Genomic DNA, 57,671 nt, shown 5'->3' on the forward strand with positions numbered 1-57,671 from the left:
CTCGGCAACACGATCGGCTAGCTCGGAAGTAACAATTGCACCAGCTGTAACAGCGCGGCACTCCCACTCGTCTGTTGTTTGCGTGTAGAAAGAACCGGAACGCGAGGCCGTGCTCCGTGTTGGCCTCGACGCGCAGAGAGAGAGTGAACGTCATGCGAGTAGGCCTGTTCAGGGCAGAACGTCAGCGTTCGTCGACCGGAAACGTTCGAAGGCGCGCGCTCGCCTCGCTTGCCGCTGTGCTCGTGGTGCCGGTGGCGGTCGGGTTCACCCAGACCGCCACCGTCTCGGCTGCGCCCGTCGCCGCGCAGGCCCCGGTGGCCACCCAGGCCCCGGGCGGCGCGACGATCCATCACGTCGACTGGCTCACCGACCGTCGCGTGGCGATCTGGATCAACTCTCCGTCGATGGGTGTGCCGATCCAGGTGCAGATGCTGCTGGCGCGGGACTGGAACTCGAAGCCGACGGAGAAGTTCCCGTCCGTCTACATGCTCGACGGCCTCCGCGCGCAGGACAACGAAAACGGCTGGACGCTCGAGACCGACGCCGAATCGTTCTTCGCCGACAAGAACATCAACGTCGTCCTCCCGGTCGGCGGCCAGTCCAGCTTCTACTCCGACTGGGTGGCCCAGGACAACGGTCAGAACTACCAGTGGGAGACGTTCCTCACGAAGGAACTGCCCCCGATCCTCGAAAGCGACTGGCGCACCACGAAGACTCGCGGCGTCGTCGGACTGTCGATGGGTGGCACGTCCGCAATGTTCCTCGCCGCCCGCAACCAGGGCTTCTTCAAGTTCGCCGCGTCGCTGTCGGGCATGCTCACCACCACGGCGCTCGGCATGCCGCAGGCCGTCGCATACGCGATGAGCGACGCGGGCGGATTCGACGCGGACGCGATGTGGGGTCCGCCGACCAGCTCCGCGTGGGAGGAACACGACCCGTACCTGCTGGCCGACAAACTCAAGGGCGTCAGCCTGTACATCTCCAGCGGCAGCGGAACCACGGGTCCGTACGACCAGCCGTCCGGAATCCCCGGCGTCAGCACCAATTACGCGGGCATGGGGCTCGAGATCCTCAGCCGGCTCACGTCCCAGACGTTCGCGACCAAGCTCAACAAGCTGGGCATCCCCGCCCAGGTCAACTACCGGCCGTCCGGCACGCACTCGTGGCCGTACTGGCAATTCGAACTCCACCAGCTGTGGCCGCAGCTCGCCGGCGCCGTCGACGTCGAACCCGAGAAGCCGGTGTGCACCACCGGTGGGTCCATCGCCGGTGTCGCAGGCGCGAACCCGTGGATCGGCGACTGCCTGACCCCCGAGTACAGCCTCGCGGGCGGAACGGTCCAGGACTTCCGCAACGGCCGGATCTTCGTCAAGTCCGACACGGGCGCGCAGCCGGTGGCCGGCGCCATCGGTGGCGTCTACCAGGCGACCGGCGGTCCGGGCGGGCCGCTCGGCTACCCGACGACGCCCGAACTGGCCACCCCCGACGGACGTGGTCGCTTCAACCACTTCGAGCGCGGGTCCGTCTACTGGTCGCCGCAGACCGGGGCGCACGCCGTCCGCGGCGCGATCCGGGACGAGTGGGCACGGCAGGGCTGGGAGGCCGGACCGCTCGGGTACCCGGTGGCCGAGGAAGTTCCCACGCCCGGCAAGGACGGCGCAGTGCAGGGCTTCGAGATCGGCGCCATGTACTTCAGTCCCGCGAACGGCACCCACCGCGTGCAGGGCATGATCATGGGCAAGTACGCCGAACTCGGTTACGAGGGCGGCTGGCTCGGCTTCCCGAAGACCAGCGAGATCCCCGTCAAGGACGGCGGCCGGTTCAACCAGTTCGAGGGCGGCAACATCTACTGGAGTCCGCTGTCGGGCGCCTGGGCCGTCGAGAACGGACCGATCTTCGACGCCTGGAAGAGCGCAGGCTACGAGGGCGGCCGGCTCGGGTTCCCGATCAGCGACAAGTTCGCCATTCCCGGTGGCGTCCAGCAGAACTTCCAGACCGGTTACGTCACAGTGATCGACAACAAGGCCGAGATTCACTGATGGCCGGACCGTACTAGAAATCTCACGCGAGCGGGCGGGGCCGGGTCCGGCGGACCAGGTTTCCGCCCGATCTGCGTCTGTACCCTGTCGAGAGACAACGACTTGGAAAGCAAGGACGGAAATAGATGCCGCAGCACTCACGTATCAGCACCACCTTCCGACGGTCGATCGCGGTAGGCGCGCTCGCCGTCGCAGCGAGCGGATTGTTGGTCGGGTGCGGTAGCGACGACTCCACGGCGACGTCCAACCCGTCCACCAGCGCGACCACGACGTCCGCGGCCGCGTCCAGTTCCGCAGAGAGTTCGGCGTCCGCCGCACCCAGCGCGAGCGCTTCCGCGTCGGCCTCCGCACCGGTGACGAGCCCCGGCGAGGCGGCCACCGCGCCGCCGGCGCAGCCCGAGGAAGTTCCGGGCGACTTCCCCGGCCCCAGCGAGGTCCCGGTCAGCGCCGACGGCCAGAAGTTCCTCGACGCGCTGAAGGCCAAGGGCCTCGAGCCCGCCGCCGACGGCACCATGGCCGTGAGCACCGCGGACTTCATCTGCCAGGCCAAGGCCGAGGGCAAGAGCGACCCCGAGACGATGGTGTTCGTCACAGCGATGGTCGGCACCGAGGCGTCCGCTGCGGGGAAGGAACTGACCCAGGAGCAGGCGACGGCCAACGCCATGACCTACATGGACGTCGCCCACGCGACCTACTGCAAGTAGACGCCGATGTCGGTGACCGGGCGCGGAACGCGGAAGAAGAAGAGCAGCCTCCTGCGCACACTGCTGGTGCTGATCGTGGTCCTGCTGGTGATTCTCGTCGCAGTGATCGCGCTCTGGTATCTGCTCGCCGGGCGGCTTCCCAAACCGATCCCGACGCCGCCCGGTCCCGAGCGTCCCAATGCTCAGCCGGCGAGCTGTCCCGACGTCCAGGTGGTCGTCGTCCCGGGCACGTGGGAGTCCAGCGCCACCGACGACCCGTACAACCCGACGGCCAACCCGGCGTCGCTGATGCTCAACGTGTCGCGGCCGCTGCAGGAGCAGTTCGAGTCCTCGCGCGCCGACGTGTACACGGTTCCGTACGTCGCGCAGTTCTCCAACCCGGTCGCGTTCCCGCCGGACGGGCAGCAGTCGTACAACAACAGCCGCGGCGCCGGCACCGCCGCCACCAACGACATCCTGATCCGCCGGCACGCCGAGTGCCCGCTGACCAGCTTCCTGCTCACCGGCTTCTCCCAGGGCGCGGTCATCGCCGGCGACGTCGCTTCGAGCATCGGCGCAGGTGACGGCCCTGTTCCGGCAGACCTGGTGCTGGGTGTCGGGCTCATCGCCGATGGTCGTCGCGACCCGGCCGCAGCGACGAACGTCGGGCAGCCGGTCACCGGTGTGGGAGCCGAACTGTCCCTGGCCGGTCTGCAGATCCCGGGCATCACGATGACCGGTCAGCGGCCCGGCGGTTTCGGTGATCTCACCGACCGTGCGGTCGAGATCTGCGCCCCGACGGACGGGATCTGCGACGCGCCGGCGCAGGCGCTGAAGCCGAGCAACTGGATCGGCAGCGGGCTGCGTCTTCTCGAGTACAACAACAACCCGGTCCACGCGATGTACAACTCGTACGTCGTCGACGACTCCGGCACGACGGCCACGCAGTGGATCGCCGGTTGGGCAGCCGAGAAGATAGAGGCCGCCCCGACCCCGGCCCACAGTTGATTTGTGGCGGATGGGTTCACCGTGGTCGGTGTGCCGTGAATCGTCCCGAACAGATGGCCGCGACGCGTACTCGCCGGTAGTGTGCGTTTCCCGGCACCGGTAGAGTGCTGCACTGTTGCGGCACCACCCGTGCCCGACCCACCGATGTTCACGTCCTGAACGGGGGCGTTACACCACAGGAGAAGCTATTCATGAGTTCCGACGCCAGCTCGTTGCGTAAGTTCCGATTCGCGGCAGGCGGAGAGGGCAACGCGGACGAGGGCGGCGCGCGTCGGTTCGTCAAGCTTGCGCAGAAGGCCGAGGAACTCGGGTTCGACAGCTTCATGATCCCCGACCACCTGGGCAACCAGGTGGGGCCGATCGCCGCGCTCGGCGCGCTCGCGATCGCGACGGACAAGATCCGGCTCGGCACCGCCGTCCTCGCCAACGGCTTCCGGCATCCGGCGATCCTCGCCAAGGACGCCGCCACCATCGACGTGCTGTCGGGTGGCCGCCTCGAACTCGGCATCGGCGCAGGCTGGATGAAGGAAGAATTCGACAAGGGCGGCATCGACTACGAGCGCCCGGGCGTCCGGATCGCCAAGCTCGAGGAGACCCTGCAGATTCTCGACGTGCTGCTGCGCGGCCAGGAGTGCAACTTCGACGGCAAGTACTACCAGATCAAGGGCCTGACGGGCAGCCCGCGGCCGCGGCAGGGTCCGCGGCCCCCGATCGCCGTCGGCGGCGGCGGCCCCAAGATGCTGGCGCTCGCCGCCAAGTACGCCGACATCATCTCCGTGGCGACGCCGACCAGCAAGGAAGGCAAGCTCCTCCTGTCGGGTGTCACGCTCGAGAAGACGATGGAGCGCGTCGACCGGATCCGGGAAGCCGCCGGTGACCGGTTCGACGACATCGAACTGAACTGGACGATCACCACCATCGTCATCACCGACGACCGTGAGCAGACCGCCGAGATGGCGCTCGCAGCACTCGACCAGGGCTTCCCGCCCAACATCGAGGTCGACACCAAGCTGTCCGTCGAAGACATCCTGAGCTCGCCGTATCTCGCGATCGGCAGCTTCGAGGAGATCGCCGATCAGATCCGTATGGTGCGAGAAAAGACGACAATGTCCTACGTCGGTGTGTTCCCCACACAGATGGATGCGTTCGCGCCGATCATCTCGCAACTGAAGGGCGAGTAGACGCAGCGTACCGAGGGCGGCGATGCCAATCTGTAACATATCGATGGTTTGGAATCGATGAACTTATTCGGGTGAGTGGCGTGTTACGTCGTTTCCCACGAGTTTTACAAGATCCGATTCGGCGAAGGAAGTCTGGGGCGCAGTCATGCCGGTGGCATGCCTGTGTGATCGCTTCGGAGGAGATGGAATGAACGCGAAGTTCGATGATTTTATCGACGAGACGGGCCACATCAGGCTCGACTCGGGAAGCACGCTGGTCGACTACGTCCAGCGGCACACCCGGGAGAACTCGGACGAGCTGGCATACCGCTACATCGACTATTCGCGGGACAGAGACGGCGAAGCGCAGGAGCTGACCTGGGAACAGTTCGGCCACCGGCTGCGTGCCGTTGCGGCGCGCCTCCAGCAGGTCACCAAGCCCGGCGACCGTGTCGCGGTCCTGGCGCCGCAGGGTCTCGACTACGTCATCTCCTTCTTCGCCGCCATCCACGCCGGAGCGATTTCGGTGCCGCTGTTCGACCCCGACGAACCCGGCCACACCGACCGTCTGCACGCCGTCCTCGGTGACTGCAAGCCTGCCGCCATCCTCACGGCCACCTCCTCCGCCGCGGGTGTTCGACAGTTCTTCCGGTCCCTCCCCGCCGCCGAGCGCCCCCGGATCATCGCCGTCGACGCCATCCCCGACAGCGTCGGCGAGTCCTGGGTGCGTCCCGAGATCGATCTCGACGACATCGCGTACCTGCAGTACACGTCCGGCTCGACGCGGGTGCCCGCCGGTGTGGAGATCACGCACCGCGCCGTCGGCACGAACGCGCTGCAGATGGTCGACTCCATCGAGCTGAACGAGAACTCGCGCGGCGTCACCTGGCTGCCGCTGTTCCACGACATGGGGCTGCTGACCGTCATCCTGCCCGCCCTCGGCGGCAAGTACATCACCATCATGAGTCCGCGCGCATTCGTGCAGCGGCCGTACCGGTGGATCAAGGAACTGGCCGCGGTGTCGGACGGCGCAGGCACGTTCGCGGCCGCACCCAACTTCGCGTTCGAGCACGCGGCCGCCCGCGGCCTGCCGAAGAGCGGCGAGAGCCTCGACCTGAGCAACGTGATCGGCCTCATCAACGGCAGCGAGCCGGTCACCACATCGTCGATGCGCAAGTTCAACGAGGCGTTCGCGCCGTACGGCCTGCCGAAGACGGCGATCAAGCCCTCGTACGGCATGGCCGAGGCCACGCTGTTCGTGTCCTCCACCCGGCACTCGGACGAGGCCCGCGTCATCTACGTCGATCGCGACGAGCTCAACGCCGGTCGCGTCGTGAAGGTGGACCAGGACGCCGAGAACGCCATCCCGCAGGTGTCCTGCGGTTACGTCGCGCGCAGCCAGTGGGCCGCCATCGTCGACCCGGAGTCGCGCATGGAGCAGCCCGACGACCGGGTCGGTGAGATCTGGCTGCACGGCGAGAACATCGGCATCGGCTACTGGGGACGCACCGACGAGACCGCGGAGACGTTCCACAACAAGCTCACCAACCGGCTCGCCGAGGGCAGCCACGCGGAGGGTACGTCCGCGGACGCCAACTGGATGCGTACCGGCGACTACGGCGTGTACATCGACGGTGAGCTGTTCATCACGGGCCGCGTCAAGGACCTCGTGATCGTCGACGGCCGCAACCATTACCCGCAGGACCTCGAGTTCTCGGCGCAGGAGGCCAGCACCGCGCTGCGCCCCGGCTTCGTGGCCGCGTTCGCGGTCCCTGCCAACCAGCTGCCGGCCGTCGTGTTCGAGAACACGCACTCGGGTCTGAACTACGACGCGGACGATTCCTCCGAGCAGCTCGTGATCGTGGCCGAACGCGCACCGGGTGCCGGCAAGGCCGACCCGCAGCCCGTCGCCGACACGGTGCGGGCCGCGCTGTCGACCAGGCACGGGGTCACGGCGCGCGACATCCTGCTGGTGCCCGCGGGCTCGATTCCTCGCACGTCGAGCGGCAAGATCGCCCGCCGCGCGTGCAAGGCGAGCTACATCGAGGGGACCCTGCGCGGCGGATACACGCAGACGGCCTTCCCCGATAGCGTTTCCGAATAGTCCACTTCCTGACGGGTAGCTTGGTGAGTTGATGGCTGAAAAAGATGATGACCGGGTCGGGGCGAGCGAAGCGACGGGGAATGTCACCGGCAGCACAGGTGACATGACGGTCGCACAGCTGCGCGACTGGCTGCGCAACTGGATTGCCGACGCAACCGGGCAACCGGTCGGTCAGATCACCGACGACCGCCCGATGGAAGAGTTCGGTCTGTCGTCGCGTGACGCCGTCGCACTGAGCGGCGAGATCGAGGAGCTGGTCGGAGTCACGCTCACCGCGACGGTCGCCTACCAGCACCCCACCATCGCGTCGCTCGCCACCCGCATCATCGAGGGCGAACCCGAGCAGCCCGACGACTCGGCCGACGCGGCCTACTACGCGTCGGCGCCGACGTCGGACGCGCACGACATCGCGATCGTGGGCCTGGCCGCACGCTTCCCGGGCGCGGGCACGACTCCCGCCGAGATGTGGCAGATGCTCGCGGAGGGTCGCGACGGCATCTCCGACCTGCCCGAGGGCCGCTGGGAGGAGTTCACCTCCGACCCGCAGATCAAGGCCGCCGTGGAGAAGGCCAACACGCAGGGCGGCTACCTCGACGACGTGAAGACGTTCGACGCGGAGTTCTTCGCGATGTCCCCGCTGGAGGTCGCGAACGTCGACCCGCAGCAGCGCCTCGCGATGGAACTGACGTGGGAGGCCCTCGAGCACGCCCGCATCCCGGCCAGCGACCTCAAGGGCGAGCAGGTCGGTGTGTTCATCGGCAGCTCGGCCAACGACTACCAGTTGCTCGCCGTCAGCGACCCCGTCCACGCGCACCCGTACGCGCTGACCGGCACGTCGACGTCCATCGTCGCCAACCGGGTGTCGTACTTCTACGACTTCCGCGGACCGTCCATCGCCCTCGACACGGCCTGCTCGTCCTCGCTCGTCGCGGTGCACCAGGCGGTGCGCTCTCTGCGGTCCGGTGAGTCGGATCTCGCGCTCGCCGGCGGCGTCAACATGCTCGTCGCGCCGCCCGCCACGCTGGGCTTCGACCAGCTGGGTGTGATGGCCCCCAACGGCCGCATCAAGGCGTTCTCCTCCGACGCCGACGGCATGATCCGCGCGGAGGGCGGCGGTCTCGTCGTCCTCAAGCGCCTCGAGGACGCCGAGCGCGACGGCGACGAGATCTTCGCCGTCATCGCCGGTAGCGCCGTCAACCAGGACGGCCGTTCCAACGGTCTCGCGGCCCCGAACCCGGACGCGCAGGCCGACGTCCTGCGGCACGCTTACCGGGACGCGGGCATCAACCCGGCAGGCGTCGACTACATCGAGGCGCACGGCACCGGCACCATCCTCGGCGATCCCATCGAGGCGGACGCACTCGGACGCGTCGTCGGTCGTGGACGCGCCGACGACAAGCCCGCTCTGCTCGGCTCGGCCAAGACCAACTTCGGCCACCTCGAGGCCGCCGCGGGCGCCGCGGGTCTGATCAAGGTCGTGCTGTCGATGCGGGAGGACACGCTTCCCCCGACGCTGAACTTCGCCGGACCCAACCCGTACATCGCGTTCGACAAGGCGCACCTGCAGGTCATTCCGGAGGGTGCGGCGTGGCCGCGCTACACGGGCGCGGCCGTCGCCGGTGTGTCCGGATTCGGTTTCGGTGGCACCAACGCCCACGTCGTGGTGCGCGAGTACACCGGGCCTGCCGTCGACGACACCGCCGAGCCCGCCGGCACGGCCGAGCCCGCCGAGGTCGCGGTGGCCGAGGTCGCGGTGGCCGAGACCGAGCCGACGGTCGTCCTCGCGGTGTCCGGTGCGCTGCCGTCGCGTCGTCGCCGGGCCGCCGCCGATCTGGCCGACTGGCTGGAAACCGAAGAGGGCAGCACCACCCCGCTCGCCGACGTCGCCCGCGCTCTCGCGCGCCGCAACCACGGTCGCTCGCGGGCCGTCGTCCTGGCGAAGACCCGCTCGGAGGCGGTCACCGGTCTGCGCGCCGTCGCCGCAGGCAAGCCCGGGCAGGGCGTGTTCACCGCGGACTCGCCGTCGTCGAAGGGCGCCGTCTGGGTTCTGTCGGGCTTCGGTTCGCAGCACCGCAAGATGGCCAAGCAGCTGTACCTGGAGAACCCGGTGTTCGCCGCGGCCATCGACGAGGTCGACGCGCTGATCGAAGACGAGGCCGGCTACTCCATGAAGGAGAAGTTCCTCGACGACGCGATCGACTACGACGTCGAGACCTCGCAGGTCGGCATCTTCACCATCCAGATCGGTCTGGCGGCGCTGCTGCGTCATCACGGCGCCGAGCCCGAGGCCGTCGTCGGCCACTCGATGGGCGAGGCTGCCGCCGCGTACATCTCGGGCGGTCTGCCGCTCGAGGACGCGGTGCGGGTGATCTGCGCCCGGTCCCGCCTGATGGGTGAGGCCGAGGCCACGCTCGAGGGCGACGACATCCGTCTAATGGCGCTCGTCGAATACAGCGCATCCGAGATCGAGACCGTGCTCACCGATTTCCCGCACCTCGAGGTCTGCGTGTATGCGGCCCCGACGCACACCGTCATCGGCGGCCCGGAACCCGAGGTCAACGCCATCGTCGCGCGGGCCGAGGGCGAGGAGAAGATGGCCCGCGTCCTCAAGACCAAGGGGGCCAGCCACACCTCGCAGGTCGACCCGCTGCTGGGCGAACTGGCCGCGGAACTGGCGGGCATCGAGCCGACCAAGCTGAAGCTGGGCGTGTATTCGTCCGTCGACAAGGACACCTACTACCGCGCCGGCCACGAGCCGATCCACCGCGAGGAGTACTGGACCAAGGGCCTGCGCCACAGCGTGTACTTCACCAACGCCGTCCGCCTCGCGGTCGGTAGCGGGCACACCACGTTCGTGGAGCTGGCGCCCAACCCGGTGGCCCTGATGTCCGTGGCCGCCACCGCGTTCGACGCCGGCCTGCACGACATGCAGCTCATCCAGACGCTCAAGCGCAAGGAGGACGAGCCGCTCGGTGTCCTCGCCGCGCTCGCGCAGCTGTACGTCCACGGGCACGCCGTCGACCTGTCCTCGCTGCTGCCGGAGGGCGACTTCGCGGCCGTTCCGCGCACCGCGTGGATCCGCAAGCCGTACTGGGTGGAGACCCGGATCGATTCCAGCGGCAACACCCGTGTCCCGGGTGCGCACGTGTCGCTGCCCGACGGCCGCCACGTGTGGGAGGTCCAGGCCGGCGCGGTCACCGACCTGCCCGCACTGGTCACCGCCGCCGCGTCGCAGGTGCTGTCGGACGTGACGCTCGCCGCGTCCGTCCTGCACGCCCACGCGCCCGCCGAGGGAACGCTCACCACCACGCTCAACCCGCATCCGGGTGGCGCGTCGCTGCAGGTGCACGCGAAGAGCGGTGCGAGTTTCACGCTGCTGTTCGACGCCGCCGTCACGTCCGGTGAGGCATTGCCTGAGCCTGTGGTCGGGGCGAGCGAAGCGACGGGGAATGTTGGTGCGGCGCCGGTGCAGGCGACGTCGCCGGTGGAGGAGCTGCCCGAGGTCGTCGAGGACATCGGCGAGAAGTGGGACCCGAACGGTTCGCAGACGCTCGAAGACCGTCTCGCGCTGATCGTCGCCGAGTCCATGGGTTACGCCCCGGAGGACCTGCCCGCCGAGATCCCGCTCATCGAGCTGGGCCTCGATTCGCTGATGGCCGTCCGCATCAAGAACCGCGTCGAGTACGAGTTCGACATCCCGCAGCTGCAGCTGCAGGCGGTCCGGGACGCGAACCTGATGGAGGTCGGCAAGTACCTGCGCTACGCGGTCGAGAACCGCGAAGAGGTGCAGGCGCTGGCGGACCAGCAGAAGGCCGAGAAGGAAGCGGCGGAGGCCGCGGAGGCCGACCGTGATGCGGAGGCCGCGGAGGCCGACCGTGATGCAGAGGCCGCGGAGGCCGACCGTGATTCCGCGGCCCCGCTCGACGCCGAGGACACGTCCGTGGAGGCGGAGGCCGAGGCGATCATCGCGGCCACCCCTGTCCCGGAGGCTGCGCCCGAGGAAAACGCCGTGGACAGCAAGGAAGCGTTCGCCGACGCGACCACCACCGACGTTCCGCCGCGCGACGCGGCCGAGCGCCTGACGTTCGCCACGTGGGCCGTCGTCACCGGCGAGTCCGCCAAGGGCATCTTCAACACGCTGCCGATCCTGAACGACGAGACGGCGGAGAAGCTGGCGGCCCGGTTGTCGGAGCGCGCGAACGGCGAGATCACGTTCGACGACGTCCTCGACTCGACCACGATCGAGGAACTGGCCAATGTGGTGCGCGGTTTCCTCGAGGATTCCGGCAAGATCGACGGGCTGGTCCGCGCGCTGCGGGCTCGCCCGGAGGGATCCGACGCCGTCCCCGTGTTCGTGTTCCACCCGGCCGGTGGTTCGACGGTCGCGTACGAGCCGCTGCTGAAGCGTCTGCCCGAGGGCACGCCGATGTACGGGTTCGAGCGCACCGAGGGGCCGATCGATGTCCGGGCGGCGGAGTACCTGCCGTTGATCCGCGAGATCCAGGGCGATGGGCCGTACGTGCTGTACGGCTGGTCGCTGGGCGGTGTGCTGGCCTACGCGGTGGCGAAGCTGCTGCGCGAGTCGGGCGCGGACGTCCGGATCGTCGGCCTGATCGACACGGTCATGGCCGGGGAGAAGGTCGAGGACACTCCCGACGAGATCCGTAAGCGCTGGCAGCGGTACGCGGCGTTCGCGAAGAAGACGTACAACGTCGACTACCCGCTGCCGTACGACAAGCTCGCTGCGGCGGAGAGCGATGAGGAGCAGATCAAGATCCTGACGGAACTGCTCAAGCTGAGTGGCACCAAGATTCCGGGCGGAATCATCGAGCACCAGCGGACGTCGTGGCTCGACAACCGTGCCATCCAGACCGCCGAACTCGAGCAGTACGACGGCGACGTCGTCCTGTACATGGCCGATCGCTACCACGACGACGTGATGAACCTGGAGCCCGCGTTCAAGACCCGGAAGCCGGACGGCGGCTGGGGCGACGCGGTGAAGAACCTGGAGATCATCCACGTGGGCGGCGATCACATCCAGATCGTCGACGAGCCGTACATCGCGAAGGTCGGTGCCGACCTCACCAAGAAGCTGGCGGCGATCCAGGCCGCCGGAACCGGAGCGCATCAGTGACCACCACGACCGCAGAGAAGCTTGCCGAACTGCGCGAAAAGCTGGAAACGGCAAAGGAACCCGCGGGCGAGCAGGCTATTGCCAAGCGCGCGAAGAAGGGCATTCCGAGCGCACGCGAACGCATCGACATGCTCCTCGACCCGGGGAGTTTCATCGAGGTCGGCGGTCTGATGCGCCAGCCCGGTGACCCGAATGCGCTGTACAGCGACGGCGTCGTCACCGGCCACGGGACCGTCGAGGGGCGCCCGGTCGCGGTGTTCTCGCACGATCAGACCGTGTTCGGTGGTTCCGTCGGCGAGATGTTCGGCCGCAAGGTCGCCGCGATCATGGAGTTCGCCGCGAAGATCGGCTGCCCGTGTGTCGGCATCAACGACTCCGGCGGAGCTCGGGTTCAGGACGCGGTGACGTCGCTGGCCTGGTACGCGGAACTGGGCCGTCGGCAGGAGCCGCTGTCGGGAATGTGCCCGCAGATCTCGATGATTCTCGGCAAGTGCGCGGGCGGTGCGGTGTACGCGCCGATCAACACCGACGTCCTGGTGGCCACCGAGGAGTCGTACATGTTCGTCACCGGGCCCGAGGTGGTCCGGAAGATCACCGGCGAGGACGTCAGCCTCGACGAACTCGGTGGTGCCCGGAACCAGGCCCAGTACGGCAACCTGCACCATGTGGCGCCCGACGAGAAGGCCGCGTTCGAGTGGGTGCGCAAGTACCTGAGCTTCCTGCCGTCGAGTTGCATGGAGAAGCCGCCGGTCGTCAATCCGGGTCTCGAACCGGAGATCACGGACTCCGACCGCGATCTGGACACGTTCATCCCGGACGCCGACAACGCCGGCTACGACATGCACGACATCCTGCTGCGGATCTTCGACGACGGCGAGTTCCACGAGATCGGCGGGCAGGTGGCGCTGAACATCATCACCGGCTTCGCCCGCGTCGACGGCCGCACGGTCGGGGTGATCGCGAACCAGCCGCTGGTCGCGGCGGGTGCGCTGGACGCGAAGGCCTCGGACAAGGCCGCGCATTTCATCCGCATCTGTGACGCCTTCGACATCCCGCTGGTGTTCGCGGTCGACACCCCGGGATTCCTTCCCGGGCTCGAGCAGGAGCGGATCGGTGTCATCAAGCGCGGTGGCCGGTTCATCTTCGCGTTCGTGACGGCCACTGTGCCGAAGGTGACCGTCGTGATCCGCAAGGCCTACGGCGGCGCCTACGCTGTCATGGGCTCGAAGCAGTTGGGCGCCGACATCAACTTCGCGTGGCCGACCGCCCGCATCGCGGTGATGGGCGCCGAGGGCGCTGTCGACCTCATCGGTCGCAGGCAGATCGAGGCCGCGGGTGAGAACGCGCCCGCCGTCCGCCGGCAGTTGATCAACTTCTACAACGAGAACATCGCGACGCCGTACATCGCTGCGGAGCGCGGATACATCGACGCCGTCATCGAGCCCGCCACCACCCGTCTCGAGATCCGCAAGGCGCTGACGATGCTGCGCGACAAGGCGGTGCAGCGCAATCCGCGCAAGCACGACCTGATGCCGTTGTAGTTCGTTCCCGCACCTGCGATCGGCGGTCATGCCGACCGCAGGTGCGTCTCGGTGTGCACGAACACCGGCGGCCGGGGACGCGACGCGGCCAGCGTGTACGCGGCACGCAGGTCGGCGAGAACGGTCGACGGGTCGCCCCGGAGCTGCTCCGGCAGGTGTGTCACGACGACGATTCCCTCACGGTGCATCCGTGCCCGCCGCTGCCTCGTCGCCTCGTGCAGTTCGGGTGAGAAGTGGTACTTCGGCGAGTCGATCTCCCAGGCGACGGCGACGTCGTCCAGCCAGCCGTCGGGTCGGGCGATCCACAGCCCGGCGGCGGACAGCACGTCCACGTCGTGCCGCATCGGCGGAAGCTCGCTCGTCGCATACACATTCCGCGCGTGGACCCGGACGGCGGAATGCGCGTCTTCCGTCAGTTCGCGCAGGACTGCCCGCGGCAGGTGGCTTCCGCGGTCGGGGCCGTGTGCGATGTCGCGGACCAGTTCGTCTACCGTCACGTCGCCGCGCCGGATTCCCTCGGTCAGGAGCGCGTGACAGGCGTCAGCCGTGAGCATGCGACGTCCGGCGTCCAGAAGACTGCGCGGTGGCGGAGCGAGGCGCAGGAGCCCCCGGTGGACGGGTGCGGGCAGGTGCCGCGTCCGCTCGACCTTCACGTACGACCAGTCCCGGCGATGCCGGGTGGACGGGATGAGCAGCAGCACGTCGTTCCGGGGCGGTGACGACGGGTAGCCGAGCGCGGCCAGCGCGGCGTGACCCGACAGGAGCGCGTCCGGGCCGCCGTATTCGAGCGCCGCCAGGTTGCGCTGCAGCGTCGTCGGTGGCCCGTCGTGCAGGAGGACGACGCCGGGGAGGATCCGCTGCCAGGGACCACCGTCACGGCAGCGCGCGGCGATGGTGCCCTTGGCGACCCCCAGCCGTTCCAGGACAGCCGCTCGGACCACTCCGTCGCGGCCGGCAGCGGTTGTCCCGGGGAGGTCTTCGGCCCAGCTTTCGGTTCGCATGGGTCCGAGCCTGCCCCGGGCGCAGCGGTCCGCAGTCGAAAAGCCCAGGTCGGAAATTGGCCTGTGGATGGACGGAAAGTTGTGGACAACTCCGCCTCCCGAGACCGCTACGGGGTGGGGTACACCCGCAGTGTGCCCGGCTTCCACAGTCCGGACCGGGTGGCGGTCTCGGTGTCGACGGTGGCCGCGGTGGCGTCCGGGAAGTACCGGTCGAAGCGCTCGAGGGAGCCCCAGTCACGTCCCCAGTCGTCCCGCATGTAGGTGGGGATGGCGGTGGCGCTGGCGAGCAGTTCGGTGAAGCCGAGGGGGCCACCGTTCTCCGCGGACTGCCAGGTGTCGGTGGAGCTGACGGCCAGCGGACGGTCGGGGAGGATGCGGTAGTTCGGCATCTCCGCGACACCGTACTGGTGGTCGAACGGGCGCTGGCACGGGAACTGCAGTCCGACGGCCCAGTCCAGCAGCACGGGCTGCGAGCTGCCGATCGTCGAGTTGAGGGTCTCGAGCTTCGGAACCCGCGGCGGGGTGAACGCCAGCCACTGATCGCCGGTGAGGTTGGGGTCGTTGGCGACGATCCGCACGGAGTCGGCGTCGGGGGACAGTTCGCTGATCGGCACGCGCAGGTTGCGCCACGACGGTGCGGGCCCGATGTCCTTGGGCAGGTAGGTGCCCTGGGCCTGGACGGTGCCGTCGGGCTGACGCTTGCCGTATTCGAGGAGCAGCGACTGACCGTAGGTGAGGGCGCCGGTCGCGTCGACCGACCAGATGCGGCCCGCGGCGGACATGACGATCAGCGGGGTGTCGTCGGTGCGTTCGGGGAGGGCGTACCAGCTGGACGACAGCGTCGCCGGCTCCTGCACGCCTTCCTGGTAGCTGCCCATGACGGGTGTCGTGGCCGGGTCGAGTCCGAACGGCAGCTTGGCGGTGCTGCCGTTGACGCCGACATTTCCGGTGCCGCCGCTGGTTCCGGCGCTCGATCCGGTCTCGAAGCTGGGCCCGACGCTCTGGTTGTCGGTGTTGCCCATGCCCTGCTTGACCTCGACGTAGTCGGCGGTCAGGTCGGACGGCACCCCGTTGGGCGAGAATCCGACGGGGTTCGCTCCGCCGAGCGGGTCGGCGGGGTTCGCGAGCGGCTGCGCGGGATCGTTGATGGGAGTGAGGTTTCCGCTGTTGGTGTCGCCTTCGACGAGGACGTCCTCGGCGAGCCCGCACGTCTGCCCGGTGAGGGAGTCGAAGTTGGAGCGGGCCAGCGAGTACGCCGGGTACTGGGAGACGGCGCCCTTGAGGAGGGAGAGGACTTCGAACAGCACCATGATGCCGGCGACAACGGTGAGCGGGGCGGCCGCGAATTTCCTGATCCGCCTGCCCTTCTCGGTGTTGGCGCGGACGGGTGGCGCGGCGAATCCCTCACGCAGGTACTGCCAGGCGGCCAGCGCGACGGCCAGCCCGAACAGGACGAGGAAGAACGTGTTGGACTGGCGGCCGCCGATCGAGACGGTCTTGTCGAACCACGGCACGCCGTAGCTCGAGACGTACCAGTAGCCGTTGATGCCCGCGAACGTCAACGCCAGCATGAGCAGCAGTCCGGCCACGAAGATCGTCCGGTTGCGGCGCGAGCGCAGCGCGGACGCCGACACAGCAACGGCGGTCAGCGCGGCCAGCGAACCGGCGATGCCGGCGTACGCCCCGAAGTGGTGGGTCCACTTGGTGGGGTTGAACATCATGAAGAAGATCGTGCCGAACACGACACCGAGCAGGCGCCACGACGGTCCGGTGGCGGCACCGGGAATCCGCCTGCGGCGCAACAGGATGAACAGCGTCGTCAGCAGGCACAGGATCATCGTCAGGAACGCGAAGCGGCGCGCCACGGAACCGTCGACGGTCGGGACGAACAGGTAGTAGTAGCGCAGGAAGTCCTTGTACCACTCGAGGTTCGGGCCGATCAGGGTGCGGACCCGGGTGGCCTCCATCACTCCGGCGATGGTCTGGTCGGCGAACACGACCACCAGGACGATCGTGCCCGCCGCCGCGATCGGCGCCAGCAGCGGCAGCGTCCCCACCTGGCGGTGGCGTTTGACGACGATCCGGACGAGCGGGCGGGCGCCGGCGAGCAGGGCGGCCACACACATCAGACCCGTCGGGGCGGCCGCGAGTGTGAACGCGCCGATCAGGACGGCGACGGCCGCGGGAAGGAGACGTCCGGTCGCGATGGAACGCTCGATGGAGCACCACGTGAGCAGGGCGCCGAGCGCCACGATGGGCTCGGGTCGCAGACCGTTGTTGTAGGGCAGCCAGAACGCGAGGAACACGAGTCCGCCGGTCCACAGCGCCACCTTGTTGCGCCGGACCGACCGGCCGAGGCGCGGAGCGACCTCCCGGCTGATCACCATCCAGCACAGGATCCCGGCGATCAGGGCGGGCAGTCGCATGAACGGGCTGGCCGTCGAGATCTTGGCCATCGCCGCCAGGACGTCGTAATACCAGCCGAACGGCGCCTCGGGGACGCCGAACCAGCGGAAATAGTTGGCCATGTAGCCGGCGTGGTCGGAGACCCGGGCCATGGTGAGCAGATAGCCGTCGTCGGAGGTGTTCGCGCCGATGAAGTGCCACAGCACCAGCGTGCCCACGACGATCGTGTCGAGTCCGGTGAACTTCCACCAGTGCGACGGCAGGAAGTTGCGGTGCCCGCGCCCGTCCGTGCCGTCGAGGCGGCCGAGGGCGACCAGGGCGATCGCCGTGGCGAGGAGAGCCACGATCATCGCGACGAGCTTGATCAGCGTGGGGCTCGACGAGAACCGGGAGTCCACGTTCATCGTGAACGACAGACCGGCCGGCGCTGCCCCGTCGCGGAGGTCGCTGAACACGCCCACCACCTGCGGGCGGAGGTCACCGGTGAGGGAACCGGCGATCGGGTCGCCGGCCGGGGTGGTCAGGCCCACGAACTCGGCGGACGTCGCGTCGATGTTCGATGTGATGCGGATCTCGCTGCAGGCGCCCGACTGCACCTGTTCGCGGGGCGCCGTGGCGATGGTGACGTTGCGGTCGAGCACGTCCACGGACTTGTCCGACACCCGCACGAACATTGCGTTGAGTGCTGCACCCTCGCCCTGCGCGGGGGCCGTGGCCAGCAGGATTCCGCCCTGCGGGGGAAGCCCGGCCACCGCCGAACACGGGATCGACGCCGACAGGTCGATCGGGACCTGCGACACCAGCGGTGCCTCGAGGTCGCCGACGACGCCGTTCTCCGGCCAGTTCACCGCTGCGGTGGTCTGCTGCACCGGCATGAACGGGGTGGCCACCGCCAGCACGAACCCGATGAGGCCGGTGACGATGGCGATCAGACGAGCGGTCCGGTACTCACTCCGCCGGTCCTGGCGAGCAGGCGGCGAAGTGGCTTCGGGATCGGAGACGGAAGTTGTCAGAGCGTCGGGCACGGTTGTCGATGGTATGTCAGGAACCTGAGGAGGCATATTGCCGCCTACCAGAGGGTAGGGGCGGTTCTAGTAGTAACGCACCGGTCCGGCCGACCAGGTACCCGACCTGGTCACCTGTTCGGATTCGACCTCGGCGGGCGTCGCCGACTCGTCCAGCGGCGTGTACCGCTCGAGCGAACCCCAGTCGCGGTCCCAGTCGTTCGACAGGTAGGTGGCCAGGGTGCTCGCCGACAGCAACTGGTCGGTCCAGCCCAGCGGGCCGCCGCCGAACTTGTCCTGCCAGGCATTCGTGGACTCGGCGCCGATGCGGTCGGGCAGGACCCGCCACTGCGGGACCTCGGCGACGCCGTACCGGTGGTCGAAGGGCCGCTGGCAGGGGAATGCGAGCCCGACGGCCCAGTCGAGGAGCACGGGGTCGCTGGACCCGACGACGGTCTGCAGGGTCTGCATCTTCGGCACGCGGGGTGGCGTGACCGCCAGCCACTGGCCGGGGTCGGTGTCCGGGTCGTCCGCGACGAGCCGGACCGTGTTCGCCTCGGCGGGCAGTTGATCGAGCGGCACGCGCAGGTTGCGCCACGACGGGGACGGTCCGATGTCGATCGGGTCGACGGTGCCGAGCGCGGTGACGGACCCGTCGGGACCGGTGACCCCGTACTCGACCTTCAGGCTCTGGCCGGGGGTGACGACGCCGTCCGCGTCGACCGACCGGATGCGTCCGGCCGCCGAGATCGTGAGGATCGGTGCGTCGTCGCTGCGGTCGGGCAGCCCGTACCAGCCGGTGGTGAGGGAGGCGGGTTTCTGCTCCCCGCCCTGCTGGTAACTGCCGAGGACCGGGGTTCGGGCGGGGTCGAGGCCGAACGGCAGCGTCACGGTGCTGCCGTTGACTCCGGCAGTGGCCTCGGTGCCGCCACCGGTGCCGGAACTGGTGCCCGTCGTCGTCTCGTCGGTTTCGGTGTCGACGGTGTTGGCGCCGCCGGTGGCGATCTTCTCGGAGTCGGCGGTGAGGTCGGCGGCGATGCCGTTGGGCGTGAAGCCCTCCGCGGACGTCGTGCCGAACGCGCCCGCACCGCTCTGGTCGGTGATCGGGGTGAGCGGCTGCAGCAGGGCGGCGGTCGGGTCGGTTTCGACGAGGACCTCGTCGGCCAGCGCACACGTGCCGCCGGTGACCGATTCGATGTTGGCCTTCGCGATCGAGTACCCCGGGTACTGCGCGACGGCCCCCTTCAGCAGCGACAGCACCTCGAACAGGACGACGGCACCGGCCGCGACGGTCAGCGGCGACGGCGCGAGCATCCGGGCGCGCTTGCCGTTGGGCTTCTTACCGTTCTCGTACGGTTCGCGGACGTGGTACCAGGCAGCGAGGAGCAGCGTGAGGACCGTGAGTCCCAGGAACAGCGTGGAGAAGCCCTTGCCCGCGATCATCGGCGGCTTGTCCCACCACGGGACGCCGTAGCTGGAGACGTACCACCAGCCGTTGGAACTGGTGAACGCGACGGCGAGGATGAACAGGACACCCGCGGCGAACAGCGTGCGGTTGCGTTTCGAGCGGATACTGGCCGCCCCCACCCCGACCGCGGCGAGCACCGCGACCGAACCCGCGAGCCCCGCGTACACCCCGAAGTGGTGGGTCCACTTGGTGGGCGTGAACATCATCAGCAGCAGCGACGCGAACACGATGCCGAGGATGCGGCGCGACGGCCCGATCGCGGTCCCGGGCACCTTCCCCTTGCGCAGGATCAGCATCACGCAGACCACGACGCACAGCAGCATCACGAACACACCGAACCGGCGGGCCAGCGAGCCGTCCGGGGAGATCCCCATCAGCGAATCCCAGCGCAGCCGCTCGTCGAACCAGGCCACGTTGGGCCCGAGGGCGGTGCGGACGCGCGTCGACTCGAGCACGGTCGCGAGTGTCTGATCCGCGAAGACGGCCACCATCACGACCGTTCCCGCGGCGAGGATCGGCAGGATCTGGGACGCGAATCCCACCCGGTGGCCGCGCGCGATGATGATCTGCAGGATCGGCCGCGCACCCGCTATCAGGGCCGCGATGCAGATCAGCCCGGACGGACCGGCGGCGAGGGAGAACGCGGCGATCAGCACGGCGACGGCACCGGGAAGCAGTCGTCCGGTGGCGATGGCCCGTTCGATGGAACACCACGTGAGGAGGGCGCCGAGCGCGATGACCGGTTCGGGGCGCAACCCGTTGTCGTACGGCAACCAGAACGCCAGGAAGACCAGGCCACCGGTCCAGAGGGCAGTCCTGTTGCGGCGCACGGCGACACCGAGGCGGGGAATGACCTCCCGGCTGATCACCATCCAGCAGAGCAGCGCCGCGAGCAGCGTCGGCAGTCGCATCCACATGCTCGCCGTGCTCACCTTCGCCAGCGCCGCGAGCAGTTCGTACGACCAGCCGAACGGCGCCTCGGGAACGCCGAACCAGCGGAAGTAGTTGGCCATGTAGCCGGAATGCTCCGACACCCGCGCCATGCCCAGGAGATAGCCGTCGTCGGACGTGTTCGCGCCCACCACGTGCCACAGCAGCAGCGTCCCGATCACGACGGCGTCGACGCCGGTGAACTTCCACCAGTGCGCAGGCAGGAAGCGGCGGGCGCGCCTGCCGTCGATGCCGTCCACGCGGTGCAGCGCGTACAGCGACGTCAGCGTCGCGAGGACGCACACGATCATCGCCAGCAGTTTGAGCAGCGACGGGCTCGACGAGAACCGGGAGTCGAGGTCGACGTGCACATTCAGGTCGGCGGGCGCCGCCCCCTGCAGGTCGGTGAACAGGCCGACCATCTGCGGTCGCTGGTCGCCCTCGACGGAACCGGCGAGCGGTTCGGCGGTGCCCGTGACCTCGGCCGACGTCCGCTGGTAGTCGGACGTGACGGTGAGACCGGTGCAGCCCTGGAGGTCCGAGGCACCCGCCGAGATCAGGGACCTGCCGCGAAGGGTGACGTCGACCGTGCCGCCGGCGCCCGCCTTCACGACGAGGCCGTTCTTCTCGAAGTCGGGTGCCCGGTTCGGGAGGGTCGAGACGACGGTGCCGCCGTCGGGCCCGAGTTGCGTGAACACCGAGCAGGGAACGTTCACCTGCATGGCCAGCGGCGTGTACGAGACCAGGGGCGCCTCGACGCTGCCGAGGGTGCCGTTCTGCGGCCAGTCGATCGTCGCGGCGTCCTGCTTCACCGGCAGGAACGGGGTGGCCAGCGCGAGAACGAAACCGATCAGGCCGGTGACGATCGCGATGAGCCGGGAAGTGCGGATGCTCTGAACGTCGGGCAGCGGCGGTTGTGGCACAGCACGATGTTAGTCACCCGTGAGTACTTGTTAACGTCCGGCGGTTAACAAGTACTCACGGGTGGCGCAGCGCCCGCACGTCCCACAGCCACACGCCGTCGACGGGTTTCGCGGGCGCCCCGACGAGTTGCCGGACCGTCTCCCGCAGGACGCGATCGTTCTGGGTGTGCGGCAGGACCAGGACGTCGGCGTTCCAGAACTTCAGGTCGGTCAGCGCCTGGGCCCTCGTCGCGTCGTCGATGGCCGGCACCTGGCCGGACGACTGCGCGGACGCGAGCAGTAGCGCGGTGGGGCGGTCGTCGGGCCCGTACTTGCCCCGTTGCTCGCTGCCGGCCGGGCCGACGAAATATCCACCGGCAATGGGGAATGCGAGATCCTGCTCGGTCTGCCAGCGCAGCATCCGGGCATTTTCCGGGGAGGGGAGCGGCACCGTGACGACGGAACCGTCGGTGACGTAGTCCCGCCACGTGCCGTCGGCGAAGAAGTTCGGCGCGGCGTCCCGCTGCACGACTGCCAGGGGCGTCGGCGTCAGCGGAAGCAGCGCCACCGCGAGCCACCCGGCCCACAGCAGCGTGGTGGTCCGCTGGCCCTCGCGGGCGGACGCCAGGGCGCGGTCGGTGCCCAGCGCGAGCAGCAGCGCGGCGGCGGGCAGACAGCCCATCGCGAAGCGCGATTCGAGGACGGACTCGAGGAGCGGCAGGTGGGAGATCAGCTTCCACGGCAACGGAATTCCGGTGTTCCAGCCACCGATCGTCAGCGACGTCCCGAGCGACAGGACACCCATCACGGCGACCGTCGCGGCCGCGGCGCGCGCGAGCGGCATCCGCCACAGCCACAGGGCGGACAGGCCGAGGAGAATCAGCAGGGGCCAGCCGAAATACGCGTTCTCCTCGGTGGCGTTCATGCTGAACTCGGCGGACCCGGGCTCGCCTGCCAGGGAGGATGTCGGGAAGCTGGTGAACGATTCGGTGTCGTTGCCCACCGGACCGTGTTCGATCGCGCGGTAGCTGTCGGGCCCGAAGAACTGCCACCACAGGGGAACGGCGGCGATCGCCAGCGCGACGCCGCCCGCGATCGCAAAACCCTTGATGCTGTGCCTGACTGCCGCGAACGCGGTCCGCGGGCGCGACGCCGCGTAGGCGACCCCGAACACCGTGAACGCCAGCGCATAGATCAGCAGGGGTTCCTCGCCGAGGAAGATCTGGTAGGCGATCAGCAGTCCCAGCACGATGCCGTCGCGCACGGGTCGCGCGCCGCTGCCCAGCCTGATCACGGCGAGCGCGATGAACGGCAGCAGGAACAGGGCGACGAAGTTGGGATGCCCGTTGGTGTGCGAGATCAGGGCGGGTGCGAAACCGCACAGGCCGCCGCCGACGGCCGCCGCGAGTTGCGAGGACACGACGTGCCGTGAGAAGACCCAATACCAGGCAATTGCCGTGCCCGACAGGCCAAGTGTGAGTGCCAGGGTGAATGTGACGTTCGGTCCGAACAACAGTGTGACGGGCGCCAGCGGAATACTGATGCCGAACATCGCCGTGTTGCCCATGAGATTGACGCCCAGCGGATAGTTCTGCAGGTCGCTGGACAGCGGGTTCTCCAGATGGACCAGTGAACGTGCGGCGACCGCGAAGAACCACTCCCACATGGTCTGGTCCTGGCCGCTGCGCACCAGATAGCCGGTTCCGAGGTGTTTCCACTGGCGGGCCAACACGAATGCGGCCAGGCCGACGTAGAAGGCGACCGCTGCGACATCGGCCGGGTGCGGCCGGAAACGGGAGCGGACGGGGCGAGCGGTGGTGCTGGTGCTCTCGGCGGGCCGAGTCGTCTCGACCGGGGTGAGTATCTCAGTCACGCAGCAGCGCCTCCGGTTCTCGGGTCGATGTCAATCGGTCGAGGGTACCGGAGGTCGCTGAGAGCTTCCCGGGTTGCGATCGGGTAATTGTTGCATGTATCACATCAAGTTGATTTGTGAACTTCTGATCAATACAAGGATATTCTTCTGCCCCACTGGTTACGCTCAGCATGCTTTTCCGTATCGGTTGCAGTGCATTCTGAATGGGGTCGGCATGACGGACATCAGCACATCTCGATTTGGGTTCAAACGCTTCACACGGACAGTCGCAGTCGCAGGCATCGCAACGCTTGCCATGGTCATGGGCAATGGCTCGGCGTCGGCCGGCGTGGACAATTCCAGTTCCGTGATCGATGCACGAGGAAATCGCATCGAAGTCGTTCAGGGCGACACGGTGTATCAGACGGTACCGCCGCTGGACGGCGTTCCCACCAGCGTGGAGTTCTTCCACAACGGCTACGCGGGGGTCGCCATCACCGGGCCGAATTCGGAGGAGTTCGAGGGCACTCAGCTCACCGTCGGCTATCAGATCGGTTACCCGGTCGCACTGGCGGGCGCGACGATCGTCCTGAACACGCCCGGCCTCGGTTTCGCGATCGGGTCGAGCAATGGAATCAACCTGGGACTCGTCCCGGACTTCACGCTGGACCTGAACGCAGGGACCAACGCGGAGCTCGCCGGTGACATCATTCCGTCGCAGGAACTGGACATCGACCTGGAGCCCGGTGGCATCACCACGGTTCCGATCCTCGAGGGCCAGGAGTTCGACGGATCGGCGGCTGTGGTCAGGATGCAGGGAGTTCACGGCTCCATCTCCGGTGCTATCGGGCCGGTCACCATCCGTCCGTACGCCATGGCGGTCACGTCGAACGGTGACACCGTCATGACTTACGGTGTGCCGCAGAAGCTCAACTAGGCAGCCCGCCCGACAGGGTGCCTGACAGGGGTCGCCGGACTGAGGTCCGGCGACCTTTGTCGACTCATATGGACGACGACGTCGCCGGCGACGAACACGGCGGCGCCGAGCACTGCGACCACGAAAAGCGCCCAGTGCCCGACGTAGACACCGACGATCGCTCCGATCGTCGTTGCGAGTCCGGCATGCACGATCACCTCACCGGGAGCGGTGCCGAGGAGATAGTCTTCGGCACCGCTTCCGGCACGTCGAGACTGCACTGCATCCGGCATGACCGCTCCTCGCGACGACCCGACAATTCCCCTCGGGGCGCGGAAAATACCCGCCTCCCTGATTGGCTGCGGTGTTCCCGCGAGCAGGGCCGAGTAAACGTGAACAGACCGATCAGTTTCTTGTGACGACGACGAACGGCCCGGTCTCCGACACCGTGAATCGCGGGTCGTCGAACAGTTCCTTCGGGAACGTGACGGTGTAGCGGCGCACGTTGGGGTCGTTGGGATACACGTCCTCGGCGAGCCGCAGCGTGTATCCGTCGGGGCCCTGCCGGAACACGAACGCGTCGGGCGCCCGCCACGGCGCCGCGTCGAGTGCGGCCACCAGCTGGTCGGGTGTCTCGAGCTCGCTCCACTCCGCGATGGTCCGGGCGCGTCCGGCGAAGTCCGCCAAGGGATTCGAGTAATGTGACGTCAGCGCCTGGAACCCGAGGTAGGGGTAGAAGCTGAGGAAGCTGGTGTCGGCGGTGAGGACCACCGTGTCGTCGCGGTCGCGGGGGACCTGCGCCCGGATGAGCTCGTCGACCGCCGCGTAGTGGGCGGCGGCACCGGGTGGGCGCTGGTCGGCGCGTTCGCCGTTGCCGTCGGTGTCGGTGTAGGCGACGGCGATGTCGGAGTCGAGGAATTTCGGGATGTTCTGGACGAACGACAGCGCACCCAGCACGCCGATCACCAGGACCGCACCCTTGACCCGCGGGTTGTCGCTGGTCGCGAGCACGAGCCACCCCGCGAATTCGACGAATCCGAAGACGCCTGCCGCGCCGAGCAGGACGATCAGCACGGGCTCGAGCCGGAACGAGAGCAGGGTGCTGCCGAGCACCGTGAACGCCATCGACAACAGCGACCACAGGTAGATGGCCACCACTCCGACGCCGAGGGCCTGCGCGCGTCGTGACGTCGACGCGCGGGCGACGAGCCAGATGGTGCCGAGCAGACACAGCGCCCCGGTGAGGGAGAAGTGGATCATCGGCAACGGCAGCTGTGCGCCCGCCTCGGGCAGGTAGTGCAGCGCGGTTCCCGACGCGGCGGGCGAACCGCCCACGACCTTCAGCAGATACGGCAGCCACACGGTCAGGGCGAGGAGCCCGGACACGGCGGCGATCACGATCAGCCGGACCAGCGGGTCGACCGCCGCCCGCCACGACTTCCGGTCGCGCACCCGCAGCGCAGCCGCCAGCAGTGCCAGCAGGGTGATCGCGAAGGCGGCGAGACCGAGATACAGCGTGTAGAACGTGGCGGCGAGACCGAGGAACAGTCCGGTGCCGATCACGGCACCCCAACCGCCCCGTCCGTCGGCACGATTCAGGCCGCCCCAGGCGAGGACGAGCGCGGGGCCGATCAGCAGGGTGATGACGGCGCCGTACGGTTCGGGCGAACCGTAGGCCAGGACGAGGGCCGTCGTCGCGAGGGATACCACGATGGCGAGGTCGTGCCGGATCAGGTTGCTCCACAACACCAGTGCCACGACGGCGGCGACGGCGAGGGATCCGATGGCGTACGGCTTGAACGCTTCCCAGCCGTCCATGCCGAGGAGGTTGGCGACGCGCCCACCCGCCCAGAACCAGCCGGCCGGGTAGTACGGCGGCAGGTCGGCGTACGTCATGTCGCGCAGTGCGGCCGAGTCCGTCAGCCGCGTGAGGTATTCGGTGCGGAACTCCTGGTCGACGGAGACGCCGTGCAGGTACAGCTTGGTCGCGGCCAGCGGCAGACCGAGTGTGACGGTGACGAAGCCGGACAGGCTCGCCCACGACAGCAGCCGGGCGAACCGCGTGGCCCGGTGCAGCCGGACCAGCAGCACCGACACCGCGATACCCGCGATGGCCACGACCTGGCCGACCGTCGTGACGGCCTGGGTCACGTTGGACGAGTTGAACGCCGGCCACTGCACCCGCCCGAACGCGAACAGTCCGACCGCTGCCACCACCGCTGCCACGACGGCCCCCAGTAGCATTTCGACAGCTGTCGACAGGGACCGTCGGGCCGGTGCTACGTCTGCTTCCGTCACGAGGGCGAAGCTTAGATGGGCAGCTTCTTGAAGATCGGTCGCGGGATGTGCCGCAGGATCATCATCACGTACCGGAATGCGCCGGGCGCCCAGACGAGATCCTTGCCCTTCTCCGCCGACGTGACGGCGAGCTTGGCCACGTCTTCCTTGTTCACCGTCAGCGGGGCTTCCTTCACGTCCGCGGACATGCGGGTGCGGACCTGGCCGGGACGGATGACGAGGACGCGCGGACCGAACTCGCGCAGGGCCTCACCGAGTCCGAGGTAGAAGCCGTCGAGTCCGGCCTTGGTGGAGCCGTACACGAAGTTGGAGCGGCGCACGCGCTCGCCCGCGGCGGACGACATGGCGATGATCTGGCCGAAGCCCTGTGCCTTCATCTTCTCGCCGACCAGGACGCCGACGGACACGGCCGCGGTGTAGTTGACCTCGGCGATCTGGACGGCCTTGCGCTGGTTCTGCCACAGTTCCTCGGCATCGCCGAGCAGGCCGAACGCGACGATGGCGACGTCGACGTCGCCTTTCGCCCAGGCGTCGTCGATGACCTTCGGGTGGCTCTCGGTGTCGACGGCGTCGAAGTCGATGACGTCGACGGCGTTGGCGCCTGCCGCCTTCAGCTGGGCCACCGCGCCGTCGCGCCCGGGGTCGCCGGGCAGCGCGGCGAGGATCACCCGCATCGGCGCCTTCTTCAGGTACTCCTCGCAGATCGCGAGACCGATCTCGGAGGTGCCACCGAGCAGCAGGAGGGTCTGGGGGTTCCCGACAGCGTTGATCACTACAGTTCCAACCTTCTGGACATATCGGAGGCGAAGACATTGGTGGGGTCGTACTTGCGGCGGGTGGCGATCCACTCGTCGATCCGCGGGTACATGGCGTGGAACGTCTCGGCGGTGGTCCGCGAATCCTTGGCCGTGTAGAGACGGCCGCCGAATTTCAGGACCCGCTTGTCGAGTTCGGTGACGAACTCGTTCAGGCCGGGCTTGATGCGGAAGTCGACGCAGATGTTCCAGCCCGGGATCGGGAAGCTCAGCGGCGCCTGGTTGCCCTCGCCGAACAGCTTGAACACGTTGAGGAACGAGTAGTGCCCCGACGTCTGGATGTCGCGGATGATCGCCTTGAACTCCTCGACCGCGGTGGTCGGCACCACGAACTGGTACTGCAGGAATCCGTTCGACCCGTAGGCGCGGTTCCACTCACCGAACATGTCGAGCGGGTGGTAGAACTGCGTCAAGTTCTGAACCTTGTCGCGGTAGGTGCCGGACTTCCGGAACCACAACTCGCCGATCATCGAGAAGTTGAACTTGTTGGCCAGGCCGTTCGGGAACACGTCCGGGAACGTCAGCAGCTGCGGCGCGTCGAACGCCAGCGGATTCTTCTGCAACTTCGCCGGCAACTGGTCGAGCTTCGCCAGCGAGCCCCGGGAGACCGCGGCCCGCCCCAGCTTCGGGGGCGCGGCGATGGCGTCGAACCAGGCGCTCGAGTACTCGTAGTTGGCCTCGCTGCCGTCGCTGTGCAGCGCGATGGTCTCGTCGAGCGTCTGGGTGACGTCGCCGTCGGCGATGAAATACGCCGTCTCGGTCGGCGTCATCTTGATGGTCGCCTTGAGGATGATGCCCGTCAGGCCCATGCCGCCGATCGTCGCCCAGAACAGGGCGCCCTTGGGGTCGTTGCGGCCGCCCTTCGGCGTCAGCGTCCGCACCTTGCCGTCGGCGGTGAGCAGGTCCAGCGACACCACATGGTTGCCGAAGCTGCCGGCGCTGTGATGGTTCTTGCCGTGGATGTCGGAGCCGATGGCACCGCCGATGGTGACCTGCCGGGTGCCCGGCAGCACCGGAACCCACAGGCCGAACGGCAGCGCCGCCTTCATCAGCTGATCCAGGTTGACGCCGGCGTCGACCTCCACGAGGTGGGTGTCGCGGTCGATGCGATGGATCCGGTTCAGCGCGTTCATGTCGATGACCAGGCCACCGGCGTTCTGCGCCGGGTCGCCGTAGGAGCGGCCGAGGCCACGGGCGATCACCCCACGCTGCAGGTGAGCCGGCTTCGACTCGTTCTGCTCCGCGACCTGGGCGACCGCTTGCGCGATCACCTCCACGTCGGGAGTGGACAGCACCTGCGCGGTGGTGGGCGCGGTGCGTCCCCAGCCGGTGAGGGTGCGGGTCTGTGTGGGGAGCGCCTGGGTGGGCGTCTCTTCTGCTGTCGTGGACATCGGCATAGAGGCTACCGCCTGTGAGTACTTGTTAACCGCGGGCGGTTAAGAAGTACTCACGGGGCGCTAGCCTCGTCGTCGTGTCAGAAACCCCGCCGAGTCACGAGCACGAACCTCACGTTCCGCTCCCCGTCGAGATCCCCGTCACCGAGAACATCGCCGACGACGCACTGGACCTGAAGACGCAGATCGTCCGTTTCGTCCTGACCGGTGGACTGTCGGCGGTCGTCGACTTCGGCCTGTACTTCCTGCTGTTCGAGGTGGTCGGGCTGCCCGTCAACGTGGCGAAGTCGATCAGTTTCATCGCGGGCACCACCACCGCGTACCTGATCAATCGCCGGTGGACGTTCAAGGCCGAACCGAGCCGCGCCCGCTTCGTCGCCGTCGTGATCCTGTACGCCGTCACGTTTGCGGTGCAGGTGGGCCTCAACTGGGTGATGTACCACGCATTCCCCGACGAATGGTGGCGTCTGCCGCTCGCGTTCGTCATCGCGCAGGGCACGGCGACGGTCATCAACTTCGTCGTGCAGCGCGCGGTGATCTTCAAGATCCACTGAGACGGCCGCCCGGCAACCGGGCGGCAATGCCCCGGCGGGTGCTGCGATACCGACTGGTTGGGTGTTTCGGTAACGACTCAGCAACTTCCCTGGCGCTGCCGACGCGTTCGGTGAGAATCGATCAATGCTGATTGTTCTCGATACCTCGGCCGTCACGCGAGACGCGCGCTTCGAGACGTTCGTCCGCGACGCCCTCGACCGGGGCAGCCGAGTGCTCGTCCCCCGTCTCGTCCTCGTCGAGGTCGCCCACCGGTACCAGCGGGAGTCGGTCGCGATGATCGAGGCCCTCACCGTCCAGGCACGGATGTACGACCGGCTCGGGCTCCGCGACGACCTGTCGGCGTTCGTGGACGCCGCGCGGGCCAAGGCCGACGGCTACGTCGACTCGCTGGCCCGGCAGCTGGAGGCGATGGGCTGCGACGTGATCGAGCCGGCGTACACCTCGCACCTCGAGATCGCCGCCCGTGAACTGCAGCGCCGCCGCCCGTATGTGGACCGGAAGCGACGCGGCTACACGGCCACGGTGAACTGGCTGACGGTCCTGGACATCGCGGGCCGCCGCCCGTCCGAGGACGTGGTGTGGGTCAGCGCGAATTCCCGGGGGTTCGGGAGCGGCGAGCCCGGGGCGTGGCACGACGAGATCTGGGCCGAGCTGCAGGACCGCGGTCTCGACCACCGGCTGCGGTGGGTGACCGGGCTCGACGACGTGGATCTGCGGGACACCGGCCTGCCCCGCGGCGAACGGGTCTTCGAACCGATCGCCCCGCCCACCGCCGTCCCGGCACCGCCTGTCGTGGCCGCGGCACCGCACACTGTGGCCGTGGCACCGCACACTGTGGCCGCGGCACCACGGCCCGTGGTTGCGGCCCCGCCGCCCCGGGCGCCCCTCGTCGTGTCCGACCCCGTGGAACCGCGGGTGGCGCCGCCGCCGACACAGGCGGCCCGCCCCCGGGTGGCGCCGCAGCGGATCCTGCCCTCCGGCAACGCGGACACCGGCGGTCGCCGGGGCATCGGCCGGATGCGGGGTGGCCGCAAGCGCAAGGTCACCGTGGTGGAGGAGCTGGACGACCTCGATTTCGGCTGATCCGACCCGCCGGTAACGATTCGGGCACCGGGCATAACGACTTGGGGCCGATGCCACCATCAGCGACACACGAGCGTGGCGGGTACTCCAAGGTTGAACTTACGTATCCGTCAACGGCGACGGGTATCGGCGACCAGGGGAGAAGGCATGAAATCTGTGCCGAACGACCGCAAGCCGTCTGCGCAGCAGCGGAATGGGACACCGACCGTCCAATACCGTTCGGGGGCGCGGCTGGCGGGGCCGAGTATCGAATCCCAGGTTCTCTACCAGGCATGCAGATGGTTCCTCCGGCCCGTGGTGCGGATGGCGCCGATCAACGAGTCGGCGATCCGCAGGGCGGCGCTGCTGGACCTCGCGGCGGGGATGCGCCCCGCTTCCGGTATCCGCCGCCAGAAGGTGCGGCTGCCCGGGTTCGACGCGGAGATCGTGCGCGCCCCGGGAGTCTCACCGGAGCTGAGCGACGGCGTCGTCCTCTATCTCCACGGCGGCGGGTTCCTGTGCTGCGGGCTGAACACGCACCGGCCGGTGGTCTCGACGATCGCGAAGCTGACCGGACTGCCGGTGATGCACGTCGGCTACCGGCAACTGCCCGACACGAACATCAGCGGTTCCGTCGACGACTGTCTGACGGCGTACAAGTGGTTGCTGGAGAACGGAGCCCGCGCGGGCGGGACGGTGTTCGCCGGTGATTCGGCCGGTGGGTTCCTCGTGTTCGCGACGGCGTTGAAGGCCCGCGAGGAGGGTGTCGATCTCCCCGCCGGGCTGGTCGGGCTGTCGCCGCTGCTGGACCTGGACTGCGCCGACAAACTGGTGCACGCCAACGCCGCCCGCGACGTGTTCGCCCCCGTCGAGGCGCTCGTCACCATCGGCAAACTGGGCGGCGAGGTGGACGGTGTGCTCGACCCCGCGCTGTCGCCCGTGAACGGTGCGCTCGAGGGTCTGCCGCCGTCGTTGCTGTTCGCCGCGGAAGGTGAGGTGCTGCGGTCGGATTCGGAGCTGATGGCGCATCGGCTGAGCGTTGCGGGTGTGCCGACGACGCTGCAGATCTGGGACGGTCAGGTGCATGCGTTTCCGGCGTTGTGGCCCGGTCTGCCGGAAAGCCGTGTGGTGCTTCGTCGTATCGCGCGGTTCGTCGCGACGCGGGTGCGCCCGGACGACGGTGTCGCCCGGGACAAGACCGCCTGACTACCGCGGCGGGCCCTTCTCCAGCACGATCGTCGTCGACCGCGCACTCCCGGCCTCGTCGAGCCAGCGCACCTCGACCGCGTCGCCGGGGTGCCGCGCGATCATGAGCCCGCTGAGATCGTCCGAGGACCGGATCGGGATTCCGTCGAATTCGGTGACGACGTCCCCGATCTCGATCCCCGCGTCGTCGGCGGGGGTGCCGATGCTGACCCAGAGGACCTCGGCGCCACGAGGATCGTCGGTGACGCTGATGCCGAGCAGGGGAGTGTCGCCGATGTGCACGGTGGCGGACGCCGTCCCGGCGCGAACCTGATCGACGATCGTCATCGCGGTGTCGATGGGCACCGCATACGACCTCGGCTGGGCGGGAGCGGGTTTGGTGGGATCGGAGTCGGCGTTGCCCGCGGTGTTCACGCCGATGACGGCGGCGGTGGCGTCGACGAGCGGGCCACCGGAGTCGCCGGGCCGGACTGCCGCATCGATCTGGATCAACCCGTTCAGCCGGTTCCGGGAACCGTCGGTGGAACTGCGGGCGGTGATTGTCTGCCCGAGATCGGTCACGAAACCCCGTGCGGCCACCGGGACTCCGCCCCCTTCGGCGTTGCCCACCGCGGTCACCGGATCGCCGATGCCGACGGCGGTGTTCTTCGCGAGGGTCGCGGCGGAAAGGTCGCCCGCGCCCTGGAGCCGGAGGACCGCGATGTCGCGCGAGCTGTCGTAACCGAGCACGTCCGCGACGTACGCCGCACCGTTACCGAGGCTCACCGCGCTGATGTCGAGCGCACCGTCGATCACGTGATGATTGGTGAGGACGACGCCGTCGGGGGTGAGCACTATCCCCGTTCCCGCGGTTTCGACGAGCCCCGAGTCGGCGACGAGGGTGACGATCGCCGGGATCACCCTGGCCTCGACCTCCTCCGGGGTCAGGACGACGGGCGGCGGTGGCGGAGGCGGGGCGGGCTGGGCCACCGTCGCCGCCGGCGGCCCGGATTCGTGGACCGTCGGCGCGCTCAGCAGCAGGCTGCCGATCACCGCCGTGGCCACGGCGAGGACCGTTGCGGCGCGGGGCGTCGTCATGCCCGGGTGTCGTCGTCGCGGATTCGGTCAGGACTGTTTCAGCGACCCCCAGCCGTGCCAGGTGTCGATCTCGATCCAGGCGCTGACCCGTTTGCGGTCGCGGACGGGGTACGGCCGGCCGGTGTAATGCGTCGCGAGGCGGTCGATGTCGGCGAGGTCTTCGTCGTCGGCGAACTCCGTCACCCGGCCCTGGACGCTGACGTGGGTGATCCAGTCACCGGGGTCCATCGCGGTGAGGCTGACCCGGGGATCGCCCCGCAGGTAGTCGAGGCGCTTGCGCTCGGCGTCCATGTTGACCAGCACCCTGCCGCCCTCGAACAGATACCAGGTGGCCACGGACACGGGCTGCCCGTCGGGTCGGACGCAGGCGATGGTGGCGTAATTGGGCCGGGCGAACATCTCTGCGGCCTTCGGTGTCAGACGTGGCTTCGACATGTCCGAAAGATACTCCCTAGCGTCGGTCCCAGAACTGCGGTTCGCGCTTGTCCTTCCGCGCGGCGGTCGCGGTCGACGACGACGAAGGTCACGCCCTCGATACTAGAACACGTTCTCGTGAGTCACCCCCATGTGAGTGTTTTCGTGTACCCGGGCACACGAAAACACTCACATGGGGGGCAGTAGCCCGGCATCCAGCGCCTGCTTCAGCGACGGCGCCGCCGAATCCTTCTCGGACAGCTGGAACGTCAGCGGGTTGCCGTCCCGGCCCGTCGTGGGCCAGTCGATGTCCAGATCCGGGTCGAGCGGGTGCAGGTCGTGGTCGAGGGCCGGGGTGTACTCGATCGAGCACAGGTACATCACGGTGGACGCGTCCTCGAGGGACAGGATCGCGTGGCCGACGCCGGCCGGGAGGTAGACGGCGCGGCGGTCGACGTCGTCGATGAGCACCGAATCCCACTGCCCGAACATCGGCGACCCCACCCGGAGGTCGACGATGACGTCGAGGAACGCGCCCTTGACGCAGGTGACGTATTTCGCCTGCCCGGGCGGATCGTCGGTGTAGTGGATACCGCGCAGAACACCGGCGGCGGACACCGAGCAGTTGGCCTGAGCGAGTTCGAGAGGATGCCCGACGGCGGCCTCGAACTCCGAACCCTTGAACCATTCGAGGAACACGCCGCGGTCGTCGCCGAACTGCCGTGGAGTGATCTCCCAGGCGCCGGGGACCTTCAGTTCCCGATACTCCACGTCACCAGTCCTTGCCGCGTTCGAGAAGTTCGAGGAGGTAGTCGCCGTACCCCGATTTGCCGAGAGCCTCAGCACGCGAACACAGTTCGGCGTCGGTGATGAACCCGCGGCGCCACGCGACCTCTTCCGGAACGCCGATCTTCAGCCCCTGCCGGTGTTCGAGCGTGCGCACGAAGTTCGACGCCTCGAGCAGCGAATCGACGGTGCCGGTGTCGAGCCACGCGGTTCCGCGGGGAAGCACCTCGACCTGCAGCCGTCCGGCCTGCAGGTAGGCCTGGTTGACGTCGGTGATCTCGTATTCGCCGCGATCCGACGGCTTCAGGTCGCGCGCGATGGAGACGACGTCGTTGTCGTAGAAGTACAGCCCGGGGATCGAGTAGTTCGACTTCGGGGTGGCGGGCTTCTCTTCGATCGACATCGCCCGGCCGGTGTCGTCGAACTCGACCACACCGTACGCGCTGGGATCGGACACCCAGTAGGCGAACACGGCGCCGCCGTCGATGTTCTCGAAGCGGTTCAGCCGGGAACCGAGGCCGGGGCCGTAGAAGATGTTGTCGCCGAGTACGAGGGACACGGATTCGCCGCCGATGTGGTCGGCGCCGAGGACGAACGCCTGCGCCAGGCCGTTCGGCTCCTCCTGCACCTTGTACGTGAGGTTCACCCCGAACTGGGAGCCGTCGCCGAGGAGCCGGCGGAACTGCTCGGCGTCGTGCGGGGTGGTGATGACGAGGATGTCGCGGATGTTCGCCAGCATCAGGGTCGAGAGCGGGTAGTAGATCATCGGCTTGTCGTAGACCGGGACCAGTTGCTTGCTCACGCCGAGGGTGATCGGGTGCAACCGGGACCCGGTGCCGCCTGCCAGGATGATTCCGCGCATGTGCGCAGTGTTCCAGTGTTCGCGCCGGATAGAAACTCGGGCTCGCCACTAGGGTGGGTGCACATGAGGCTTCTCGTGACAGGCGGCGCCGGGTTCATCGGTGCGAATTTCGTGCACCAGACGGTCGCCGAGCGGCCGGACGTGCAGGTGACGGTGCTCGACGCGCTGACGTACGCCGGCGACCGGCGCTCGCTGGACGCCGTGGCCGACCGCGTCGAGTTCGTGCACGGCGATGTGGCGGATTTCGCGCTGGTGGATCGCCTGGTCGCGGAGTCGGACGCGGTGGTGCACTTCGCCGCGGAATCGCACAACGACAATTCGCTGGCCGATCCGACGCCGTTCGTGCAGACGAACGTGATCGGCACGTTCGCGCTGCTGCAGGCCGTCCGCGCCCACGACGTCCGCTATCACCACATCTCCACCGACGAGGTGTACGGCGACCTCGAACTGGACGACCCCGAGCGCTTCACCGAGTCGACCCCCTACAACCCGTCGAGCCCGTACTCGGCGACGAAGGCGTCGAGTGACCTGCTGGTGCGGGCGTGGGCGCGGTCGTTCGGGGTGCGGGCCACGCTGTCGAACTGTTCCAACAACTACGGCCCGTTCCAGCACGTCGAGAAGTTCATTCCGCGTCAGATCACCAATCTGATCGACGGGGTGCGCCCCCGCCTGTACGGCAGCGGGACGAACGTGCGCGACTGGATCCACGTCGACGACCACAATGCGGCCGTCTGGACCATCCTGGAGAAGGGCACTCTCGGCCAGACGTACCTGATCGGCGCGGACGGCGAGGTCGACAACCGGACCGTCGTCGGGACGCTGCTCGAGCTGTTCGGCCGCGACGCCGACGACCTCGACTTCGTCACCGACCGCCCGGGCCACGACCTGCGCTACGCGATCGACTCGACGCGCCTGCGCACCGAACTGGGCTGGACGCCGCAGTACGAAAATTTCCGCAGCGGGCTCGAGGCCACCGTGCGGTGGTACCGCGACAACGAGTCGTGGTGGCGGGCGCAGAAGGAATCCGCGGAGAAGGCGTACGCGGCTACGGAATCCGTCATCGGCTGACGGTTCCGCGGAACGCCCACGCCCGCGCCGTCAGTGCGATGCGGCCTGCCTCGTCGCGCCGCAGTCGGGCAGCGAGCAGGTCGCGCAGCGCGGTCCGACGCCCGGCGGGCAGAGAGATGCAGTATCCGGGCGCGGGGCCCTGACCGCCGAGGAACGGCCGCCAGAAGTCGTCGAAGTCGGCGAACACGGTGGGAACGTCGAGCGGGTGCACCGCCACCTCGGTGAACCCGGCGGTGGACAGCGCGTCGCGGAGCGGCTGTGGCCGGCAGAGCGGGAACCGGACTCCCTCGTCGAGGGTCGCGGCCGATCCGTCGAGTTCGCGCGCGGCGTCCCAGAAGACGCGGATCATCTGCATGCCGTCCGCGTAGTCCCACACGTATCCGGCGACGGTCCCGCCGGCCCGGGTGACGCGGCGCATCTCGGCGAGCCCCTCGACCGGACGGGGAACGAAGTTGAGGACCAGCCCGGACACCACGCGGTCGAACTCGCCGTCGGCGGCGGGGATCGCTTCGGCGGTTCCCTGCCGCACCTCGAAGCGGGGATCGTCCGCGCCGGCCCGGGCCGCCGCGGCGAACGGCTCCGACGGCTCGACTCCGACCACCCGGGCCGGGTCGGCTGTGCGGAGAACGGTGTGGGAGAGGGCGCCGGTCCCGCACCCCACGTCGCACCAGGCGGCGCCCGGGTCTGCGGCCAGCCACCGCAGGAACTGCGGCGCGACCAGCCTGCTCCAGCGGCCGATGTAGTTCTCGTACGCGGGATCGACCTCCCAGGCGTCCGTCATCGCGGTCTCCTCACGACGGTTGCGGCACCCGGGAATCCTCGTGCACGAGGGCGTTGCGCAGCGAACGCGAACCGGCGACCGCGGCGACGAAGCCGGCGAGCACCTCGCACAGCGTGAACACCAGGCGGGACGCGAGGGCCAGCCCGAGCGCCACCCCGCTGTCCATGAACGGGGACAGCGCCGCGACGACGACGGCCTCGCGTACCCCGATGCCGGACGGCGCGACGACCACCAGCACACCGGCGCACATGCCGAGGGCGATCGCGCCGATGCACTGCACCAGGGTGCCCACCGCGAATCCCGACGTGCTCGACGCGAGGAACCACAGATGCACGCCGTACAGCACCCAGCTGACGGCGCACCAGCCGAGGGCCCGCCCGATCTTGTGCATCGTCAACTGCCGGTGCAGCGGGGCGCGCCGCAGGATTCGCAGGGCCAGGTTCACCAGCCGCGTGAGGATCGGGGGATAGCAGCAGACGAGGGCGATGGGGACGAGGATGATCACGGCGACCGCCGCGACGGTGCTGATGTGGAACAGGGCGGGCAGCGCCAGCAGTCCGACGACCAGCGCGGACGTGATGCTCAGCCCCACGGTGACGAGGACGGCGACGAACCCGTTGGCACGCGACACCCCGGCCCGGCGGACGAGTTCGGTCTGGAGGACGAACGCCCACACGCTGCCCGGCAGATATTTGCCGAGTTGGCCGACCAGGTAGCAGCGGGCGGCGTCGAACGCGGGAATCGGGTGTTCGAGCGCGCCGAGCGCGTGCTGCCACGCGCGCACCGCCGCGCCCATGCCGAGGAAGACGAAGACCGCGGAGACGGCGAGCGCCCACCAGTCCAGCTGGGTGATCGTGTCCCGGACCTCGGCCCACTGCGATTTCACGGCGAACACGACGGCGACGACGATCGCGAGGGTGACGAGGATCCGCAGCGTGTTCATCAGGACGGCGCGGCCGGGGACGATCTCGGGATCGGTGTCCACGAGAACCACCCCCTCACCGGCAGTGCGCTGCAGCAGTACAGCGTTCGGTTCCGACGATAGCAATCGGCGGGCGCAGGATCAGGAAACGAGCGGTTTCACCGCCAACTCCCGCCACCAGGCGAACGCGTCGGCGAGCGACCGCGGGAGTTCCGCGTCCGCATCGAGCCGCCCCGAGGCGAACAACGTCTCCACCGCCTCGATGTCCCGGTCGGCGATCCCGGACCGGCTCATGCCCACCCGGTTGGCGCCCCGCAGGGCGGCGGGATTGCCGAACACCGTGGCGAACGGCGGAATGTCCTTGGCGACGACCGATCCCATTCCGACCATCGCGCGCGCACCGATCACCCGCCGCTGATGCACCACCGCGCTCATACCGAGATTGACGCCGTCGCCGAGGGTCACGTGACCGCCGAGGGTGCTCGACGGCGAGAGAACGCAGTCCTCGCCGATCCGGACGTCGTGCTCGACGGACGTGTGGTTCATGACGAATCCGCCCCGCCCGATGGTCGTCGGCCGCTCGGCGCCCTGCTGGACGGCGCTCATCTCCCGGATCACAGTGCCCGCGCCGATCACCACACCCCGGTGCGGGCTGACCTCCGTCCACGTGCGGGGATGCGTCTTCCCGATCCACTCCGGCGGCGCCCCGAGCGTCGCGTGGGTACCGATCCAGCAGTCGTCGCCGATGTCGAGGGGGCCGGTGAGGACGGCATACGGTCCGATGCTCACCCGGTCCCCGACGGTGACGCCGTCGCCTATCACGACGGTCGGGTGGATCTCGCAGTTTTCACCGATGGTCATGAAAGTTTCGGATTCCTTCCAGGAGCCGTGCAGACCGTGGGAACCTTCAAGTGGGTGCAATCTGTGAAGACGGTGTGAACTGCACGTCAATCTATCGGAGGAACCGTGATCGCGATCTCGAGTATTTCCTTCGGAGAGGATGTCGAGCGCGAGGTCCTCGACACCCTGCGATCCGGGATGGTCGCACAGGGACCGAAGGTCGCGAGGTTCGAGGAGGGGTTCGCCGAACTCGTCGGCACCCGGCACGCGGTGGCCGTCAACAGCGGCACCACCGCGCTGATCGCGGCCCTGCGGGTGCTGGACCTGCAGCCCGGGGACGAGGTACTCACCACCCCGTTCACGTTCGTGGCCACGCTCAACGCGATCCTCGACGCCGGCGCGACGGCACGGTTCGCCGACATCGGGGAGGCCGACTTCGCGATCGACCCCGACGCCGCGGAGCACTGCGTGAACGAACGCACCCGGGTGCTGATGCCGGTGCACCTGTACGGGCAGACCGCGGACATGGGCGCGCTGATGCCGCTGGCCGAGTCCCAGGGACTGGCCGTGGTCGAGGACGCGGCGCAGGCGCACGGCGCCACGTTCGACGGCAGGGGCGCGGGCAGTTTCGGGCTCGGCTGCTTCTCGTTCTACGCCACCAAGAATCTCACCACCGCCGAGGGCGGCATGGTCACGACGGACGACGATGCGGTGGCCGACCGGTTGCGGGTGCTGCGGAACCAGGGCATGCGCAGGCGCTACGAGTACGAGATGGCGGGCCAGAACTTCCGGATGACGGATCTGCAGGCCAGTGTGGGGTTGCCGCAACTGGGTTCGTATCTGCAGCAGGTGGAGTCGCGCCGGCGCAACGCGGAGGCGCTGCAGACAGGGTTGAAGGACGTCGAAGGTCTCGTGCTGCCTTCGGAACTCGCGGGCCGCGGGCACGTGTGGCACCAGTTCACCGTCGTCCTCGCGCCGGATGCGCCGATCGACCGCGACACCCTCGCGCAGCGTCTGGGCGATCGGGGAGTGGGCAGCGGCGTCTACTACCCGAGGACCGTCTACGACTACGACTGCTACCGCGACCATCCCCGGGTGATCGCCTCGCCGACACCGGTCGCGACGTCGGTGGCCCGCCGGTGCCTCAGCATCCCCGTTCACGCCGCGCTCTCCACCGACGACGTCGACCGGATCGTCGCGGCGGTGCGCGAGGCGATGGAGGCGTGATGACGTCCACGCGACCGCGGATCGCGCTCGTCGGATCCGGGAAGATGGGTTCGCTGCACGCCCGCGTCCTCGCGCAGTCGCCGCTGTGCGACCTGGCACTGCTGGTGGAGCCGCGGGAAGAGCACGGACGGGACGTCGCCGCCCGGTTCGGCGCCGAGTGGGCCGCGGATTTCGACGAACTGGCCGGCATCGACGCCGTCGTCGTCGCGGCGGCGACCCCCGCACACTACGAGGTGGCGGGCCGCATCCTGGACCTCGGGAAGCCGCTGCTCGTCGAAAAGCCGCTCGCCGCAACGTACGAGGAGAGCACCGATCTGGTGAAACGCGCCGCCGCGACAGGCGTCCCGCTGATGTGCGGTCTGCTCGAGCGATTCAACCCGGCGGTCCGGACGGCCCGCGAATTCGCCGGTGACGTGTGGCAGGTCAACGGAATCCGGCACTCGCCGTTCGTCTCCCGCATCCCCACCGGCGTCGCGACGGACCTGCTGATCCACGACGTGGACCTGGCGATCGGATTCGTCGGATCGCCGCCGGTCGGGGTGAAGGCCGAATTCGGTTACTTCCACGACAGTTCGCGGCGCAACGAGGCCGAGGACTGCGCGGAGGCGGTGCTGCGGTTCGAATCCGGTGCGGTGGCCACCATCTCGGCCAGCCGGGTGAGCCAGCGGAAGGTCCGGCAGTTGTCGCTGCTGGAGCCGGACCGTCTGATCGAGATCGACCTGCTGCGCCGCGACATCACCATCTACCGGCACATCGACGACGACCTGCCCGCCGACGGGTACAAGCAGCAGACCGTGATCGAGATCCCCACCATCCGCTACAGCGACGAACCCCTCGCCGCCCAGCTCGCGCATTATGTCGGGCTGGTCGGCGGCGAGGGGGACGCCGACGCGGAGCGCGAGTCGATCCTGCCCGTGCACCGCGTGGTCCACGAGGCGACCGTGTCGGCTACCGGCTGAGCGCTCCGGCGACCGCCAGGCGGGTGTCTTCCGCGATGAGGTCGGCGTTGAGGGTGGCGGCGGCGGTCAGTCCGGCTCCGGCGGCGACGATCACCTGCGCCTTCGGGTCCGCAACGTTGCCGGCCACCCACACCCCGGGAACCGCGGTGGCGCCGGTCGCGTCGGCGGCGACGGCGGTGCCGATCACGTGTCCGGCCATCTCCATCTCGGTGGTGCCCAGGCCGAGGGTGGTGAGGAAGTCGGCGCGGGCCCGGAACAGCGGCGGGATCACTACGGCGGCGAGGGGGAAGACCCGGCCCGTGCGCAGCCGGACACCGGTCAGCCGGTCGCCGCGCACCTCGAGTCCGGCCACCGCGCCGTCGATCACGGCGACGCCGCGGGCGGCGAGTTGCTCGTACTCCTCGCCGGTGGGTTCGGTCGCGTCGTTCAGGAACAACGTCACCCGATCGGTCCACTGGCTCCACATCAGCGCCTGGTGCACCGCCGGCGGACTGCCGGCCAGGACGCCCACCGGCTGGTCCCGCACCTCCCAGCCGTGGCAGTACGGGCAGTGCAGTACGTCGCGTCCCCATCGTTCGGCCACCCCGGGGATGTCGGGGAGGACGTCGACGAGGCCGGTGGTCACGAGCAGCCGTCGCGCCCCGACGGTCCGGCCGTCGGCGAGCGTCACCCGGAACTCCCCGTCCCCGATCTTCTCGGCGGAGGTGACGGTTCCGGTCACGATCTCCCCGCCGTATCCGGCGACCTCCTTGCGTCCGATGGCCAGGAGTTCGCCGGGAGGGGTGCCCTCTCTGCCCAGATAGTTGTGAATGTGTCCGGCCGGTGCGTTGCGGGGTTCGCCCGCGTCGATGACGAGCACGGATCGGCGGGCCCGCGACAGCGTCAGTGCCCCGCTGAGTCCGGCCGCGCCGCCGCCGATGACCACCACGTCGTAACTGTCTTCCATCGCGTTCTCCTTCGTTCGTCGACCTCGTGACGTCCACTGTCCGGCCAGATCGCGATCCTGGCAAGAATGTTTGCCAGTGTGGCAAAATGGGTGGTGTGAACGACGACCTGCCCGATCTGGACGGCGTCCTCGACGCCGTGGGGCCGCGGCTCAAAGCGCTGCGGCAGCAGCGCGGCGCGACCCTCGCCCAGCTCTCCGAGTCCACCGGGATCTCGGTGAGCACGCTGTCGCGGCTGGAGGCCGGCCAGCGCAAACCCACCCTCGAACTGATGCTGCTGCTGGCCCGCGCCCACCAGTTGCCCCTGGACGAACTGGTCGACGCACCCGCCACCGGCGACCCCCGCGTCCACCTGCGGCCCCTCGACCGCAACGGCACGACGATCATCCCGCTCACCCGCAGGCCCGGCGGGATCCAGGCGTTCAAGCACGTGATCCCGCCGGGCGACCCGACCGCGGTACCGAACCTGCAGGTCCACGAGGGCTACGAATGGCTGTACGTCCTGTCCGGCCGGCTGCGGCTGCTGCTCGGCGAACACGACGTGATCCTGACGCCGGGGGAGGTCGCGGAGTTCGACACCCATGTGCCGCACTGGTTCGGCAATCCCGGACCGCAGCCGGTGGAAATCCTCAGCCTGTTCGGTCCCCAGGGCGAGCGGGCGCACGTCCGGACCGTCCCGCGGGGAACGGCGTAGGGCACCGGCCGTCGGTAGAATTCGTGCGGACCGGTGACGAGCGCTACCTCCGAGGCGCAGGACGTGATGGGGAGGCCCCGTGCGACGCTGGATTCTCGGTGTTCCCGTAGCGGTTCTGATTCCGCTCCTCGCCGGCTGCTCCACGTCGACGGCACCGCCGGTGGCGCAGCCGCAGCCGCAGCCGGAGTCGCCGCCCGCGGTCGCGACCCTGGTGGGCCTGGGCGATTCGATCCCGGCCGGTGACGGATGCCCCGGATGCACGCCGTTCGTGGAACTGTTCGGCGATCAGCTGTCCGGCGACGCGGCCCTGCCCGTCCAGGTGGCGAACCTCGGTGTCGGGGGCTGGACCAGCACCGACCTGCTCGATTCCCTCGAGCCCGGTGCATACGACGCCGACGCCGTGAGTGCCGCCGATCTCGTCACCGTCACGATCGGCGCCAACGACTTCTACACCGAACTCGACGACTACCTGGACGGCGACTGCGGCGGCGACGACGGGCTCGGCTGCTTCGCGCCGGTGCTGCCGCAACTGCAGACCACGTTGACGTCCGTGCTCGACCGCATCACCGAACTGCGGGCCGGTCAGCCGACCGCGGTGCTGGTCACCGGGTACTGGGACGTCTTCCCGGACGGCGACGTGGCCCGCGAGTTGTACGGCCCGCAGTTCCTGCGGGACAGTGCCGCGCTGACGTTGCGCGCCAACGACGTCATCTCGGAGGTCGCGGGCTCGGAGGGCGCCACGTACGTCGACCTGTTCAGCACGTTCAAGGGAACGTGGGGCGACGGCGACCCCACCGGACTGCTGGCCGAAGACGGCGACCACCCGAACCAGATCGGCCACCAGTTGATCGCCGACGCGTTGTCGTCCGCGGCGGTCGCGGGGTCCGGCTCCACCGAGGTGTCGGCGCTCACGTCGTCCGGGTGGTCGCCGCGCTGACTTTCCGGCGGCGGACCACCGGGTCGACGACGGACAGGATCAGCACCACGACCGTCGCGGCCCCGAACGCCGCGACGGACAGGTTCTGCCGCGGCGGCCGGAACGTCACCACCAGTGCGTGGTCACCCGGCGGCACCGACACCTCGAGCAGACCGTGCCAGCCCGCGGTCGCGTCCACCGGCTCACCGTCCACGGTGGCCGAGTAGCCGGGCCACGCGAGGCGGGCGAACGAGACGGTGCCGCCGCTGCCCGTCACCCGCACGGTCTCCGTCGCCGCTTCGGTGTCGGATGTCAGCACCCGGACGCCGTCGGACGCGAACGAGACCCGCCCGGGCAGGGGCAGGGGCCGGTCGCGCTGCAGTACCGTCCGGGAGTCGCTGCGTTCGGTGACGTGCCAGCCGGGCGGGGGCGGTGCCGTCTCCACCTCGGGCACGAGGCGGTGCTCCACCACGAGAGTCGACACCCGCAGGTAGTCGATCAGCGGAATCGGAATGTCCGCGTTCACCGGCTGCCAGAGCGCCCCGTACACGCCGGGGCAGACGGCGCCCCGGTAGTCCATGCACAGGGCCTCCTGGAATTCGGTGAACCCGATGCCGGTGTACGCGTTGATGCTGCCCTTCGCGGACGACGCCATGATCTCGTTGCCGAACAGGATCCGGCCTGCGGTGACGTCCTCGGGGGAGGTGTCGCCGAGGTCGGCGAGTTGCAGGACGGTGCCCTGGTAGCGGTCGGTCTGCGCGGACAGCAGCGACGTGCTGGACGGGTCGACGCGGCTGCCGCGGTCGACGTCGTGGGTGAGGGACCAGACCTGCGCGGCGGTCACCGCCACCGTTCCCAGCACGAGAGCGGCGACGAGACCGCTCGGGCCCAGGGTGCGCCAGGCGACGTACGCGATCGCGCACAGCGCCGCGACGAGCAGCGTGAACAGCGCGTGCCTGCCGGTCAGGGCCGGGGAGGACGCGAACGCCAGATAGAAGCCCAATGCGATCAGCACCGCCGACACCGTCGCCCGCCGGCGCACCCGGTCGCGGGCAAGGCCCAGCGACAGCGCGAGCGACAGGCCGATCACCACGCACAGGTACAGGTATTCGACCAGCCGGATCGGCCAGCGGAACATCCCGACGTTCGACGGTCCGAACGTGAAGAGGAAGTAGACGACCGTGATGATCGCGAGGCTGACGAGCGGCTGCCCGTGCGCGCGGCGGAACCCCGGCGACGCGAACAGCGCGCGGATCCGGCCCCACGGCAGCCACGGCAGCAGCGGCAGCACGAACCACGCGAGGTACAGCGACGGGATCACCTCGACGGGACCCCCGAACGTCATGATCACGGGGAGATACGACGGGCTGCTCATTCCCGCGGGGCCGCCGATCTGCGGCTGCAGGAACGTGTCGTTGACGATGCCGGTGCTGCCTGCGCGGGTGGTGACGTCGACGCTGAGGAACAGCGGCAGGTACGTCACCAGCGCGGCGGTGCCGGCGCACGCGCCGGTGATCACGAGCACGAGCAACCGGAAGAACTCCCGCTGGATCAGGAGGCCGATCCCGAGGCCGAGGAGGATCACCACGGCGCCGAGCGCGGCGTACGGGTTGCCCATGCTCACCGTCAGCGCGCCGATCAGGAACGTGATCAGCGGGTTCGTGCGGCCGCGGGAGAGTCGGAGCGCCGACCACCAGAACAGCGTCACCCACGCGACGGCCATCATCCCGGACGGCCAGCCCGCCGCCTCGTAGAACAGGGTGAAACCGCTGAACGGAATCGTCAGCCCGGCGAGGACCGCGGGACCGCGCCGGGCGCCGTATTCGCGGCACAGCAGATACGTGCCGAGGGCGAACAGCGCGAGGAACTCGGCCATGATCACGAACGACGCGACCGACAGGTTCTCGAACTTCGCGGCCAGCATGTAGTTGGCGAGGTTGACGGGGTTGTAGAGGCCGTAGGCGGCCTCGCCCGCGTAGTTGCCGCCGATCCAGGCGTCGGGATTGACGGCGAGCCACCGCCCGGCGAGCAGTTCCCCGCCGATCCGGTGCCAGGACGGCACGAACGATTCCAGCATGTCGCCGCCGTAGTAGAAGCGGTCGTACACGATCCGGGGAACCGTCGCGACGGCCGCGGCGGCCACCGCGACCGCGAGTGCCACCGCCCATTCGGGGAGGCCGCGTATCGATCGGGTGAACGTCGAGGACACGGACGCGGAGGGTGCCACGGACTCCGAGCCTACGAGTTAGGCTGCGCCCGTGCGCCTTTTCGGTTGTTCCCACGACCAGAAGGGCGCACGTGCGCCGAAGGCGCTCTCCGTGGTCGTGCCCGCCTACAATTCCGCCGCCGTCATCGAGCAGACCGTCCGCCGGGTGGCCGAACGGCTGGCCGGCCACGACGTCGAGATCATCGTCGTCGAGAACGGCTCCACCGACGGCACCGTGGACATCTGCACCCGCCTCGCCGCGGACTGGGCGCCCGGGCCCGTGACGCTCACCGTCCTGCGGAGCGAGAAGGGCATGGGCAACGCATTGCGGACGGGCGCGGAGGCGAGTCGCGGCGCGCACGTGCTGCTGACCGCCGACGACCTGCCGTTCGGGTTCGACGACCTCGACGGCGCCGAGAAGTTCGCCGAGGGCCACGACGGCCGCCTGCCCGAAGTCGTGATCGGGTCCAAGGCCCACCCCGACTCGCAGGTGCGGCGCGGCGCCATCCGGGGAACCCTGACGTGGGGTTTCGCGGCGCTGCGCCGGGTGGTCCTCGGGATGCGCACCGGCGACCCCCAGGGCACCGTCCTGATGGACGGTGACCTGATCCGCCGCCTCGTTCCCGACCTCGTCGAGCCCGGGTTCCTGTTCACCACCGAACTCGTCTACCTCGCGGAGCGCGCAGGCCTCGTCCCGGTCGAGGTGCCGGTGCGTCTGAGCGCCGACCACGACAGCCACGAAACCCGCATATCCAGGGTCGATGTGCTCGCGATGGGGGTGGGACTGTTCCGGCTGCGGGCCCGTCACCGGGACGGAGGTCGCCTCGCATGGTCGGGGAGCGCGCCGCGAGGTTGATACCCTGCGAACCGAGAAGAGGATCGTGCCGTCGCGTTGGTGCGGTCCAGCCCACCTCTCGCGGGGAACAGTAGGAGCACTATGAACGAGTCTGCGTCGGTAGCACCTGTGGACGGGAGCACGGCCGCGGTCCGGAGTGCTCTCACCGAGCATCGCGCACCCGACCGCCTGGTGGTGGCGCGAGGTCTGTTCACGGGACCGACCACCCGGGTGAAGGACGACCTGTACGCCAGGATCGTCAAGGGACGTGCCCACCGCGAGCGGCACGTCGTGCACCTCGAGAAGGGCGCGACGGTCGACACCGACACCTACTTCGGCCGGTTCGCGGCCAGCTATTACCAGCGCTGGACGACGGTCACCGACGTGACCGTCGGTTTCCGCCACGAGGCCGACGGCCGCGCCGTGGTGGCACTGCGCGGCTCCGATTCGGGCGGCAACTCCCGCATCCTGTCGACGACGGAGATCGACGGCACGGGCACGGCGACGCTGTCCGCGAAGCTCGACGCCTACCTCGACGGCGGCTCCCTGTGGGTGGAGTTCACCGCCGTCGACGGCGCCCTCGCCGTGAGTGACCTGGAGTGGACCGTCGCCGCGCCGTCGGTGATCCGTCCCGCCGCGATCGCGATCTGCACGTTCAACCGCGCCGACGACTGCGCCGAGACCGTCGCCGCCATCGCGAACGACCCGACGATGGCGTCCGGCATCGACGCGGTGTACGTCGTCGACCAGGGCAGCGACCACGTGTCGGACCGGGAGAAGTTCACCGAGGTCGCCGAGATCCTGGGCGACAAACTCGTGTACCTGCGACAGCCGAACCTGGGCGGGGCCGGCGGCTTCACCCGCGGCATGTACGAGGTGTCGGGTATCAACGAGCACGCCAACCTGATCCTGATGGACGACGACATCCTGTGCGAGCCGGAGTCGATCCTGCGGATGAACGCGTTCGCGAACGTCACCTCGGAGCCGACGCTCGTCGGCGCGCAGATGCTGTACCTGATGAACCCGGAGCACCTGCACGTCAGCGCGGAGGAAGCGGACCTGTCGAAGCTGAAGGCGGGCCGCTGGGCGGCCGGGTCGCGGCACGACATCAACCTGCTGAAGAAGAAGCAGCACAAGCGCGTCGACGCCGGCTACAACGCGTGGTGGTCGTGCCTGATCCCCGCCGAGGTGGTCGCGCAGATCGGGCTCCCGCTGCCGATGTTCTTCCAGTGGGACGACATCGAGTACGGCATCCGCGCCCGCGCGGCCGGATTCGTCACGGTCACGCTGCCCAACGCCGGTGTGTGGCACGCGGACTTCCACTGGAAGGACCGCGACGACTGGGCCAAGTACTTCAGCATCCGCAACTCGCTGATCGCCGCCGCGCTGCACAGTGACTTCGACGCGAAGTCGCTGAGCAAGATGATGACGCGGGAGATCACCCAGTACCTCGTGTCGATGCAGTACGGGTTGGCGTACACCATGATCCGCGGTATCGAGGACTTCCTCGAGGGGCCGAAGGTGCTCGAGGACGGCGGTCAGGCCGTGCTGGCGGCGATCCGGGAGGAACGCAAGCGGTTCCCCGAAACCGTCAAGCATCCCGCGACGAACATCCCCGGTGTCCGCAACTCCGACCTCGTCACCCGGTATGCGGGTTTCGAGCCGGACAAGAGCAAGATCGACCTCGTCCTCGCCAAGCGCGCGGCGTACCAGTGGCTCGGCCGCACCCAGCACGGTGTCGCGAGTATTCCTGTGGCCGAGGCGCACTGGTGGCACGTGTCGCTGTTCGACACCGCCGTCATCACCGACGCCTCCCAGTCCGGGGTGCGGGTGCGCCGCCGCGACAAGGAGACCGCGCGCGAACTCACGGCCCGGACCGCGAAGCTGATGAAGCGGTTCCGCGAGGATGCGGCGTCGACGCAGCGTCAGTACCGGGATGCGTTGCCGCAGCTGACCAGCCGGGAGAACTGGGCTCGCCTGTACGGTCAGTGACGGTGCCCGGACCGTCGCCGGCCCGCGATGTGCGTGGGCTGTCCCGGGATTCGCTGCTCGTCTTCGCTGTCGGTGTGCTGCTCGGTGCGGCGTGGAGTTGGCGTCCGTCGTTCTGGTACGACGAGGTCGCGACGCTGTATTCGAGTCAGCGGTCCCGGCCGGACCTGTCGAATCTGCTCGGCCACATCGATGCCGTGCACGGTCTGTATTACGTCGCGATGCGCTATTGGTTCGCGGTGTTCGGGGCGTCGGAGTTCTCGGCGCGGTTCCCGAGCGCCCTGGCCGTGGGCGCCGCGGGCGCGGGTGTGGTGGTGCTCGGTGCGCTGATCTCGACCCGGCGGGTGGCGGTGCTGTCCGGGCTCCTGTTCGTGATTCTGCCCAGCGTCACGTGGGCGGCCGCGGAGGCCCGCGGGTACGCGGCCACGGCGGCGGCCGCGGTCTGGCTGACCGTGATTCTCCTTGCGGCACTGAGGCTCCGGCGGTGGTGGCTGTGGGCGCTGTACGCCGTGGGCCTGGCGGTGTCGATCGTGCTGTTCGTCTACCTCCTCACGCTGGTGCCCGCGCACCTGCTGACGCTCCTGCTGCTGCGCGCGGCCCGGCGGTCCTGGCTCGGATGGGGGTCGGCGACGGCGGTGGGGATGGTGGTCGCGGCGCCGTTCGTGGCGCTGGTGCGCCGGGAAGCCGTCCAGGTGGCGTGGATCCCGCCGCTCGACCGCAACCTGCCGCGGGCCGTGGCCGAGTACCAGTGGTTCGTCGGCGCACCGTGGTTCGCGGTGCTGTTCGCCGTGCTCGTGGTGGCCGGGGCGGTGGCCCTGGTGCGCGGTCACCGGCTGCCGCCGGCGCTGTCCGTCGCGCTGCCGTGGATCGCGGTGCCGATGGCGCTGCTGCTCGCCTACTCGCTGCTGCGCAGTCCGGTGTACCTTCCGCGGTACTTCACGTTCACGACGCCGGCGGTGGCCCTGATCGGCGGACTGTGCCTGGCCGCGCTGACCCGGAAGTGGTGGCAGTCCGCCGCGGTGCTGGCCGTGTTCGCGGTGGCCGCGTCGCCGGGCTACGTTGCCCAGCGCGAACAGTGGGCGAAACCCAGCGGCATGGACTTCAGCACCGTCAACGTCTTCGCCGGACAGCACCTCCGGCCCGGTGACTGCGTGCTGTTCGACAAACCGGCGTGGAACCCCACGTCGCTGCGGCTCGTCAAGGACGTGCGGCCGGAGGCGTTCGACGGGACCCGCGACATCGGGCTCGGGACCACCGCCGCGAGCCGGGGGTCGCTGTGGGACGACGAACTCGCCGTCCCGGATCTCGCCGGCGCGCTCGACTCGTGCTCCGTGGTCTGGTTCTTCACCGACTACGAACGCGACAGCGAGCGCATCATCCGGCACACGTCCAACGAGGTGTGGACGCTGCCGCCGTACCACTTCGAGGACACCGAGGCGTTCGCCGCGCTCACCAGGTCCGGACTGCGGATCGGCGACCGCGCGACGTTCAACGTCACCCAGGCGGTGAAGCTGGTGCGGTGATCCGCACGACCACCTGCTCGTGGTTGGCGGTGTAGCTGAGGTACTCGAATCCGACGTCGGTGCGGTCCACGAACTCCGTCCACGCCCGGTACTCGTGCTCCTGCCAGCCGGGGAAGTTGAAGAACTCGTCGAACACGATCACCGTGCCCGCGACGAGCCGTTGTTCGAGCCGGTCGAGCACCGACTTCGTCGACGAGTACAGGTCGGCGTCGAGGTGCACGAACGACACCGGTCCGGGATGCTTCTCGAGGAAGCCCGACAGCGTGTCTTCGAACAGTCCGGGTACCAGCTCCGCGCCGCGCACCTTGGGCAGTTTCTCCTGCGCGAACTCCCCGGCCGGGAACCCGGTGCGCCACGTCTGCGGCAGACCGGAGAACACGTCGAACCCGAACACCTCGTGCTCGGCGTCCTTCAACTGTTCGACGATGATCCGGAGCGTCGTGCCCGACGCCACCCCGAACTCGAGCGCCAGCCCCTCGACCTCCACCTGCGACAGGCCGTAGCGCAACGTGTCCTGCGGATTCCAGAACACGGGCGCCTTCGGCATGTGCTCGAGCACGAACTCCGCGGCCTCCTTCGTGGCCCGCACGTCCAGCGCCTGGGTGATGTCGCGGCGGGCCTGCTGCTCGAGTTCGCCGAGCCGCTGCTGGACGTCGGAGATCTCCATGCGGGCGTCGGACAGTTCGGACAGCACCCGCGCGAGTTCCTGGTTGGTCGCGCTCAGCTCGGCCAGGGTCTGGTCGTGCTGGTTCTCGATGAGTTCGCGGGAGCGCCGGTCGGACTCGGCGACCACCTCGGACATGGCACGTTGAAACTTGAGACGGGCCTTTCTCCGAAGATCGAACATAGCCCCATGTTGCCACCCGCATCCCGGCTCAGGGAGTCAACCGGGATGCGGGTCGTTCACCCGGGTCAGTGACCGCGACTGCGGTACATCTGGCGTTGCCGACGGGCGATGGTCTTCCACTCGCGCTCCCGCTCGGCCCGCAGCCGTGCATCGGTGCGGGACGCGATCCACCCGTTCTCGCGAATCAGCTTGCGGTAGCTGGCGAGTCTGCGTTCGGGTAGTTCGCCGCCCGCCACCGCGCCCTGGACCGCGCACCCGGGTTCGGCTTCGTGCGAGCAGTCCGCGAACCGGCACCGCGCCGCGAGTTCCTCGATCTCGGGGAACGTCTTGTCGATGCCGTCGGCCGCGTCCCACATGCCGACACCCCGCAGGCCCGGCGTGTCGATCAGGGCGCCGCCGGACGGCAGCGGCAGCAGTTCCCGGTGTGCCGTCGTGTGCCGTCCCTTGTTGTCGCCCTCGCGGACGCGTCCGGTGGCGAGCACGTCCTCGCCGAGCAACGCGTTCGCGAGCGTCGACTTACCCGCGCCCGACGGTCCGAGGAGGGCGACGGTCCCGTCGATCACGGCGGTGAGGATGTCGATGCCGTCGCCGGTGTCGGCGCTCACCGCGACCACGGTCGCGCCCGGAGCCACCGCCGCCACTTCGGCGGTCGCGAAGGAAACGTCGTGCACGGTATCGGATTTGGTGAGGGCGACCACCGGCTGGGCGCCGCTCTCCCACGACAGTGCGAGCAGTCGTTCGATGCGCCCGAGATCGAGGGCGGTGTCCAGTGCGGCGGCGATCACCACCGTGTCGACGTTGGCCGCGAGGAGTTGCCCCTCGGACCGGCCGGACGCCGACGACCGGACGATCGCGCTGCGCCGGGGAAACAGATCGGCGACGGCGATCTCGTCGCCGTGGCGGTGGAGCGTCACCCAGTCGCCGGTGCACAGCGTGTGCTCGCCGGCGAGGGCGCGGACGACGCCCGCGGGCGCGGCGACGTCGCAGCGACCGCGGTCCACGCGGATCACCCGACCGGGCTCGCGGCCGTCGGCCGGGTAACTGTCGAAGGTGTCGGAAAGGGTGTCGTTCCAGCCGTAGGGCAGGAGGTGTCCGGTATCGAACATGATGGGTGTGATCCTCGGGTCGATGAGTGCCGACCGGACCACTGCGCGGGTTCGGTCAGGCGAGGGGGAAGGGGGAGTGGACGCACACGGCGTCGACCGACGAGACAGTCATCGGACACTCACTCCTTCGCAGCACCTGAGGGTCGAAACACTGGGGGTCTATCGACCGGAACCCCACGATGCTCCCACCCGGCGGAACCCGGGCGCAACCGAATTCACGGCCGCTCGAACCGCTCCTGACGGCCCAGCTTGCGCAGCCGCATCCACTCCCGCAGACCCTGCGGATCACGCCGCGTGACGAGGAAGTACCACCCGAACCGCACCCACTCCTGCGGCAGCAGCTTCCGCATGCCCGGCTGCGACAGCAAATAGCCGCGGTTGCGGTAGGTGAAGAACCGTTTCGTCTCGTTGTCCGGGTACTGCGTGTGCATCCGGCCGCCGAGGATCGGCTTGAACTCCTCCGCCCCGTTGGGGTGCACGTACGCCGTCTGCAGGCAGGTGCCGAACGGCAGCCCCGACCGCACCAGCCGGCGATGCACCTCCACCTCGTCGCCGCGGACGAACAGCCGCAGGTCGGGGACGCCGACCGTGTCGATCGCCGACGCCCGGAACAGGGCGCCGTTGAACAGCGACGCGATGCCGGGGAGCAGGTCGGCCGAGTCGTCGCCGTCGGCGAACAGTTCGGACCGCAGCCGACGCCATTCGACGCCGCGGCGCAGCGGGAACGCGAGACGGTCGGGGTCGTCGATGTCACAGACCACGGGGGACACCTCGGCCAGCCCGTGCCGCTGCGCGCAGTCGAGCAGCGTCTCCAGGACCTTCGGCCCCTCGGGCCTGCCGTCGTCGTCGGCGAGCCACACCCAGTCGGCGCCGAGCGAGAGGGCGTACAGGATCCCCAGGGCGAAGCCGCCCGCACCGCCCAGGTTGTGCTGCGACCCGAGGTAGCTGGTGGGGATCCCGGAGGACTCGACGAGTGCGCGCACGTCGTCCTCGGCGGCGTTGTCCACGACCACCAGATGGTCCAGCGGACGCGACTGCGAGCCGAGGACCTTCAGCGACTCCGCCAGCAGTTCGCGGCGTTTGTGGGTGACGACGACGCCGACGATCCGCTCGGCAGCAGCGCTCACGCGGACTCCGCCTCGGCTTCCGCGACCGTGCGAACGGGACGCTCGTTCGATCTGTCGCTACGGACGTCCCGTTCGGCCGAGGCGGTCAGCCCGGACTTCTCCCGGTCCATCTCGTAGATGACGTGGCGGACGTGGTCGGCGGCGTCGTCGCCCTCGTACGCGCGGACGACGTCCTCGATGCCGCCCTCCTGCCGGACCCGACCGTGGTCGATCCACATGGCCCGGTCGCAGAGCTGGGCGAGGAACTCGTTGGAGTGGCTGGCGAACACCAGGATTCCGGACCGCTCCACCAGCGCCTGCAGCCGCACGCGCGCCTTCTTCATGAACTCCGCGTCGACGGCGCCGATGCCCTCGTCGAGCAGCAGGATCTCCGGGTCGATGCTGGTGACCACGCCCATCGCGACGCGCACCCGCATGCCGGTGGAATACGTGCGCAGCGGCATCGACAGGTATTCGCCCAGTTCGGTGAACTCGGCGATCTCATCCATCTTCGCGAGCATCTGCTTACGGGTCTGCCCGAGGAACAGCCCTCGGATGATGATGTTCTCGTAGCCGGAGATCTCGGGGTCCATTCCCACACCGAGGTCGAACACGGGGGCCACGCGGCCGCGGATGCTCGCGCTGCCGCGGGTGGGCTCGTAGATGCCGGACAGCAGGCGCAGCAGCGTCGACTTGCCGGCGCCGTTGTGGCCGACCAGGCCGATCCGGTCGCCTTCCTTCAGCGACAGGTTGATGTCGCGCAGGGCCTCGACCACGACGACGTCCGAGTTGTTGCGACCGATCGATCCGCCGGCCTTGCCGAGGAACGCCTTCTTCAGCGACCGGGACTTGGCGTCGAAGATCGGAAAGTCGACGCAGGCGTCCCGCGTCTCGATGCTCACGTGTTCTGTCATGGCAACCCCTATACCCAGTAGGGCACACGGGCCCGGTACTTGCGAAGCGCGAGGATGGCGGCGGTCCACCCGACGACGGTGATGGCCAGCACGATGTACCAGTGGTACGCCTGCTGGTCCTGGCCGATCATCGGTGCGCGCACGATGTCGAGGTAGTGGAACAGCGGGTTCAGCTCGGCGAGCTTGACGCGCTCGGCGGCCTGACCGCCCTGCGCCTCGAGGCTCTGCGTGGTCCACATGATCGGTGTCAGCACGAACAGCAGCAGCGTCATGCTGCCGAGGATCGGCGCGATGTCCCGGTAGCGGGTGGAGAAGATGCCGAACATGATCGACACCCACGCCGCGTTGACGACGATCAGCCCGATCGCCGGGATCGCCGCCAACGACATCCAGGTCAGGTGCCGCCACACCCCGAACGCGAACAGCATGATCACGTAGATGACGAGGTTGTGGGCGAACAGCAGCAGCTGCCGCCACACCAGCCGGTACACGTGGACGCTCAGCGCCGACGGCAGCTGTTTGATCAGCCCCTCGTTGGCGATGAACACCTCGGACCCCTCGAGGATGCTCGCGCTGATCAGGTTCCAGACGATCAGACCCACCGTGACGTACGGCAGGAACTCGTCCAGCGGGATGTCCAGCAGGGCCGAGTAGAGGATGCCCATCGCCGCGGCCTGCACGCCGGTGGCGATCGTGATCCAGAACGGGCCGATCACCGACCGGCGGTAGCGCTGCTTGATGTCCTGCCAGCCGAGGCTCAGCCACAGCTCGCGCTGAGCGAAGCCGTCCCTGAGGTCCTTGAACGCGCGACGGAAGGTCTGCGAATCGGACGCCGGGAGCGGGCCGCCTGCGGCCTCGGTTTCGATAGCGGATGCTGACACGGGCACCGAGCCTACCGGGAGTCGAGTTCCATGCTGTTTCGCCCGTTGCTACAGGTACTGGCCGGTACCGCTCGACTGCGATCCCGGATCGTTGTTGTGCGGCCCGTGCGGGTTGCCCATGCTGATGCCCGGAGGCAGGGCTCCCTGACGCATCTGCTCGAGCTGGGAGCGGGCCGCCATCTGCTGGGCGAACAGGGCCGTCTGGATGCCGTGGAACAGTCCTTCGAGCCACCCCACCAGCTGCGCCTGCGCGATGCGGAGTTCGGCGTCGGTCGGGACGGTGTCGTCGGTGAAGGGCAGCGTGAGGCGTTCGAGTTCCTCGCGCAGCTCGGGGGCCAGGCCCTGCTCGAGCTCGCGGATCGACGACTTGTGGATCTCCTTCAACCGGTTGCGGCTGGCGTCGTCGAGCGGTGCCGCACGCACCTCCTCGAGGAGCTGCTTGATCATCGTTCCGATGCGCATGACCTTGGCCGGCTGCTCCACCATGTCGGCCACCGACTCGGTTCCGTTCCCGTTCTCGGCGGCTGCGGCGGCCGCGGCGGCGTCGGAGCCCTCGGGCTTGCTCGCGGCCTCCGCGACGGGAATCGCCATGGGCTGACCGTCGGGACCGATCACGACTACGTGTTCATTCTCCGAGTTCGTCATGCCTCCATCTTGGCTGTTCCTGCGCGGCAGTGCGAAAGTGCGTCCGATTTGGCCCTTTCCCTCTTTGTTGCATTCGACAACAATCGATGGCTGGCTTCGACCGTATTGACTTGGGGTCTTAGAGTGTCGGGCATGGCTTACGACGTTGCCCGCGTTCGGGGACTCATCCCCTCACTCGGCGACGGTTGGATCCATCTCGATCCGCAGGCCGGCATGCAGATTCCGGACGCGGTGTCGCGCACTGTCTCCACGGCCTTCCGGGCTTCTGCCTCTTCGTCGACCGGACGTCATGTGTCCAGCCGGCGCAGTGCGGCGGTTCTCGATGCGGCCCGAGCAGCCGTCGCCGACCTGGTCGGAGGCGATCCCGCCGGGGTCGTCCTCGGACCCGACCGATCCGTTCTCCTGGCCTGGCTGGCGGAGTCGCTGAGCACGCGACTCGGTCTCGGAACCGGGCTCGTGCTCTCCCGCCTCGACGAGGAAGCGAACGTGGCACCCTGGCTGCGCGTCGCCAGCCGCTACGGCGCCCAGGTGCGGTGGGCGGAGGTCGAGATCGAAACCTGCGAACTCCCCAGCTGGCAGTTCCAGGACCTCATCACCACCACGACGCGCCTGGTCGCACTCACCGCGGCCTCCCCGATCGTCGGCTCGGCGCCCGACGTCCGCGTCGCCTCGGACCGCGTCCACGAAGTCGGCGGACTGATGGTCGTCGACGCAATCGGCGCCGCCCCCTACGCGCACGTCGACATCAACGAACTCGGTGCGGACGTCGTCGCCGTCGGCGCCACCTCCTGGGGCGGACCGCAGGTCGGGGCACTCGTGTTCCGCGACCCGTCGCTCCTCGACCGCATCCCGGCCGTGTCCCTCAACCCGTATGCGCGGGGTGTCGAACGTCTCGAGGTCGGGGTGCACCAGTTCGCGCTCCTCGCCGGCCTCACCACGTCGATCGACTTCCTCGCGAATCTCGACGAGTCGGCCACCGGTTCCCGGCGCGAAAAGCTCGAGGCGTCCATCAGCTCGCTGCAGAACTACCAGGACACCCTGTTCGACCACCTCATGTCCTCGCTGAAGCGGCTACCGCAGGTCATGGTCATCGGGCGGTCGCCGAGCCGGGTTCCGACGCTCAGCTTCACCGTCGCCGGAGTCTCGGCCGACAAGGTGGCCTCGCACCTCGCCGACAAGCGCATCGCCACCGTCAGCGGTGTCCACGGCGGTTCCCGGCTGCTCGACGCGCTCGGCGTCAACGACGAGGGCGGCGCCGTCACCATCGGTCTCGCGCCGTACACCACCCGCTACGAGATCGACCAGCTCGTGAACGAGCTCGCCACCCTCGGCTGAACACAGCCGGCCGGCCCGGTGTGACATTCGTTGCACCGGAGGGGAACGACGAGTGTCACACCGGACGAAGCGTCAGTTCCGCGGGATCGTCAGGATCACCTTGCCGACGGTGTCGGCGGAGTCGAGCAGCTCGTGTCCGCGCGGCGCCTCGGTGATCGGCAGTTCCGCCGAGACGATGGGATGGACCGCGCCCTCCGCGATCAGCGGCCACAGCCGCTTGCGGACGTCGGCGACGATGTCGGCCTTGCCCTCCCGACCCGACTCGGGGCGCCCCCGCAGTCCCGCCGCCGTGACGTGGGCGCGTTTGGCCAGCACCTTGCCCAGGTCCAGTTCGCCCTTCCGGCCGCCCTGCATGCCGATGACGACGAGCCGGCCGTCGGCGGCGAGCACGTCGACGTTGCGGCCCAGGTACGCGCCGCCCATGTTGTCGAGGATCACATCGGCGCCGTATCCGTCCGTCGCCTTGCGGATCTCGTCCACGAAATCGGCTTCCCGGTAGTTGACGAGGATGTCGGCGCCGAGTTCGCGGCAGCGCGCCAGTTTCTCCTCGGATCCGGCGGTGACGGCCACCCGGGCCCCCAGCGCGACGCCGACCTGAATGGCGTGGGTGCCGATGCCGCCGCCACCGCCGTGGACCAGCAGCACGTCGCCGCGGGACAGTCCGGCGCCCATCACGACGTTCGCCCACACCGTGCACGCGACCTCCGGCAGCGACGCCGCGACGAGCAGATCGACGCCCTCGGGCAGCGGGAGGAGCTGTGACGCGGGGACGGCCACCTTCTCCGCGTACCCGCCGCCCGCCAGCAGCGCACACACCTGGTCGCCGACGGACCACCCGGACACTCCCTCGCCGAGTTCGGCGATGGTGCCGGAGCATTCGAGCCCGAGGATGTCGCTGGCCCCGGGCGGCGGGGGATAGAACCCCTGACGCTGCAGCAGGTCGGCGCGGTTGACGGCCGTCGCGGCGACGTCGAGGAGAACGTGACCGGGGGGAAGTTCCGGGTCCGGCTGCTCGGCCCACGTCATGACTTCGGGGCCGCCCGGCTGATCGATCGTGATCGCATACATGGGGACGACGCTAGCGAAACGCGGCGCCGTCCGGTGCCCGCGACCGGTCCGAGCGACCGCTCGGCCTCTTCGGCCACCGGACGCTACTGGAAAGTAATGTCGCACTACTAGAATGTGAACCTGTGACAGCAGAAACCTCCGACGCCGAAGCCGCGACCAACTGGTTGACGCCGGCCGAGATGCGCGCATGGCGCGGCTACATGGACGGCAACCAGCGGCTGATGGACGTCCTCAACCGGGATCTGCAG

The 57,671-nt window shown here is 68.8% G+C and carries 46 protein-coding genes (2 of these 46 cut by a window edge); 22 read left to right on the forward strand and 24 right to left on the reverse strand.

The window, feature by feature from the left end:
• From P3H15_RS08050 to P3H15_RS08085, 8 genes are all read left to right on the forward strand, one after another.
• Window positions 1-21, forward strand: partial view of an alpha/beta hydrolase family protein gene (locus tag P3H15_RS08050; protein ID WP_276136725.1) — the final stretch only. 975 nt of this gene lie to the left of the window's left edge; 21 of the gene's 996 nt are visible here — the last part of the coding sequence; the start codon falls outside the window, past its left edge; it ends in the stop codon at window positions 19-21.
• A gap of 131 nt (window positions 22-152) precedes the next feature.
• Complete coding sequence (locus P3H15_RS08055) at window positions 153-2,039, forward strand: alpha/beta hydrolase-fold protein (protein ID WP_276136726.1); 1,887 nt, start codon at window positions 153-155, stop codon at window positions 2,037-2,039.
• Window positions 2,040-2,164: 125 nt separating this feature from the next.
• A complete protein-coding gene (locus P3H15_RS08060; protein WP_276136727.1) occupies window positions 2,165-2,743 on the forward strand; it encodes a DUF732 domain-containing protein in 579 nt (192 codons plus the stop codon).
• Window positions 2,744-2,749: 6 nt separating this feature from the next.
• The gene (locus P3H15_RS08065) at window positions 2,750-3,730 is read left to right on the forward strand and encodes a cutinase family protein (protein WP_276136728.1); all 981 of its coding nucleotides are present in this window, start codon (window positions 2,750-2,752) and stop codon (window positions 3,728-3,730) included.
• A 191-nt stretch (window positions 3,731-3,921) separates the two neighbouring features.
• On the forward strand, window positions 3,922-4,911 hold the full coding sequence (locus P3H15_RS08070; protein ID WP_009477140.1) for an LLM class F420-dependent oxidoreductase: 990 nt from the start codon (window positions 3,922-3,924) through the stop codon (window positions 4,909-4,911).
• A gap of 187 nt (window positions 4,912-5,098) precedes the next feature.
• A complete protein-coding gene (gene fadD32, locus P3H15_RS08075) occupies window positions 5,099-6,994 on the forward strand; it encodes a long-chain-fatty-acid--AMP ligase FadD32 (RefSeq protein ID WP_276136729.1) in 1,896 nt (631 codons plus the stop codon).
• Window positions 6,995-7,097: 103 nt separating this feature from the next.
• Complete coding sequence (pks13, locus tag P3H15_RS08080; RefSeq protein WP_276136730.1) at window positions 7,098-12,128, forward strand: polyketide synthase Pks13; 5,031 nt, start codon at window positions 7,098-7,100, stop codon at window positions 12,126-12,128.
• The gene (locus P3H15_RS08085) at window positions 12,125-13,669 is read left to right on the forward strand and encodes an acyl-CoA carboxylase subunit beta (protein WP_276136731.1); all 1,545 of its coding nucleotides are present in this window, start codon (window positions 12,125-12,127) and stop codon (window positions 13,667-13,669) included. Before pks13 ends, P3H15_RS08085 begins: the two co-directional genes overlap by 4 nt.
• A gap of 26 nt (window positions 13,670-13,695) precedes the next feature.
• Here the strand turns inward: P3H15_RS08085 and P3H15_RS08090 are convergent, their stop codons facing one another.
• From P3H15_RS08090 to P3H15_RS08105, 4 genes are all read right to left on the reverse strand, one after another.
• Entirely contained in the window at window positions 13,696-14,670 is a 975-nt protein-coding gene (locus P3H15_RS08090) for a hypothetical protein (RefSeq protein WP_276136732.1), read from the reverse strand.
• A gap of 107 nt (window positions 14,671-14,777) precedes the next feature.
• The gene (locus P3H15_RS08095) at window positions 14,778-18,101 is read right to left on the reverse strand and encodes an arabinosyltransferase domain-containing protein (RefSeq protein WP_276136733.1); all 3,324 of its coding nucleotides are present in this window, start codon (window positions 18,099-18,101) and stop codon (window positions 14,778-14,780) included.
• 66 nt (window positions 18,102-18,167) lie between these two features.
• Window positions 18,168-21,401 carry an arabinosyltransferase domain-containing protein gene (locus tag P3H15_RS08100; protein WP_276136734.1) on the reverse strand — a complete coding sequence of 1,078 codons (3,234 nt, stop codon included), beginning with the start codon at window positions 21,399-21,401 and terminating at the stop codon, window positions 18,168-18,170.
• Between the two features lie 55 nt (window positions 21,402-21,456).
• The gene (locus P3H15_RS08105) at window positions 21,457-23,253 is read right to left on the reverse strand and encodes a glycosyl transferase (protein ID WP_276136735.1); all 1,797 of its coding nucleotides are present in this window, start codon (window positions 23,251-23,253) and stop codon (window positions 21,457-21,459) included.
• A gap of 214 nt (window positions 23,254-23,467) precedes the next feature.
• On the opposite strand from P3H15_RS08105, the gene P3H15_RS08110 reads away from it, so the two are divergent.
• Entirely contained in the window at window positions 23,468-24,169 is a 702-nt protein-coding gene (locus P3H15_RS08110) for an MspA family porin (protein WP_276136832.1), read from the forward strand.
• On the opposite strand, the gene P3H15_RS08115 is transcribed toward P3H15_RS08110, so the two are convergent.
• From P3H15_RS08115 to P3H15_RS08130, 4 genes are all read right to left on the reverse strand, one after another.
• Entirely contained in the window at window positions 24,166-24,441 is a 276-nt protein-coding gene (locus P3H15_RS08115) for a hypothetical protein (protein WP_276136736.1), read from the reverse strand. The two genes, P3H15_RS08110 and P3H15_RS08115, sit on opposite strands and share 4 nt — an antisense overlap.
• 112 nt (window positions 24,442-24,553) lie before the next feature.
• A complete protein-coding gene (locus P3H15_RS08120) occupies window positions 24,554-26,446 on the reverse strand; it encodes a galactan 5-O-arabinofuranosyltransferase (protein ID WP_276136737.1) in 1,893 nt (630 codons plus the stop codon).
• Between the two features lie 11 nt (window positions 26,447-26,457).
• Window positions 26,458-27,219 carry a decaprenylphospho-beta-D-erythro-pentofuranosid-2-ulose 2-reductase gene (locus P3H15_RS08125; protein ID WP_276136738.1) on the reverse strand — a complete coding sequence of 254 codons (762 nt, stop codon included), beginning with the start codon at window positions 27,217-27,219 and terminating at the stop codon, window positions 26,458-26,460.
• Window positions 27,219-28,652 (reverse strand): FAD-binding oxidoreductase, encoded by a 1,434-nt coding sequence (locus P3H15_RS08130; RefSeq protein WP_072938591.1) that lies wholly within the window; start codon window positions 28,650-28,652, stop codon window positions 27,219-27,221. The genes P3H15_RS08125 and P3H15_RS08130 overlap by 1 nt, the downstream gene beginning before the upstream one ends.
• Before the next feature lie 80 nt (window positions 28,653-28,732).
• Here P3H15_RS08130 and P3H15_RS08135 point away from each other — a divergent pair, with 80 nt between their 5' ends.
• The 3 genes from P3H15_RS08135 (at window position 28,733) to P3H15_RS08145 (ending at window position 31,478) form a co-directional block, all read left to right on the forward strand.
• A complete protein-coding gene (locus tag P3H15_RS08135; RefSeq protein WP_276136739.1) occupies window positions 28,733-29,209 on the forward strand; it encodes a GtrA family protein in 477 nt (158 codons plus the stop codon).
• Between the two features lie 124 nt (window positions 29,210-29,333).
• Window positions 29,334-30,293, forward strand: a complete 960-nt coding sequence (locus P3H15_RS08140; RefSeq protein ID WP_276136740.1) for a PIN domain-containing protein — start codon at window positions 29,334-29,336, stop codon at window positions 30,291-30,293.
• Between the two features lie 147 nt (window positions 30,294-30,440).
• Complete coding sequence (locus P3H15_RS08145) at window positions 30,441-31,478, forward strand: alpha/beta hydrolase (protein ID WP_276136741.1); 1,038 nt, start codon at window positions 30,441-30,443, stop codon at window positions 31,476-31,478.
• Here P3H15_RS08145 and P3H15_RS08150 read toward each other — a convergent pair whose 3' ends face one another.
• From P3H15_RS08150 to rfbA, 4 genes are all read right to left on the reverse strand, one after another.
• On the reverse strand, window positions 31,479-32,555 hold the full coding sequence (locus P3H15_RS08150) for a S1C family serine protease (protein WP_276136742.1): 1,077 nt from the start codon (window positions 32,553-32,555) through the stop codon (window positions 31,479-31,481).
• Between the two features lie 27 nt (window positions 32,556-32,582).
• Complete coding sequence (locus P3H15_RS08155; RefSeq protein WP_276136743.1) at window positions 32,583-32,990, reverse strand: TIGR03618 family F420-dependent PPOX class oxidoreductase; 408 nt, start codon at window positions 32,988-32,990, stop codon at window positions 32,583-32,585.
• 168 nt (window positions 32,991-33,158) lie between these two features.
• Window positions 33,159-33,740 carry a dTDP-4-dehydrorhamnose 3,5-epimerase family protein gene (locus tag P3H15_RS08160; protein ID WP_276136744.1) on the reverse strand — a complete coding sequence of 194 codons (582 nt, stop codon included), beginning with the start codon at window positions 33,738-33,740 and terminating at the stop codon, window positions 33,159-33,161.
• 1 nt (window position 33,741) lies between these two features.
• Window positions 33,742-34,617, reverse strand: a complete 876-nt coding sequence (gene rfbA, locus P3H15_RS08165) for a glucose-1-phosphate thymidylyltransferase RfbA (RefSeq protein WP_276136745.1) — start codon at window positions 34,615-34,617, stop codon at window positions 33,742-33,744.
• Window positions 34,618-34,680: 63 nt separating this feature from the next.
• Here rfbA and rfbB point away from each other — a divergent pair, with 63 nt between their 5' ends.
• A complete protein-coding gene (rfbB, locus tag P3H15_RS08170) occupies window positions 34,681-35,685 on the forward strand; it encodes a dTDP-glucose 4,6-dehydratase (protein ID WP_276136746.1) in 1,005 nt (334 codons plus the stop codon).
• Here the strand turns inward: rfbB and P3H15_RS08175 are convergent.
• The 3 genes from P3H15_RS08175 to P3H15_RS08185 form a co-directional block, all read right to left on the reverse strand.
• Window positions 35,675-36,466, reverse strand: a complete 792-nt coding sequence (locus P3H15_RS08175) for a class I SAM-dependent methyltransferase (RefSeq protein ID WP_276136747.1) — start codon at window positions 36,464-36,466, stop codon at window positions 35,675-35,677. The two genes, rfbB and P3H15_RS08175, sit on opposite strands and share 11 nt — an antisense overlap.
• Before the next feature lie 10 nt (window positions 36,467-36,476).
• Window positions 36,477-37,460 (reverse strand): lysylphosphatidylglycerol synthase transmembrane domain-containing protein, encoded by a 984-nt coding sequence (locus P3H15_RS08180; protein ID WP_346348759.1) that lies wholly within the window; start codon window positions 37,458-37,460, stop codon window positions 36,477-36,479.
• A 69-nt stretch (window positions 37,461-37,529) separates the two neighbouring features.
• A complete protein-coding gene (locus P3H15_RS08185; protein WP_276136749.1) occupies window positions 37,530-38,249 on the reverse strand; it encodes an acyl-ACP--UDP-N- acetylglucosamine O-acyltransferase in 720 nt (239 codons plus the stop codon).
• A 105-nt stretch (window positions 38,250-38,354) separates the two neighbouring features.
• Between P3H15_RS08185 and P3H15_RS08190 the strand changes: the two genes are divergently transcribed.
• Entirely contained in the window at window positions 38,355-39,455 is a 1,101-nt protein-coding gene (locus P3H15_RS08190; protein ID WP_276136750.1) for a DegT/DnrJ/EryC1/StrS aminotransferase family protein, read from the forward strand.
• Window positions 39,455-40,414, forward strand: a complete 960-nt coding sequence (locus P3H15_RS08195; protein WP_276136751.1) for a Gfo/Idh/MocA family protein — start codon at window positions 39,455-39,457, stop codon at window positions 40,412-40,414. Before P3H15_RS08190 ends, P3H15_RS08195 begins: the two co-directional genes overlap by 1 nt.
• Here the strand turns inward: P3H15_RS08195 and P3H15_RS08200 are convergent.
• Window positions 40,404-41,360: an NAD(P)/FAD-dependent oxidoreductase gene (locus P3H15_RS08200; protein WP_276136752.1), complete on the reverse strand. Its 957-nt coding sequence runs from the start codon at window positions 41,358-41,360 to the stop codon at window positions 40,404-40,406. The genes P3H15_RS08195 and P3H15_RS08200 overlap by 11 nt on opposite strands.
• 86 nt (window positions 41,361-41,446) lie before the next feature.
• On the opposite strand from P3H15_RS08200, the gene P3H15_RS08205 reads away from it, so the two are divergent.
• Together P3H15_RS08205 and P3H15_RS08210 are read left to right on the forward strand one after the other, a co-directional pair.
• Complete coding sequence (locus P3H15_RS08205; protein WP_276136753.1) at window positions 41,447-42,052, forward strand: helix-turn-helix domain-containing protein; 606 nt, start codon at window positions 41,447-41,449, stop codon at window positions 42,050-42,052.
• 79 nt (window positions 42,053-42,131) lie between these two features.
• Window positions 42,132-42,989, forward strand: coding sequence for an SGNH/GDSL hydrolase family protein (locus P3H15_RS08210; protein WP_276136754.1), 858 nt, complete (start codon window positions 42,132-42,134; stop codon window positions 42,987-42,989).
• On the opposite strand, the gene P3H15_RS08215 is transcribed toward P3H15_RS08210, so the two are convergent.
• Window positions 42,961-45,177, reverse strand: a complete 2,217-nt coding sequence (locus P3H15_RS08215) for a hypothetical protein (protein WP_346348763.1) — start codon at window positions 45,175-45,177, stop codon at window positions 42,961-42,963. The two genes, P3H15_RS08210 and P3H15_RS08215, sit on opposite strands and share 29 nt — an antisense overlap.
• Window positions 45,178-45,226: 49 nt before the next feature.
• On the opposite strand from P3H15_RS08215, the gene P3H15_RS08220 reads away from it, so the two are divergent.
• The 3 genes from P3H15_RS08220 to P3H15_RS08230 all read left to right on the forward strand — a co-directional run bounded on the left by P3H15_RS08220 (window position 45,227) and on the right by P3H15_RS08230 (window position 49,521).
• Window positions 45,227-46,030 carry a glycosyltransferase gene (locus P3H15_RS08220; protein WP_276136756.1) on the forward strand — a complete coding sequence of 268 codons (804 nt, stop codon included), beginning with the start codon at window positions 45,227-45,229 and terminating at the stop codon, window positions 46,028-46,030.
• 81 nt (window positions 46,031-46,111) lie between these two features.
• Window positions 46,112-48,001 (forward strand): glycosyltransferase, encoded by a 1,890-nt coding sequence (locus P3H15_RS08225; protein WP_276136757.1) that lies wholly within the window; start codon window positions 46,112-46,114, stop codon window positions 47,999-48,001.
• Complete coding sequence (locus tag P3H15_RS08230; RefSeq protein WP_346348760.1) at window positions 47,998-49,521, forward strand: mannosyltransferase; 1,524 nt, start codon at window positions 47,998-48,000, stop codon at window positions 49,519-49,521. The genes P3H15_RS08225 and P3H15_RS08230 overlap by 4 nt, the downstream gene beginning before the upstream one ends.
• Here the strand turns inward: P3H15_RS08230 and P3H15_RS08235 are convergent.
• The 6 genes from P3H15_RS08235 to P3H15_RS08260 form a co-directional block, all read right to left on the reverse strand.
• Window positions 49,493-50,368: a class I SAM-dependent methyltransferase gene (locus tag P3H15_RS08235; RefSeq protein WP_276136759.1), complete on the reverse strand. Its 876-nt coding sequence runs from the start codon at window positions 50,366-50,368 to the stop codon at window positions 49,493-49,495. The genes P3H15_RS08230 and P3H15_RS08235 overlap by 29 nt on opposite strands.
• Before the next feature lie 65 nt (window positions 50,369-50,433).
• The gene (gene rsgA / locus P3H15_RS08240; RefSeq protein WP_276136760.1) at window positions 50,434-51,516 is read right to left on the reverse strand and encodes a ribosome small subunit-dependent GTPase A; all 1,083 of its coding nucleotides are present in this window, start codon (window positions 51,514-51,516) and stop codon (window positions 50,434-50,436) included.
• A gap of 173 nt (window positions 51,517-51,689) precedes the next feature.
• A complete protein-coding gene (locus P3H15_RS08245; RefSeq protein WP_276136761.1) occupies window positions 51,690-52,601 on the reverse strand; it encodes a glycosyltransferase in 912 nt (303 codons plus the stop codon).
• Window positions 52,598-53,494 carry an ABC transporter ATP-binding protein gene (locus tag P3H15_RS08250; protein ID WP_276136762.1) on the reverse strand — a complete coding sequence of 299 codons (897 nt, stop codon included), beginning with the start codon at window positions 53,492-53,494 and terminating at the stop codon, window positions 52,598-52,600. Before P3H15_RS08250 ends, P3H15_RS08245 begins: the two co-directional genes overlap by 4 nt.
• Window positions 53,495-53,502: 8 nt before the next feature.
• Window positions 53,503-54,375: an ABC transporter permease gene (locus tag P3H15_RS08255; protein ID WP_276136763.1), complete on the reverse strand. Its 873-nt coding sequence runs from the start codon at window positions 54,373-54,375 to the stop codon at window positions 53,503-53,505.
• A 48-nt stretch (window positions 54,376-54,423) separates the two neighbouring features.
• Window positions 54,424-55,020: a bacterial proteasome activator family protein gene (locus P3H15_RS08260; protein ID WP_276136764.1), complete on the reverse strand. Its 597-nt coding sequence runs from the start codon at window positions 55,018-55,020 to the stop codon at window positions 54,424-54,426.
• Window positions 55,021-55,152: 132 nt separating this feature from the next.
• On the opposite strand from P3H15_RS08260, the gene P3H15_RS08265 reads away from it, so the two are divergent.
• Window positions 55,153-56,355 carry a cysteine desulfurase-like protein gene (locus P3H15_RS08265; protein ID WP_012691164.1) on the forward strand — a complete coding sequence of 401 codons (1,203 nt, stop codon included), beginning with the start codon at window positions 55,153-55,155 and terminating at the stop codon, window positions 56,353-56,355.
• Window positions 56,356-56,427: 72 nt separating this feature from the next.
• Here the strand turns inward: P3H15_RS08265 and P3H15_RS08270 are convergent, their stop codons facing one another.
• Entirely contained in the window at window positions 56,428-57,423 is a 996-nt protein-coding gene (locus P3H15_RS08270; RefSeq protein WP_276136765.1) for an NAD(P)H-quinone oxidoreductase, read from the reverse strand.
• Between the two features lie 122 nt (window positions 57,424-57,545).
• Between P3H15_RS08270 and P3H15_RS08275 the strand changes: the two genes are divergently transcribed.
• Window positions 57,546-57,671, forward strand: partial view of a MarR family winged helix-turn-helix transcriptional regulator gene (locus P3H15_RS08275; RefSeq protein ID WP_072938420.1) — the beginning only. 357 nt of this gene lie beyond the right edge of the window; 126 of the gene's 483 nt are visible here — the first part of the coding sequence; its start codon is at window positions 57,546-57,548; its stop codon lies beyond the right edge, outside the window.

The sequence above is a fragment of the Rhodococcus sp. T2V genome (assembly GCF_029269925.1).
Taxonomy (GTDB): domain Bacteria; phylum Actinomycetota; class Actinomycetes; order Mycobacteriales; family Mycobacteriaceae; genus Rhodococcus_F; species Rhodococcus_F koreensis.

Bases quoted from the DNA above. Each gene is read 5' to 3' on its own strand.
- P3H15_RS08055 (WP_276136726.1), top strand. From the start codon at position 153: ATGCGAGTAGGCCTGTTCAGGGCAGAACGTCAGCGTTCGTCGACCGGA.
- P3H15_RS08060 (WP_276136727.1), top strand. From the start codon at position 2,165: ATGCCGCAGCACTCACGTATCAGCACCACCTTCCGACGGTCGATCGCG.
- P3H15_RS08065 (WP_276136728.1), top strand. From the start codon at position 2,750: ATGTCGGTGACCGGGCGCGGAACGCGGAAGAAGAAGAGCAGCCTCCTG.
- P3H15_RS08070 (WP_009477140.1), top strand. From the start codon at position 3,922: ATGAGTTCCGACGCCAGCTCGTTGCGTAAGTTCCGATTCGCGGCAGGC.
- fadD32 (WP_276136729.1), top strand. From the start codon at position 5,099: ATGAACGCGAAGTTCGATGATTTTATCGACGAGACGGGCCACATCAGG.
- pks13 (WP_276136730.1), top strand. From the start codon at position 7,098: ATGACGGTCGCACAGCTGCGCGACTGGCTGCGCAACTGGATTGCCGAC.
- P3H15_RS08090 (WP_276136732.1), bottom strand. From the start codon at position 14,670: ATGCGAACCGAAAGCTGGGCCGAAGACCTCCCCGGGACAACCGCTGCC.
- P3H15_RS08110 (WP_276136832.1), top strand. From the start codon at position 23,468: ATGACGGACATCAGCACATCTCGATTTGGGTTCAAACGCTTCACACGG.
- P3H15_RS08115 (WP_276136736.1), bottom strand. From the start codon at position 24,441: ATGCCGGATGCAGTGCAGTCTCGACGTGCCGGAAGCGGTGCCGAAGAC.
- P3H15_RS08130 (WP_072938591.1), bottom strand. From the start codon at position 28,652: ATGTCCACGACAGCAGAAGAGACGCCCACCCAGGCGCTCCCCACACAG.
- P3H15_RS08140 (WP_276136740.1), top strand. From the start codon at position 29,334: ATGCTGATTGTTCTCGATACCTCGGCCGTCACGCGAGACGCGCGCTTC.
- P3H15_RS08145 (WP_276136741.1), top strand. From the start codon at position 30,441: ATGAAATCTGTGCCGAACGACCGCAAGCCGTCTGCGCAGCAGCGGAAT.
- P3H15_RS08150 (WP_276136742.1), bottom strand. From the start codon at position 32,555: ATGACGACGCCCCGCGCCGCAACGGTCCTCGCCGTGGCCACGGCGGTG.
- P3H15_RS08155 (WP_276136743.1), bottom strand. From the start codon at position 32,990: ATGTCGAAGCCACGTCTGACACCGAAGGCCGCAGAGATGTTCGCCCGG.
- rfbA (WP_276136745.1), bottom strand. From the start codon at position 34,617: ATGCGCGGAATCATCCTGGCAGGCGGCACCGGGTCCCGGTTGCACCCG.
- rfbB (WP_276136746.1), top strand. From the start codon at position 34,681: ATGAGGCTTCTCGTGACAGGCGGCGCCGGGTTCATCGGTGCGAATTTC.
- P3H15_RS08175 (WP_276136747.1), bottom strand. From the start codon at position 36,466: ATGACGGACGCCTGGGAGGTCGATCCCGCGTACGAGAACTACATCGGC.
- P3H15_RS08185 (WP_276136749.1), bottom strand. From the start codon at position 38,249: ATGACCATCGGTGAAAACTGCGAGATCCACCCGACCGTCGTGATAGGC.
- P3H15_RS08195 (WP_276136751.1), top strand. From the start codon at position 39,455: ATGACGTCCACGCGACCGCGGATCGCGCTCGTCGGATCCGGGAAGATG.
- P3H15_RS08200 (WP_276136752.1), bottom strand. From the start codon at position 41,360: ATGGAAGACAGTTACGACGTGGTGGTCATCGGCGGCGGCGCGGCCGGA.
- P3H15_RS08205 (WP_276136753.1), top strand. From the start codon at position 41,447: ATGGGTGGTGTGAACGACGACCTGCCCGATCTGGACGGCGTCCTCGAC.
- P3H15_RS08225 (WP_276136757.1), top strand. From the start codon at position 46,112: ATGAACGAGTCTGCGTCGGTAGCACCTGTGGACGGGAGCACGGCCGCG.
- P3H15_RS08235 (WP_276136759.1), bottom strand. From the start codon at position 50,368: ATGTTCGATCTTCGGAGAAAGGCCCGTCTCAAGTTTCAACGTGCCATG.
- P3H15_RS08250 (WP_276136762.1), bottom strand. From the start codon at position 53,494: ATGACAGAACACGTGAGCATCGAGACGCGGGACGCCTGCGTCGACTTT.
- P3H15_RS08260 (WP_276136764.1), bottom strand. From the start codon at position 55,020: ATGACGAACTCGGAGAATGAACACGTAGTCGTGATCGGTCCCGACGGT.
- P3H15_RS08265 (WP_012691164.1), top strand. From the start codon at position 55,153: ATGGCTTACGACGTTGCCCGCGTTCGGGGACTCATCCCCTCACTCGGC.
- P3H15_RS08270 (WP_276136765.1), bottom strand. From the start codon at position 57,423: ATGTATGCGATCACGATCGATCAGCCGGGCGGCCCCGAAGTCATGACG.